We start from the raw sequence: 40,450 nt of genomic DNA on the forward strand, positions 1-40,450 counted from the left end.
TTCTGTACTTCACTAATCTCGCAGTAGATGGTCGAACTTTTTGCCACCAAATCATTCACAGCAAAAATATCATTTATTAAAGAAGCTTTTATTTATTCCGAAAAAGTGGCGTTGCGATATTATTACGCGATCGTTTATCGGTATTTTATGCTTATACTTAGCCATAACCAAGCAGATTGCCCTTGATGGTCAATAAATTGAGAAACTTCATATAAATAAAACTATCTTAGGATACGAGCAAAATTATTTATAGTAGTAATAATAACGATCTTTCAGACACTGACCACATTGCACCACGCTTTATTTAACTGTTAAATTGGATCAAGGTCAGATACTTAAACAGGGGTTAGTTAGACAGGGAGAAGCAACATGGCTAAAAAATTTCTAAACGATGTTCCCGAAACTCGCTTTAACATAAAGCCGGGCCTGAAAACAGGAAGCGCCATGAATGTGAAGTTACCTCTACATCTTCTCTCCGCCAGGGATTGTGGTGTCCACCAGACATTTATTAACTATAGCCCCAGTAATTGGCCTTAATTTAAACCAAAACAACTTCACTAACGCCATGACTGAACCTGGAGCGATGGAAGAATTAACAAGAATGTCGTTACAGGAGAGGGGTTAACCTGCACGCCTGGGAAAGTCATTGGGCAAAACCGGATAAAAGTTTCAAAAGGGAAATTTTGATGTCTGCAAAGGAACATATTTCTTCATCTGCGGCTATGTCAACAATGATGGGATCAGGCGGCATTTATCAGTCGTTGTTTAAAAAAATACATCTGACGGTAGCTATCCATACTCCACTTTCCTGTCTGGCGAAATCTGCGGAGGATGTGGTTATGCATCAGCCAGACGTCCAGCACGTTAAGTCACGCTGGCACGGTCTCAGGTTTCTCAAATGCCAAAAGCAAAAACCTGACCGGGCGGTGGTGTAGTATGAAAATTCATCGACCACTATGGGCTGAGGGAACGTTCCTGTCCTCACAACAGTTTCAGCAGCAGGCCCGCTGGGAAACGTACAGTAACAACAGCATTGCACAGCTGGGTATCCGTCATCCATGGGGTGTGGCGAGAGTCGAGTTTGACAGAGAAGCGCTGGCGTTAGGGAAGTTAAAATTACGTACCCTGCGCCTGCGTTTTTCCGATGGCTCGTTGATCGACTCCGAAGTTTCCGATGCGCTGCCTCTGGCTTGTGATTTACATACTCTGGCGGTGGAAAATACGGCAATAGTTGTCCTGGCGTTACCGCTGGAACATGCGAATGGCGGTAATCTGGGACAGGAAAAGCATACTGAAAGACCCCTGCGTTATCGTCAGGAATGGCATAAAGTACAGGATATTTATGGCAGCGACAGTGAAGAAATGGCCGTTGAATGCCATGCGCTGTCATTGCGTTTCGCCCATGATAACAATCAGGATTACATCACCTGCCCGCTTGCACGTCTGACGCGGAATGGTCAGGGTAACTGGTCTCAGGATGAAAGCTACATCCCGCCGCTGCTTGCCCTCAGCGCACATATTGGTCTGGTGGAGCGACTGGATACGTTGCTGTTGCAGCTACAAGCGAAGTGCCGGCGTCTGATGGCCCTGCGCCGGGAAAGCAATCAGCGTATGGCGGACTTCGCGGTAGCGGATGTGTCCCTGTTCTGGTTACTCAATGCGTTGAACAGCGCTGAACCGGTTCTAAGTGATTTTTTACGGTATCCGAGCATCCATCCTGAACTCGTCTGGCGCGAACTGGCTCGTCTGGCCGGCGCGTTGCTGACCTTTTCCCTTGAACACAACGTGAGCGCCATTCCCGCATATGTCCATGATGCTCCAGCCTCCGTTTTTCCGCCGCTTTTTACCCTGCTCAGCGAACTGCTCGAAGCCAGCCTGCCGTCGCGGGTGATTGCGCTCGAGCTGGAATCCCTTCCCGGCAACCGCTGGAAAGCCGAACTTCACGATCCACGCCTGCGGGAAGAGGCGGATTTTTACCTTTCTGTTCGCTCCTCGCTGCCGACGCACGTCGTTCTGCAACAGTTACCACGGCTCTGCAAAATCGGGGCGCCGGATGACGTTACGTTGTTGGTTAATGTTGCGCTGAACGGTGTCCCTGTTGTTCCGCTGACGCAGGTTCCGGCTGCATTGCCATTACGGCTGGAGAATCAGTACTTTGCGCTGGATATGCAGAGCGCTCCGGCTAAAGCCATGCTGGATGCCGGGTGCTGCATGATTTACGCGCCGGGTACGCTGGGCGATCTGAAACCCGAGCTTTTTGCGGTACTGCGGTCATGACACAGGAACGGAAAATCGACATTGACGTACTACTTCGCGACACCTTTCTGACGGTGGTGGAACTGCGTCAGGGCACTTCTGCAAGACACGGACAGGAACTATATCGCCATTGTCTGCAGCAGGTGGAAGGGGTACGCGAGCGTCTGACAGCGGCCGGATTCAGCCAGCAGGACATAGAACATATCACTTACGCTCAGTGCGCGCTGCTGGACGAAACCGTTCTCAGCCGGGACGTGATAGATGATGGCCAGATGGTCTGGCTAAAAAACCCTCTCCAGTCGCATTTTTTCAATACCCTTCAGGCGGGCGAACTACTGTATGAGCGTATGAAGCGGTTTTTACAGGAGCCAGCCCCCACGCCGGCGGTCCTGACCTGTTTTCATCGCGTGCTGTTGCTGGGGTTTCGCGGGCGCTATCAGGACCCCGAATCTGATGAACGGCAGCATCTCATTGCGATGTTCAGCAAGCGGGTTGAGCCATTCAGGGTGCAAGAAGATTCGGCAGTGCTGAACGTGCCTTTGACCAGGCGTCAGCATTACCTGTGGCAGTCTCCTTTTTGCTGGCTGCTACTGCTAATGCTTGTGCTGGTTGGCGTCTGGTGGGGGTTGCATAGCTGGCTGAATGTACTGGTGGATGAACTGCTGCCAACAGGCAAGTCTTGAAGATGAGCCGGGTGAGTAACACGCTGAAACAGGCGCTTTTGCTGTGGAGCATGCTGCTGGTGCTGGCGCTATGGCTGGGATTCAATCAGGCCTCTACGGCGATGAAATTTGGCGTGACAGTGGCGCTTATCATCATCGCAGTAGGCCTGCTGGCGTGCTGGCGCGGAAAAAAAAGACAGACTGAGGCCGACAGCGCATGGCTGTCCCGATTGCCGCCCAAAACATATCGGCAGCCCGTAGTGCTGGTGTGCGGCGACGCGGCAGCATCGTTATTCACAGAAAACCCGCTGCGGCAGGTCGCGGGAGGGCTGTACCTGCACGTTGCGGATGAAGAGCAACTTATCAGACAGGCTGAAGTGCTGCTAGCTGACCGCCCCGCATGGGCTTCTCAGTTATGTGTGGCCTGCACGGTCGTGCCGGTTGTTCATCTGGATATGGCTGTTCTGGCGGGACGATTGCGACGCTTTGTCGGCGGTCTGGCGACAGTGCGCCGCAGGGCGGGCATAAAAGTGCCGCTGCTGCTGTGGAGCTGGCTGCCCGGCACAGGGCGAGAGGATGATCTACCGTGGTTTATCTGCGCCGGCGGCAAGGTTCAGGTGGTGACACCCGCCGGAGAAAGCTCTCCGACGGCATGGGCGGCACAGCCCGGAACCGATGGGAGCAGCCTGCGGCTTTGCCATCTTCTGCGGATGGAAAGCCTGATGCAGTGGCTCAATCAGATGGTGTTACCAGAGCTGAACGGGTATCCGCCGCTGGCGGCGGGCATGGGGCAGGCGCCATCGCTGCCTGCGCTGGAAGGCAATCTGTGGCAGACATGGACAACGGCAAAAACGGGACTGACGCCGGAGGCGATACCGAAGATCGGCGCATCTCCCCTGCCGTTCCCGGACATGATGCTGCCGCTGTTACCACGTCAATCAGGATTTACGCCAGTGCGCCGCGCCTGCGTGGCGGCGCTGCTGATGACCACCGTGGCAGGAGTGGCTGCGCTCTGTCTGTCAGCAACCGCAAACCGCAGCCTGCTGCTGCAGGTGAGCGACGATCTACATAAATATGATGCCGTTCCGGCAGACAACGACGCCGCTAAAGCCCACCACCTGTCGGTCCTGAAGGACGATGCAAATATTCTGGATAGCTATTTTCGCGAAGGGGAGCCATTACGTCTCAGTCTGGGCTTATATCCCGGCGAACGGCTACGCCAGCCGGTATGGCGGGTTATTCGCGATTACCGTCCACCTGAGAAAAAAAGGGATGTAGCAGACGCATTACCGGTACAGAGCGTGCGTCTCGACAGCATGGCGTTGTTTGACGTCGGACAGGCCCGTCTGAAAGACGGCTCGACAAAAGTGCTGATTAACGCGCTGGTAAATATCAGGGCAAGGCCGGGCTGGCTGATTGTGGTCACCGGATATACCGATACCACCGGCAATAAAAAAGCCAATCAGCAATTGTCGCTGCGACGCGCGGAAGCCGTGCGCGACTGGATGCTACAGACCAGCGACATTCCGGCCACCTGTTTTGCCGTACAGGGGCTGGGCGAAAGCCATCCTGCGGCAACTAACGATACGCCGGAAGGCAGGGCCGCTAACCGGCGCGTCGAAATCAGTCTGGTTCCCCGCACTGACGCCTGTCAGGACGTGAAACAGAACATGCTGCCAGAACCGGCGTTATCTCAGTTAAATCCACAAGGAGTTTCAGCCATCTAACCATGGCCGGCAGGAAGCCTTCTGCTTTTTTGGCACGGGTTCGATATGCGGCTCGCTGAATATCGGTGGTACCGGTACCGAGCAACCGCTATTCACAATTTAGCCTGATGTAAACCTGATGGGCACGAGGTCATGGCTATGGGCGGTAGCGTGCCTGAACAGGGCCCCGCAAGAGGAAATTCTGTGGAATTTGTTACGAAATAAGGAAGCCCACGATGGATGTACAGAACTTCGACCACTCACACCACGCGTTAAAAATCCGCGGCCTGAGCAGCGGCGTGGACGTACTGTCCTTTGAAGGCAAGGAGCAATTAAGCGCCCCGTTCCGCTATGACATTCAGTTTACCAGCAGCGATAAGTTTATTGCGCCGGAGTCGGTACTGATGCAGGACGGGGCATTCAGCCTGACCGCCCCGCCGGTGCAAGGGATACCGACGCAGACTCCCCTGCGTACCTTGTACGGGGTGATCACCGGATTTAAGCAATTGTCTTCCTCACGGGACGAGGCGCGGTATGAGGTGCGGCTGGAGCCCCGTCTGGCGCTACTGTCCCGCAGTCATCAGAACGCGATTTATCAGAACCAGACGGTGCCGCAAATCGTGGAGAAAATACTCCGCGAGCGGCATGAGATGCGCGGTCAGGACTTTGTGTTTAACCTGAAAAGCGACTACCCGTCACGCGAGCAGGTCATGCAGTACGACGAAGACGATGTGACATTCATCTCACGGCTGCTGTCGGAGGTGGGTATCTGGTTCCGGTTCAGTACCGACGCCCGACTGAAAATCGGGGTTATCGAGTTTTACGACGACCAGAGTGGCTATGAGCGCGGCCTGACGCTGCCGCTGCGTCACCCTTCGGGGATGAGCGACAGCGGAACCGAAGCAGTGTGGGGTCTGAACACGGCCTACAGCGTGGTATCGAGGTCCGTCACGACGCGGGATTACAACTACCGTGAAGCGATGGCGGAGATGACAACAGGCCAGTTTGACGTAACAGGCGGGGATAACACCACCTACGGTGAAGCCTATCATTACGCTGACAATTTTCTGAAAACGGGTGACAAAGCGACGCCGGAGAGTGGTGCATTCTATGCGCGTATCCGCCACGAACGCTACCTGAACGGACGCGCCATCCTGAAGGGACAGAGCACCAGTTCTCTGCTGATGCCGGGGCTGGAGATAAAGGTCGAGGGTAATGATGCGCCAGAGGTATTCCGCAAGGGCATTCTGATAACCGGGATTACCGCCAGCGCAGCACGAGACCGCAGCTACGAACTGACATTCACNGCCATCCCCTATTCCGAACGCTACGGCTACCGCCCTCCTCTCATTCGCAGGCCTGTGATGGCAGGGACACTCCCGGCGCGGGTGACCAGCACCACGGCAAATGATGTCTACGCTCATATCGACAAAGACGGGCGCTATCGAGTGAACCTGGACTTTGACCGGGATACGTGGAAGCCGGGTTTCGAGAGCCTGTGGGTACGGCAGTCACGCCCCTATGCGGGAGATACTTACGGTCTGCACCTGCCGCTGCTGGCGGGAACCGAGGTTAGCATCGCGTTTGAGGATGGCAACCCGGACAGGCCATATATCGCCGGGGTGAAACACGACTCGGCGCACACCGACCATGTGACCATCCAGAACTATAAGCGCAANGTGCTGCGCACCCCGGCGAANAACAAAATCCGGCTGGACGATGAGCGGGGTAAGGAGCACATCAAGGTTAGCACAGAGTACGGCGGAAAGAGCCAGCTGAACCTGGGACATCTGGTGGATGCTGGGAAGCAGCAGCGCGGTGAGGGTTTCGAACTGCGCACCGATATGTGGGGTGCGATAAGAGCGAAAAAAGGTGTCTTTATCAGCGCNGATGCGCAGGNAAAGGCGCAGGGGCAGGTACTGGATATGCAGGCAGCAATAACGCAACTGGAAAATGCGTTATCGATAGCAAAAAGTCTGTCACAGGCGGCGGAGGTGGCGAAGGCGCATGGTGCGGATCTTGATGGGCATACGTCGCTGAACGGCGCGCTGTCGGAGCTTGTAAAGGCAGGGATAGTGCTGAGCGCGCCGGAAGGCGTGGGGATTGTAAGTCCACAGGGCGTCAGACTGGGTTCGGGAGAGAGCAGTATAGGGCTGATGGCGGGAACAAATATTGATGCAGGGGCGATGGAGAAGGTGACTGTCTCGGCGGGAGACGCGGTGAGTGTATTTGCGCGCAAGGGAGGGATAAAGCTGTACGCAAACCAGGGAAAAGTTGAAGTGGAGGCTCAGAACGAGAGAATGCGGCTGACATCGCGCCATGGGATGAAGATAAGCAGTACGGAAGATGTGGTGGAGATAGAGGCAGAGAAGGAACTTGTGCTGAAATGCGGCAAGGCGTACATCAGGCTGAGCGGCGGCGGGGTGGAGGTAGGAGGACCGAAGAATATCCTGTTGAAATCAGCGAATGTGCAGAAGATGAGTAAAGCGCAGTTGCCGGTTGAGATGCCTGTGCTGCCGGGAAAAGGTAATTACGATCTGTCGCTGGATCTGCGGGACTGGGATGGTATTCCCATTGGTGGCGCGAAGTACACAATCGCTTTTGAGTCAGGGGCTGTATTGTCGGGCATGTTAGATGATAAAGGGTACGCACTGCATACCAATGTCCTCCCCGAATCAGCAACGGTGGAATACGAATTTCCAGAGCCGGAACCGGACAAACCTTGGGATCCCTATTCGTCCCTGCTTGCCTCAGTAGATGCTGAATTAGGGGCGGATGGACAGGGAGCATAATAATGGATACAGACACTGATTTAGACAGAGCGCTGGCTTTTTATCAGCCGCCACCAGAAAGCTGGTATTCTGGCATACATAAGAAAATTGAAGCGACCGGGCAGTGGATTTGGGAAACCATTCAGGGGGATTTTAACGATAACCAGAGTACCGGGCAGGTAGTAACAGGTACTGTTATTTCTATGATCCCTCTGGTGGATCAGATTTGCGATGTCCGTGATCTGGTTGCTAACTGCATGAAAATAAAGGAAGGAAACGATAAAAAAACAGATACCACCTGGGCATGGGTGGCAATGATCCTCACTCTGGTTGGTCTTATTCCAGTTGCGGGTTCCCTGATTAAAGGGATTTTCAAAGTGCTATTTAATTCGATAAGAAAAGCTGCTCTTGCTGGGAAGATAACCTTAAAAGCTATTGATGCTGCTGTCTCGTTATTTAACAGATTCATTGATATGACCGTAGTGCAGGCCACAATGAAATATATGAAGATTTATAACCCCTACCAATATGCCGAGAAGCAGGTCAGAGAGCTGATTGCGCAGCTAAATGTGTCCGTGCTGTTGACGAAATTTGATGAATTAATGGAAGTCACTGGAAGCCTGCTGGATAAAGCCAAATCTTGGGGGCCGGAATCTATTCGCCAGCCGATTGAGACGACCTGGAANTTGCTGGTTTCTATTCGTAGTCAGGCCAATACTATGCTGGAGAAGGCACTGGCTCCGCTGAATGAGACACTGGAAAAGCTGGCCGCGCGTCTACGACAGGAAGGCGATAATTATTATAAGGCGCATACTGGCGCTAATCCGCATCGCCCGACTCGTCTTAAAGATGCAGAAGAGGCTGAGTTATTGGTTCATAATAAGCCGGACTGGGTGGATGTGGGGGTAACTGAGAAATATCCAGGGTTGAAACAGGCGAGCGCAGAACAGAAGAGTCTGATGCGACTGGAAAAGGATAAGGAAGGCTGGCCTGCTTTGTCGGAAGATAATATAAAAAGCTTTCATCAAATGCGTTATGTTGAGCTGCCACAGAATGAAAAATTGTACCGTGTATTGGATCCTGCCAGTAGTGATAACAGTTTTTGCTGGATGCGTGAGGCTGAGTTTATGGCTCTGAAAAGCAAATCGCAGTGGCGGCGACGTTTTGCGGTATGGAAGAGCTGGAATGAAAATGGCGAATATGTTGTGTATACCGTCCCGCCAGGCACCACAATGAAAGTCTGGGAAGGTCCCGCTGCCTCACAGTCGCGTAGTGTGACTGATAATGGTAAAAATGTGGACATAGTGTTGGAAGGTGGGGGAATTCAGATAGTGATAGACCCGGCCGATCTGAATCTGAATTATCTGGGGAAACGTCAGCACACAGGGTGGGGATATAGGGATTTTTCTGATGAAGTGGATATGTATATCGGCATTCCCCAGTTGCAAACTAAAATTTTCGTGCCTGAAGAGTGATAACCACAGGAAAGATTGATAAATAAAGAAGGAGGTAATATGGCGATATTGCACCCCCAAGAGTGCTGGCTGCTAGAGCGAGCAATGTCGGTGGAATATTATCGGAAGCGTTATGAGGCGTGGCGGGCATTGGTTGAGTTATGTGAGTATCAGGTGGCTGAATGGGCAAAAAGCATGCCTCTGGATATCCGTCGGCGCCCGCTGTATGAACAGATTGATGCTGTCTGGGGGGGGCGGGTACTGCCCAATATTCGCGGTACATTAAAGTCGGTACATTATGATTTTCTACAGCGTCAGCAAAACGATCCAAATGCACTGCATTCTGGGGGAAATATCAGTAGTGATCGGCGGGGGTTGATAGATTATTTCCCGAACTGGATGCCTGATGTAGCTCAGAAGCAATATCAGAAACTACTCTGGCGGGCGGGGTTCTATGATGATCTGATAAAAGACACTTCGACGGGTTATTGGTACGAAGGTTCGCTGACTTATTACTATGAAGAGAGTCTTTATGGTCCACTGGCGCTACCTATGCAACTGCCACTCTATGAACTGGATCACAGCGTGTATCTCCGGGAAGGCGATCCGGTGACGATTGACGGTTTGTACCTGCCGGATCTGCTTGATGCGGGGGCGCGCCTGATGTATCTGAGGGAGAATATTCCTGATGCATGGCAGGGACGTGTGCGAACTCAGTATGTCAATGATGTTGGTCAGCAGGAGTATTACTGGGAGGAAGGGGCATGGACAAAAACCAACTGGATACGGATACGGCGGGTGAAAAACCGGTTTATCAACGTGCCGCTGGAAGGCTTTTTCCCGCGGGGAACCCCGGAGGAGCTTTACAACTGGCCGCAACGTCAGCAACAGTACATCACGGAACAGCAGCGGATAAGCGCGTCCAGCGGCGAACCCTGTCCACACGGCGGTGAATGGTCGATTTTTGTGGAGGACAAACCGGTCACGGTAACGCTGGAGCAGGGGGAACTGATGCCGGAATGGGAAGACAGAACAATGGAGGAGGAGCATAAACAAGGCGAAAAGTTTCATGTTTTGTGGTCCCTGATGGCGCGACACGACGGCGGCCCGGTGTGGGTTTCTGAAGCGGGATAACGTCCGTCAGAAAGAAATGGCAGGCGGGGATAAAAACGCGGAAAGAAATAATGTCCCCTACACTCACTGGGGACATAAAAGGATTTTATTCTGACAGGAGAAAGCGTAATGCTGAAATCATTATTGACAGGATTGTTCTTTATATATTTTCTAGCAGGCAATGCATATGCCGAGGATTATAATGATATTTTCTGGGGCATGTTAAAAAAAGAAAATCAGGAGATTGTTTTTGTCCGTTGCGACAGTCCGCCATTAAAAATGAAAATAGTCAGAACCGCAGATGCTAATCAAGAAAATATAGAAAAGGCGTACCAGACGTTTAATCAGAGTAAAGGCCAGTCGATGTATTTTGCGTTTATCGGAAACGTCAAAGATACCGGGAATGGCAATTATGTATTTAATATGTATGACGTGATGGAGACGAAAACGGGGCGCTGTAATCTGACAGATGCGCTCAATAACTGGAATGTGTCACAGTGACATTTAGCGTAACGTATTTTTCCGTTTAATCACGCCACCTGATAAAGATAAAATCATGTTCAAACGGTGGTGAAGCTGTTTATTTCGAGTTGAATGAAGTTGGCTTTAATGAATTCATTTTCAAAAATCATACTTCAGGCGCTATCAATGATGAAAGATGGAAGCTACATGTGGGCGGAAACTGGTTTTTATAGATCGCAAGNTAAATATGACTGGTGAAGTTGAGCATATTTACATTCTTAAATAGCTCACTGCTAATACCTTCCACCGATTGATGACTTATTTTTATTAAATGGATAAACTTTATGGCATGGAAAAGAAAACATATTGAAGAGCCAGATAGGCCACTGAAAATACCTCTTTATAAATGGCTTCTCACCTTCCTTATTCTTAGTGCGTTTTTATTGCTACTCTTTTATCTCTTTCGTGATGAAATCATTAGAGATAATGTTACTTTATTAATCTTGTTTTCTCCTCTAACCCTGTGTCTTTTCCTCTTCTGTTTACAAATATATTTTTATGCCAGAGCCATGCAAAATTATACGGTAATAATGCATAACATCAATAATATCAACACAGAATGGGAAAAATGGGGAGGCCGTTATGTCTCTGTACTGGGCAGTAAACTTTTCCTTCCCGGTGAAGTGGATGGATCGTCACTATCAGATAATCAATCAGAGGTAATGTATGGTCTAGCCGTGAGGATTGATTATTTTAGATGGGAAACTAATGACTGGTTTTCTTTCTTTACTCTTCTTATTAATGAAAATGATATTTTTAATCTTCCCGTTCGGATTGCAAAAGAGTTTATTATCCTTACGGACTGTAATGAAAGAGAATATACCCGTATGGAGGCCGATTTTTCCAGAGTGCTGGCGGAGATGAACATCATGTTGCCGTCCGGATCTATCCGTCTTGTTCCTTCTCTTTTATTTGAACAACTTGACGCCTGGCTGAAAGTGACAGAAGAAAAAATATATATTGTTCTGGTTTTACAGCTTAACGGCAAAGAAAATTATTCAGATGGCATAGTTTCCTTTTTATTCGCAGCAGATGATGTAGTAAAAAAATATCAACTGGATGAAAAAGCCAGAATTTTTCGTCCGATGGTTGTGGTAGCCGATCGTTTTGATAAAGATCTGGATATTTTTATTGATACGCAAAAAATAGCCAGAAATGCCACAGGACTGACAGGGGACTGCGCTGGTCTGTTACCCGTCAGCGGTAGTATTCTTCAATGCTTCAACGAAAAAGAAGGGAAATTACAAGTTGATAATATCCACGTAATGGAAAGCCTCAGTGGTCTACCCGGATTGAATTCGGTCTGGTTAACTGCGGCGTTAGCAGTCTCGGCGGCGTCTTATCAAAAATCAGATTATCTGATGATGGCCAGATATGAAGACGACTGGATAATTACTACTGTCCACCCGGTGGAGGCTTCATGAAATCTGCAAACAATAAGTTAACGATTATTGCAGACGTATTGCTGCTCCTGCTTTTTGCGGCTGTATTGGGTTTTATTATCTGGCGTTTTGGTGATCTTTTTGGATTAACCGGGTATAAAAATAAGTTTTATATATGGCTGGCTGGCATAATGTCGTTTATTTTTNTGCGGGCATCCTGGTATTTTTCCCGTTTATANAGGGTTCGCAGGGAACGGCGGCAGTCTGAGGAACAGGGGGAATACCCGGAAAAAGAAATTCGTTATGAACCTGGGCAAAGAACATCTTTGTATTCTGAACTATTTTTTCATCTTCGCGACCGTTACGGTCTGTTCTGGCAGCGTCAGGTCCGTCTGCTGCTGGTGACGGGCGAGCCTGAGCAGGTGGAAGCCATCGCGCCGGGGCTGACAGAGCAGCGCTGGCAGGAAGGCGACCATACGGTGTTGATATATGGCGGCAAGGCGTCGGCAGAGCCGGATACCACCCTGCTGGCCTCCCTGAAAAAACTGCGCCGCTTCCGCCCGCTGGACGGTATTATCTGGCCGCTGACGGAGAAACAGAGTTCCCAGACGGCGCAACTGGATAAGGGCTGGCGCGAACTGGGTAATGGTGGAAAATTGCTTGGCTTTCAGGCTCCGCTGTATCTGTGGCAGGTCTGTGATGACGGAGGTTATCAGGCCGGGCGCACACTACAAAGCGTCGGCTGCCTGCTGCCGGAGCGAAGCACACCGGAACAACTGGCTACACAACTGGAAGCACAGACCCCGCAACTGACGGAACAGGGAATGTCGCAGTTGCTGACCAATAACCGGCACGATTTTCTGTTGCGTCTTGCCCACACACTTACAGAGCGCGGCATCGCTCACTGGCAAACCGTCCTGAAGCCCTTGCTGGCAGGCGGCGCATTCCCTTCTCTGCACCTGCGCGGCCTGATGTTCAGCCCTCCACTGGCCGCCGTGCCGGAAGCGGCTCCCCACGCGTGGCTGTCATCGCTGGTGTGGGCGGGCGTTACTGGCGACAATGCAAAAGGCCGCACCGTGGGCTTTCCGTGGCTGCGCACCGCGCTGATGGCCTGCTTCTGCGTGCTGGCGATATGGTGGACCGGAATGATGACCTCGTTCTTTGCCAACCGCGCCCTGATTCAGGAAACCGGGACGCACACAGCGCGGGCCATCAATACCCGACTGCCGCTGGCAGAGCAACTGGTTGCGCTGCACACCTTGCAGGGCGAGCTCGAGCGTCTGCAGTATCGTATCCGCCACGGTACGCCGTGGTATCAGCGTTTCGGTCTGGAGCGTAATGCTCAGTTGCTGAACACGGCGTTCCCCGGCTATGCGCAGGCGGCAAACCGACTGGTACGCGATGTAGCGGTCGCCCACCTGCAGCAGCAACTGAACGCCTTTGTCGCCCTGTCTCCGAACAGTCCGCAACGCACCGCAACGGGAGAACTGCGTTATAAGCAACTGAAGGCGCTGCTGATGACGTCCCGTCCCGAAAAAGCCGACGCCGCCTTTTTCAGTACCACGCTGAAGGCAGATAACCTGCGCTATGCAGATGTAACGGAAGGTACCCGGCAAAGCGTGCTGCCGTCGCTGCTGACCTTCTGGATGGCGAATCTGCCGGAGCATCCACAGTGGAAAATCGCCCCGCAGCCGGAACTGGTCGGCGCGGTACGCAAAATTCTGCTGCGCCAGATTGGGGTGCGCAATGCGGAAAATACCCTCTATCAGAACGTCCTGAAACAGGTCTGCCGCAACTACGCCGATATGACGCTGGCGGATATGACCGGCGACACGCAGGCCGGCTCGTTGTTTGGTACTGAGCAAACGGTGCCGGGAATGTTCACCCGCCAGGCATGGGAAGGTCAGGTTAAGGAGGCCATAGAGCAGGTGGCGACGGCCCGACGTGAGGAAATCGACTGGGTACTCAGCGACCGTCAACAGGACGCTTCCGCCGATATTTCGCCGGAAGCCCTGCGTACCCGCCTGATGGAACGTTACTTCACCGACTTCGCCGGAAGCTGGCTGACATTCCTCAATAGCATTCGCTGGAAGAAAGAGGACTCGCTGTCCGGCGTGCTGGACCAACTGACGCTGATGGCCGATGCCCGCCAGTCGCCGCTGATTGCGCTCACGGATACGGTGGCATGGCAGGCGGCGGCAGGAAGGGAAAGCCGTAGTCTGTCAGACTCGCTGACACAATCAGCAAAAGAGTTGTTTAGCGGTAAAGAAAAAACACCGCAGAACACCCGTGCCGCCCGTGAAGAAGAAGCACCAACGGGACCGATGGACAAAACCTTTGCCCCGCTGCTGCGGCTGACCGGTGATAAAGCCGGAGGCACTGGCGACAGCCAGCTCAGTCTGCAAACTTACCTCACCCGCGTGACCCGCGTGCGCCTCAAGCTGCAACAGGTCACCAACGCCCCGGACCCGCAGGAGATGACGCAGCAGCTGGCGCAGACGGTATTGCAGGGCAAAACCGTCGACCTCACCGATACCCGAGATTATGGCCGTCTGATAGCCGCCAGTCTGGGCGAGGAATGGAGCGGCTTCGGCCAGTCGCTGTTTGTTCGTCCGGTGGAGCAGGCGTGGCGGCAGGTGCTGACGCCCGCAGCGGACAGTCTGAACCGGCAGTGGCAGCGGGCCATTGTCAGCCACTGGAATCAGGATTTCGCCGGGCGTTATCCGTTTAAGAACACTCCGAACGACGCCTCTCTCCCCCTGCTGGCTAAATATCTGCGCGATGACGGACGTATAAGTCAGTTTATCGCTACCAACCTTGCAGGCGTTCTGGAACGCGAAGGTCGTTATTGGGTGGCTGACACCATGAACACGCAGGGACTGACGGTCAACCCGGCGTTTTTACGCGCCCTGAATCGCCTGCGCGATGTGGCCGACACAGCCTTTGCCAGCGGCGATGCCGGGGTACATTTTGAACTGATGGCAAAACCGGCACGTGACGTGATGAAAACGCATCTGGTGATTGACGGCCAGCAACTGGAATATTTCAACCAGAAAGAACGCTGGCAGCGTTTCAGCTGGCCGGATGAGCAGTGGCAGCCCGGCGCATCGCTGAGCTGGACCAGTACGCAGAATATGGAACGTATTCTGGCCGACTTCCGGGGAAGCTGGAGCTTTATTCGTCTGCTGGAACAGGCGCAGGTCACACAGCTGGACAGCAGCAGCTTTATGCTGCAGTGGCAAGCGCCGGACGGTCTGCCGCTGCATTACCTGATGCGCGTCGAACAGGGTAAAGGGCCGTTGGCGCTGCTGGCGTTGAAAAACTTCCGCCTGCCGGGACAGGTGTTTCTGACCGGGAAAGCCATAAGTGATGCAGAAGAATACAGGGACAACGCAGATGAGTGAGTTACTGCAACAGTTAACCCGGAATTGTTTCTCTGACCGGGATGCGACGGCCGTCGCACAGGAGCAGGCTGCACTGTGGCAGAGCTGGCTGCTGCCGGTGACGGAGGATTCGCCGGTGGGTGAAGACCCCGGCTATCATGACGATTTTTTGCTGATGCGCGACGAAATGAACAAATCCACCGCGCAGGGGCTGACGCTGACGCAGTGGGAATCGGAACTGCTGTTTGAGGTAAAAACGCGGCAACTGAAGCTGTTGCGCCTGCGGGCGCACCGCCACGCGGACAAAGCGGCGCTTGCCCGGAAAATGGGAAACCTGCTGGGAACGCTGGTGGTAATGGATCCGGCACGGGCGGCGGTACTGTGCGACACGCAGCATAAGGACTGATGGCGTTTATCAGAAGGACTAATACCTGCTGTCTGTGATCAAGGGCTTAGGGGGACTAAGAGGGAAGGAGTTATGGCGCGAAGGCTGGCAAGACTGGGAGATAAAACGACATACGGCTATGTGGCAAGCGCTACGTCATCGATCATAGACGGCAAAAAACTGGCGCTGAATGGCGACAGGGCGTGGTGTAACAAGTGCAAAGGGATGTTCGGGATTGTCGGCACGGCGCGTGGGTGGTCTGAGGATTCGCTCTTTGTCGGTAACGGCGACCGTGTGGCGTGTAAATGCGCGAACAATCAGGTGATTGCCACTTCGGATTTGTTTGATGAATGAGGTGGCACGGAAAACCATACCACATCAGGCAAGACGAATAATCTTACCGCAGCAAGTACAAAGCCGCAGAATAAAAAATACAGCCATCAGATAAAACTTTTAACGAAAGAGGATGACGTTGGTTTAGAGGGTATCCCTTATGTATTCATTCTGAGTGATAGTACCTTCAGAAAAGGGAAAACGAATCCGAACCGGGAAACGGAGCGAATTTATACGGATGCGGCGGAGAAGGTTACGGTGTTAGTTGGTAAGCTGGCGTATTCTTGGGAAAAAAGAGGCGGCAACTTCGGTTCATTAAAGGAGATAAATGAAAGAAAAATTGAACTGATGACAGCTGAGCAGGAGCCGGTTGAAAATGTTCAGTGGGTTACTGGCCGGGATTATATTGTGGTGGTGGCCGCAAGGACGAAATTTAAAGATTCTATGGGGAATCAGTATCGTTTTGTAAACTGCGGATTAAGACAGCTACGGCTTTTTCCTGAAGTGAATAAAGATAATTATTCTATACAGCGTATTTTCCTGATGTTTCAGCAGGGATATGTGGAGAAAGGCATTGAATTAATTAATGAATATGTTGAAGAATTAAGTGGTCGCGTGGTTTATGTGAAAGACAAGGCTGAATTTATTAAATTCCTGAACAGCTGAAAAGACAAGAACAGAGTAATTAAGGAGATGGTTATTCTGTGTCACGGAATTATCGACACTGCANCATTTGATTATCATCATGAAAATAAAGGAAAGGAAAAGACCGGTGAGTTTAAATCCAGAGATGTCGTTGACGTTCAGGAGGCTGTCTTTGATTATGATGCCGTTGTCACAACCTATGCCTGCCGGGCCGGTATTTCTGTTGATGGAAAAGACCTGACCGGAATGGATGCCGGACAGGAAAACAGTCCGGCACAAAAGATGGCGGATTGCTGGGACGTGAGTGTCAGAGCGTTTGAAATGCGGTCGGATTATTCATCGATTTACGGAACGAAAAAAGAAATACGTGCAGCAGAAAATTATGAAGATGTTATTGAAGAATACGAGGAAAGCCTGAGTGGATATAATAAGAAAAAGGCGAATGGTGATGTCGATATTACGCCGCCCCAGAAACCCGAAAATTATGATGAGATGTCAAAACGCTATGATGATGTCACAGCGAGAGATGCTAACGCTAAACGCGGTGCTGGTCCAATTGCGCCAAATGGTGCGTGGCGTATGCCGGGAACCGGGGATAGCCCAGAGGGGCTGAAAGAAGGATTACAGACCTATCAACCCGGAGAGTGGACATTGTGAACTCTTTAAAAATGAAGGGATATTACTTTCTGGTTGTTCTTTTGCTGACAGCCTTATGTGGTGGAGGATATGTTATGTATCAACAGCAATACAGAATGGCGGTGCATGTGACACCGGAGAGTGAAAACGATCCGGAGTGGCCGTCGAAAAAGAAGTGGTTTGATGCCAGTGAATGGTTAAGTACTCCACAGTATATAAAAATCAATGATTTTTATGTGATAAATACCCGCTATGTTCCAATGGGTGATCTTAACAGCGATCAGATAATATTTTATCTAAAGAAAGGTATTAATGGTTCAGAAAAAAGATTTTCAGAGTTATCTGTATTATCTGATCTGGATAATCAAGAGTTTCGGGAACTAATGAAAGATAAGCTATCCTCTGAATATCTCGAAACTCAGTTTGACAAAGAGACCTTAACGCCAACTATTGATTTCTTTCTTATCTATTTTATCTTCAATAATAAGAGGTATGAGGTGCCGATCCGTAGGGAGTATTCGGGGAATAAATATCATTATTGGGTATTAGAGGGTTCGGTGAAAAAAGCCGGATACTGGCATGAAAGATTTCCCGCCTCATATTCATACAGAAAGTATCTGAATAAGTAAAAAATTAAATAAACGCAACCGTAAAAAACATGATTTAATTATTATATATTGATAATTGCTCGCGATATATTTTTCGTAAAATAATATCAACATCGGTTTTACATCTGAAGACTTGCACTATATTTACTTTTAATGAAAGGAGAATAACTCCTGCTTATGGACGACCTGACCCAACGCTATTACGAAGCNGAAATGCGCTACCTGCGTGANGCGGGTAAAGAGTTTGCACAAGCGTATCCTGATCGCGCCGCTATGCTNAATCTNGATAANCCNGGCGCNCGCGANCCNTATGTNGAACGNCTNTTCGAAGGNTTNGCCTTNCTGATGGGCCGNCTGCGNGAAAANCTGGATGANGATCTNCCNGAACTGACNGANGGGCTGGTGAGNCTNCTGTGGCCTCATTATCTGCGTACAATCCCGTCGCTGTCGGTGGTGGAACTGTTAACCGATCATCGGCAAATGAAGCAGAGCGAAACACTGAGTGATTTTCAGGTGCTCTCGAGGCCCGTCGGCGAACACCGGACACGTTGCTGCTACAGCGCCACGCGGGATATCACCCTGCTTCCGCTGGCTTTACCAGAGGTGTCGTTACAGTACGAACAGGATGGACGCTCGGTTATCCGTCTGCGCTTTGAGTGCAGCCCGCTGGCTGGCGACGGGTCACAGATTGATTTATCGAGACTGCCGCTCTATCTCAATGCGGACAGTCCGCTGGCTTGTGCATTACACCGGGCGCTGACGCTGGGGGTGCAGCAAATCTGGTTTCGCCTGCCGGGGGAGGAACGTCGGACACTGGACGGCTATTTTTCCCCGATGGGGTTCGGTAAGGACGATCCGCTCTGGCCAAAAGGCGAATCGGCCTTCAGCGGCTACCAACTGCTGCTGGAGTATTTCACCTTCCGCGAGAAGTTTATGTTTGTCGCCCTCAACGGGCTGGAGAATGTGGTCTGGCCGGCAGGAATGAGTGGATTCGAAATTGACGTGGTGCTCGCGGAAAGCTGGTCTCACGATCTGCCGTTCAGCACCGAAAATATCCGCCTGCACTGCGTACCGGTGATCAACCTGTTCCCGCTGGAAGCCGATCCACTGCATCTTTCTCCGCTGGAAAATGAATACTTGCTGCGCCCCATGCGTATTCAGGACGGGCATACGGAAATTTACTCCGTCGATAATATTATTTCTTCGCGACACACCGGCAGTCAGGCATATGTGCCCTTTTCCAGTTTTCGCCACCGGGGCGGGATGTTGCGTCACGATTCGCCGGAACGTTATTACCATACGCGGGTAAAACGCGGCCCTTCCGGTTTGCATGATACCTGGCTGATCCTTGGGGGCGACGCATTCGATATCGACCGCCTGCTGGAAGACGAAACCCTGTCCCTGAGCCTGACCGGCACCAACGGTCAGCTTCCGCGTAAAGCGCTGCAGAGCACGGTGCTGGACACCCCCGTCTACGCCACGCAGCATACACTGCGGGTGCGCAACCTGTGCGCGCCGACGCAGCCCTGTTATCCCCCGGCGCGTGACCGTTTCCACTGGCGGGTTCTCAGCCACTTAGGCTCCAACTTCCTGTCAATGATGGACAACGCCGAAATCTTGCGCGGCACGCTGGCGCTGTACGACTGGACGGAAAGCGAAATGAACCGACGCCGTCTGGAGGCAATCGTTGACGTTCAGCATCACCTGATTCAGCGTTTTGAAAAAGGTTTTCTACTGCGCGGCGTGGATATTCAGGTCACGCTGGACAGCAACGGTTTCGCCGGCGAAGGCGATATCACCCTGTTTGGCNAACTGCTGCACCGCTTTTTCGCCCTGTATGCCGACATCCACTTATTTACTCAGTTGACGCTGATTCTGCAACCTACAGGAAAATGTTTGCAATGGACAGAACACCACAGCCAGCGCGTACCGGGCTGACGGAAAGGCTTGCTCCGGACATTAACCGAATTAACTTTTACCGTTTCTGCCAGCTTCTTGAACAAAGCCAACCACAGACGCCACTGCTGGGGAGCACAACCAATCCGGCAGACGATCCTGTCCGTTTTCGTCCACATCCGGGGATGGGGTTCCCGGTAAGCGAACTAAAAAGCGTCGAACAGGATTTGGATCATCCTGACGCGCCACCCACGGTGCGCACCACGTTTCTGGGGCTGTACGGTGTGGATTCACCGCTGCCGACAGCCTATCTCGACTACATCGCGCAGCGCCGGGACGGCCATGAAGCGATGATGGCGTTTCTGGACATTTTTAACCATCGCTTTATCACTCAGTACTATCGTATCTGGCGCAAATATAATTACCTTACGTCGTTTGAACCGGGAGCCGTGGATAATATTTCCCGCTGCCTGCTGGGGTTGATTGGTCTGGGCATTCCCGGCAGCGAAAATCATATCGCCACGCCGGTCTCGCGTTTTCTGGCATTACTCAGCGTGATGCGTCTGCCGACGCGTACAGCAGAAGGCATAACGGCGCTGGTCAGATTACTGGCCCCCCAGACGCAAGCGACAGTTATCCCGCACGATCCACAACAAATTGTCCTGCCTGAACCTGCGGGTTTATCAAAAAGATCACGTATTTGCCTGAAAACTCGGGCACTGCTGGGCAACACCGGCACTGACGTTAACAGCCAGTTACTGATGAAGCTGTATACCGAAGACGACGGAGAGGCACGCGGCTGGCTGCCGGGCGGGCAACTACATACCGACCTGCTGGTGCTGTTGCGTGTCTATCTGGGCTGGCGCTACCAGGCCCGCCTGCAACTGACCTTGCCCGTCAGTCTGCTGCCTCCGGCACAGTTAGGAAATCAGCGCGTTCAGGTAAGCCGAACGGGCGTGCTGCGGGCGTCTTTTGCTGCCCCAGTCGCCGGTACGGTCACGGTCAGTCTCGGGCGTTATCAGGGACTCATGCCCACATCATCCACCCGCGACAGGGAGAGTGTTACTCATGTTTCTTACACCCTATAAACGACATGCAATCAGCGTACTTGCCGCCGTGACGCTGCTGAGCGGCTGCGGTCTGACTCAGAGAGTGACTGACGGCACTAAAGAAGTGGCATCGGCGATTTTCTACAAGCAGATCAAAACGCTGCATCTCGATTTTGTATCGCGCAGCGCGCTGAATACAGATGCGCAAGACACACCGCTTTCCACGATGATCCATGTCTGGCAACTGAAAACACGTGAGCGTTTTGACGAGGCCAACTATGACACGCTGCTTATGCAGGAAGAAAAAACGCTGAAATCAGATGTACTGGCCAAACATACCGTCTGGATGAAGCCAGCGGGTGCGGTTTCCCTGAATGTCCCTCTGGATAAAGAGACCCAGTTTATCGCCATCGTTGGTCAGTTTTATCACCCCGATGAACAAAGCAACAGTTGGCGATTGGTACTCAAAAGGGATGAACTGGAAGCTGACAGGCCCCGCACCATAGAGCTGATGAGAAGCGATCTCCGCCTGCTCCCCCTTCAGGATAAGTAACCGATGGCAGCATCTTCTTTATTTGAAATGCTGACTTTCAGCTTCAGTGGCGAGCTGCCGCTGGAGCAGGTCAGCGAGCGGGATCAGCTTATTCTCTCCGTTATGGACAACATGCAGCGCATCATCAACTGCCGGGCAGGAACGCTGGCGCATTTACCGGATTATGGTTTGCCGGACCTCAGCATGATTCATCAGGGAATGACCGCGGGTATTCATGGTTTGATACACCAGATAGAAGAGACGTTACTGCGCTACGAACCCCGCCTGAGCCAGTTGCGCGTGGAGTTGCAGCCGCAGCCACGTCCGGGGCATCTCAATTATCTTATTTATGCCCAACTTCCCGATACCGGCTGGATACGCTTTGATGGTATATTTTCTGCGGAAGGCCGGATTGTGCTGCGTCATCTTAAACAGCAGGAGCGCGCGTGACTTATGTCAGGTAGCGCACCTTCATTGAGCTTGCAGATTGCGCCAGAAAAGTAACAAGGAAAATCAATTTATTGATTTTCGGCTGATAACCACAAAGGAGGAAAAACCACGCTTTTTCCTTTTTTGCCAACAACCTGAAACACCCTCAAGGGTGTTTTTTTGTTTCTGCCGCCGGCAAAACCTCTGCCGAAAACGGGAACGGCCATTGCCGCCCCCATCTCCTGCTTACCCCTTCGGTAACACAATATTGCTTGCCGCCAGCATGCCCATGCGATGGTACATCGCGCAGGCCGCCTCGACGATCGGCATCGCCAGCGCCGCGCCGCTGCCTTCTCCCAGACGCATGCCCATATTGAGATACGGTTCGAGACCCAGGTGCGCCAACGCGATACGCGCCCCCTTCTCCGCCGAATAGTGGGACGGGATCAGATACGGTTTCACCTCCGGCGCTATCTGACACGCCGCCAGCGCCGCCGCGTAGGAGAGAAAGCCATCCAGCACCACCGGCAGCCCACAGGACGCCGCCCCCAGCATGACACCGGTCATCCCCAGCAGATCGAAACCACCGACTTTGCTCAGCACATCGAGGCCATCATTCGGGTCGGGCTGATTGACGGCGATAGCCCGCCGCACCACCTCCACCTTGTTGCCAACCTTCGCCAGCGGCAGATTGGCGCCAATCCCGACCACCTCCTGCGCATCGCTGCCGGTCAGGACGCTGACGATCGCCGCCGCCGGCGTGGTATTGGCCATCCCCAGTTCGCCGACGCCAAACAGGGTAACGCCCTCCTGGGCCAGCGCGCGGGTGTAGCGCATCACCTCCAGCAACAGCTCCTGCCCCTGCTCACGGCTCATCGCCGGACCGCGGGCAATATTGCCGCAGCCCCGCGCCACCCGCATATTCACCACGCCGGGCAGCGGTTCGCTATCGATACCGACATCAATTACATGCACTTTCGCCCCGGCCTGGGCGGCGAGCACGCAGACGCCGGTGGTGCCGCGGGTCATATTTGCCGCCTGGATGGCGGTGACCGCCTTCGGCGAAATCGCCACCCCTTCGTCCCACACTCCATGGTCGGCGCACATCACCAGCAGGGCCTTTTTCGCCACCTGCGGCTGGCCGCCCAGGCCGGGCATTCCCGCCAGCTGCACCGCCAGCGCCTCCAGACGCCCGAGGCTGCCGGGGGGCTTGAGTAAGCCGTCGATGTGTTGCTGTGCCCGCGCCATGGCGTCGGCGTCCGGCGCGGGGATCGCCCGCAGAACCGTGTTTAAATTTTGCATACAGAATCCCTGCCAGGGCTGGCCCGGTCAGCCAGCGATTGAGTTATTTGATTTTGACGCCGATGCCGGAGACCACCAGCCAGACCGCATCCGCCGCGGCCGCCAGGCGCTGATTAACCCGCCCGGCAATATCGCGAAAATGCCGCGCCAGGCGGTTCTCCGGCACAATGCCCATCCCCACCTCGTTGGTCACCAGCACGACGTGCGCCGGACAGCGCTGACAGGCGGCAATCAGCACGCCAATTTCGTCATCAATAGCCCGTTCCATGGCGGCGTAATCCCAGCCGTCGGGGTCGCTGTCGCCGCCGAGCGCGAACAGCAGGTTGGTGACCATGGTGGTGATGCATTCCAGCAAAATCGCCTCCGCTGGGGCGATAGCCGGGGTGATCAGTTCATCAAGCTGCTGCCAGCGCTCGGCGGTGCGCCAGTGGGCGGGCCTGCCGTCGCGATGATGCTGGATCCTTGCGGCCATCTCGTCGTCAAAGATTTGCGAGGTGGCGATATATAACACCTGCGGCGCATCGGCAATCAGCGCCTCGGCATGGCGACTTTTGCCGCTGCGCGCGCCGCCGGTAACCAGAGTCAGCATAGGGGCTCCTGATGTTGGCGCATGATGGCGTAAATTTTATCGATGGCGATATGTTCGCGCATGGCCTCGGCCAGCCGATCAAACTGGCGGGTTTTATAGCGGGCATACTCCAGGGCGCTGTCCAGCGGCGCCAGCCCTTTGCGCTGGCGCAGGCCGTTGAGCAGCGCCCGGGTAAAGGCATCGCTGTCGAACAGGCCATGGAGATAGGTGCCGAACGCCAGGCCGTCGTCGCTTATCGCCCCGTCGTCTACTGCCTGCCCCGCTTTATGCAGTTGCAGCAGGGGCGGGCAGCCTGCCTCGCGGCGCGTCTCGCCCATATGAATTTCGTAGCCACTGACGCGCAGCCCCGCCGCGTCGGCTAACCAATCCGGGAGCGCAGACCCCAGGGTCGCCTGCACCTGGGTGGTGGTTTTGTGCTGGGCGAAGTGGGTCACGGTCTTCAGCACCCCCAGCCCGGGCTGGGCGCCAAGGCCAGACTCCACCTCATCGATAATGGTTTCGCCCAGCATCTGATAGCCGCCGCAGATCCCCAGCAGCGGCACCTTGCGCTGCCGGGCCTGCTCGACCGCGTGCGCCATGCCGCTCTCGCGCAGCCAGCACAGATCGCCGAGGGTATTTTTACTGCCCGGGAGAATGACCAGGTCGGCGTCGGCCAGCGCCTGCGGATCGCGGACATAGCGCACCCGGACGTCTGGCTGTGCCGCCAGGGCGTTAAAGTCGGTAAAATTGGCAATATGCGGCAGGTGAACCACGGCGATGTCGATATCGCGCCGGTCGGTGCGATGGTATTTCCCGGCCTGCAGCGCGACGCCGTCCTCATCCTCAAGATCCACGTCAAGCCATGGCATAACGCCCAGCACCGGCACCCCGGTCAACGCCTCGATTTGCTCTATCCCGGAGCGCAGGAGCGCCACATCGCCGCGGAATTTATTGATGATCACCCCTTTCACCCGCGCCCGCTCCTGAGGCTGCAGCAGCGCCAGCGTGCCGTAAATCGCGGCAAACACCCCGCCGCGGTCGATATCGGCCACCAGGATCACCGGGCATTGCGCCATCTCGGCCATGCCCATATTGACGATATCGCGGTCGCGCAGGTTAATCTCCGCCGGACTGCCGGCGCCTTCCAGCACCAGCGCCTCATACTCTCCGGCCAGGCTCTGGTAGACCGCGAGGATCTGCTCGCGCAGGCGCGGCTTGTACTGGTGATAGCTCACCGCATCCATGCTGGTCGCCACCTGCCCCATCAGGACCACCTGCGCCTGACGGTCGCTGGTGGGCTTGAGCAAAATCGGATTCATGCGGACATCCGGCGCAATCCCGGCCGCTTCGGCCTGGAAAATCTGCGCCCGGCCCATCTCTTTGCCATCCGGCGTAATGCCGGAGTTCAGCGCCATATTCTGTGATTTAAACGGCGCGGTACGCAGCCCATCCTGATGAAAAATGCGGCACAATCCCGCCACCAGCACGCTTTTCCCAACGTCGGAAGCCGTGCCCTGCAACATCACTGCCAGCGTCATGACGCCTCCTTTATCGCGCCTATCGCGTTGTTGTGCATCCGCTGAAAAAACTCCGCCTCGGTTTTACACAGCGGCAGCCCCAGTTCGCTATGAAGTTTCACCAGCCACGGCTGCGTCAATCCCGCCCTGTCCATCGTCTCCGCGCAGGCAAATACCTCGCCGGGATCCCCCGCGGCCAGTACTTCGCCGTGACGCAGCACGTAAACGGCGTCGCTCACCTCATAGATCAGATCGATATCGTGGCTGGAGATCACCACGCGCCGCCCCTGCCCGACAATGCGGCGGATGATGGCGATCATCTGCGCCCGCCCGCGTGGATCGAGGCCCGCGGTGGGCTCGTCAAGCAGCAGGTAGCGCGCCTGCAGCACCAGCGCCCCGGCGATTGCCACCCGTTTTTTCTGCCCATGGCTGAGGCACTGGATCGGCTGCTGGCGAAACCCCTGGGCATCGACGAGGGTCAACGCCTCATCCACCCGGCGGGCGATCTCCTCTTCCGCCACCCCGAGGTTACGCAGACTAAAAGCGATATCGCTGTCGATATCGGTATAGAATATTTGCTGGTCCGGATCCTGAAACACCGTCGCCACCTGCTGGCGCAGCGCCAGCAGACCGCGCTTGCTGTAATTCAGCGCCTCTCCCTGCCACAGCACCGCCCCCTGCTGCGGGCGCAGCAGGCCGCTCAGGTTCATAAACAGCGTCGACTTTCCGCAGCCGTTGGCCCCCACCAGGCCGGTCACCGCATGGCGGGAAAAATCCAGCGTCAGCCCTTTAAGTACCGGCTCATCCTGATAGCGAAACCAGAGATCGGTTGTGGCAAGCATACTTATCCTTAGAGGTGAAAATCACCCTGGTACAATTTGATATCCAGCGCCGTGCTCATCTGCTGATAGCGCAGGAGGACGCGGGTGAACAGCAGTCCCACCAGCATCGCCAGCGAGCGATAGCCCTGCGGCACGCTACCATAGCCAAAACGCAGGGTTTGCGCGCGGTGAATCGCCATCGCCTCGTCCAACAGAATAAAAATGAAGCGCCAGGTCAGCAGGATCTGCTCCGTCAACAGCCGCGGTACGCGACCGCGCTTGAGCAAGATAATCAGCTGTGGGAAAGGCAGATTAAGCACCAGCCAGAGCGTGGCCGCCATCGCTGCCAGGCTGCGCCAGAAGGTCTCCCCGGCCACGGCCAGCCCCGGAGCGGAAATCCCTATCGAGAAAGCGCCCAGCCGCAAGCTCGCTAACAGCATCTGCGGGTCGCGGCTAACGCTGAACAGAATGGTCAGCACGCCGACCAGCAAAAAGCCAAAGGGTAGCGCCATCCAGCGGCACCAGCGCCAGAATGAGACCCGCAGCAGCCAGCAGGTCAGCGCGGCGGTCAGCGCCAGCGTCAGCGCCTGGCCCCACGCCGGCAGCGTAAAGGCCAGCGCCATCAGCAGTAGCCAGAGCAGAAACTTCCGCTCTGGCGCCACCTGCAACCAGCGGCTCTGGTAGCTGAGTCGGTCAAACCCGGTCATCACGGCGCTGTCTGCCCCTCGCATATCCGAGAATGTAAAAAATCACCGCCGCGCCAAGCGAGCCCTGCAGGGTAAACAGCAGACTCTCAATCTCGCCGCTCGCCGGTTCATATAGCGGCTGGAACCAGGGTTGATAATCCGGCGCCACCACCTGGATCTGGCTCTCCGCTTCGCCGTCCGAGCCGCCAAACTCGCCGCCGTGGTTAATAAAAAATGGCAGGATCATCAGGGCGGCCACCATCGCCAACAGGATCAGGGTCTTTTTCATATTAATGTGCCTCCGCGGCGATCAGTCGCCGTTTGGTTAGCTGATCGTAGATCATCACGGTGAGCAAGCCTTCCGCGATGGCGATCGGGATCTGCGTCAGGCAGAAGATGCCCATAAACTTGGCGATCGATCCGCCTGCCCCGGTTGCCGGATCGGGAAAAGCCACCCCGAGCTGGACGGAGGTGACAAAGTAGGTCATCAGATCCGCCAGCATGGCGCAGAGAAAGACCCCGACATCGCGACGGATCCCCGCCCGACAGGCCAGCTTCCACACCAGATAGCCGACCATCGGGCCGATCACCGCCATCGACATCCCGTTGGCGCCAAGGGTGGTCAGGCCGCCATGCGCCAGCAGCAGCGCCTGGAACAGCAGAACGATCGCCCCCAGCACCGCCACCACGCCCGGCCCGAAGAGGATCACCGCCAGACCGACGCCGGTCGGATGCGAGCAGCTGCCGGTCACCGACGGGATCTTCAGCGCCGAAAGAACAAAAATAAACGCCCCGCAGAGGGCCAGCAGCACCTTCTGATTGCTCTCTTCCTGAACGATACGCCGCAGGCGCACCAGGCCGTACCACAGGCAGGGTAAAAACAGCAGCCACCACGCCAGCGCCCACATCGGCGGCAAAAAGCCCTCCATGATATGCATGGCGAACGCCTCCTGCGGGACGATGATCAGCAGAACAGCGGCCGCCAGCCCCCCATACGAAAGCTGCTTCAGCGATTTCACCTGATTCATTACGCCTCCTCCCACTGTTTGTTAACCAGGATGGTCGAGAAATAGGGCAGCGGCTGGTCATCGCTGACCTCGCGCAGACGACGCCAGCACTGCTCGCCCGGCAGGGTNGCCTCTGACATCATCAGCGCCGCATCCAGCAGCCCCGCCTGCGCCAGCAGCGCCTTAATGCGGGCGAAGCGGCCGTAGACTTTCATCAGCACCAGACTGTCATGCTGGCGCAGCGCCGCGGCAATGTCCGCTTCCGGCGCGGTGCAGGAGATCACCGCCAGCGACTGCTGCTCCATGGCCAGCGGGGTTTTCGCCCGCGCGGCAATGGCGGCGAAGGAGGTAACGCCAGGGACAATCTCCAGCCACTCCGGGCAGCCAATCCGCTGCAGCAGAAAGACCCAGGTGCTGAACAACATGGCGTCGCCGAGGGTGATAAACCCGACCTGCCTGCCCGCCGCCACCTCCTGGGCCAGCGCCGCGGCAACGTCGTTCCACACCGCCTCTTTTTCCGCGCTGTCGGCGCTCATCGGAAAATGGCAGCAGCGGACCTCCGTGTGTGCGCCCAGGTACTCGCGTACGATGGAGAGCGCCAGGCTGTCGCCGCCTTTGCGGCCGGCTGGCGCATACAGCACATCCAGCTGGCCGAGGATCCGCGCCGCACGCACGGTGATCAGATCGGCCGCCCCCGGCCCGCTGCTCAGGGCGTATAGTTTGCCGCTCATGCTGCTTTCTCCATCGTGTCGTTCAGCGCCTGCTGCAGATGGGCGACAAACATCGCCCGCACCGCCGGATTCTCCCCTAACCCGTTAAGCCACGGCGTGGCGGGGATACCGGCGGCATTGAAGCGGGTTTTCCACGAATCGTCTTCGTCGGAGGCCATATCATTAATGGCATGATCGCCGGCCACCAGCATCAGCGGCATCAGATGCACGCCGGTCACGCCCTGGCGGGAGAGTTCGTTAATGACGATGTCCACTTCGGGATAGCTTTCCACCGCCCCCACCCGCGCCGGAAAACCCTGCACCGCCATCATATGATCCAGACAGGCGTAGGCCGCGAAGGCGTGGTGGCTGGCGCCGTGCCCCATAAACACCACTCGCTCCGTCGCCGCCAGCGGCGGCATCTGCTGGCGCAGGGCCTGCATCAGCTGCACATAATCGCCATTACCGCTCAACAGCGGCGCGCCCAGCGTCAGACGCTGAAAGCGCGGGCGCATGCTCTGCACTTCGCGAACGATCTTCTCGTACTCGTCGCCGTTGATAATGTGCAGGGACTGGATCGCCACATCCTGGTATCCCTGCTCGGCCAGCTTTTGCAGAGCCTGCAGCGGAGTATCGATATGAATACCGTCGCGCTGCTGCAGTTTGCGAATAATCATCCCCGAGGTGAAGGCGCGGAACAGCGTGCGGTCCGGGCAGCTGGCGGCCAGATCGCGCTCGCAGGCGGCGATGTTCTTCTCGCGGGTGTCGTGATAGCTGGTGCCAAAGCTCACCACCAGAAGTGCTTTTTTCATATCCTCTTCCTCAAGTCGCCGACAGCCAGCGCGTCAACCGCGTAGTGAAATCGGCCTGGCTTTGCAGTAGTTCATCGCCCGTCACCAGCGGCGCCGGACGGGTAATGACGATGCAGGGGATCCCCGCATCAAGACAGGGTTGTACTTTTTCCTGATAGCCTCCTTCCGCCCCCGAGGCTTTCGTCACCACAACATCGGCCCGGCACTGGCGATAAAAGGCGGCGTTAAATTCGGCGCTGAACGGCCCGCAGAGGGCGAAGATCTCCCCGACGCCAAACCCCAGATCGCTACAGTGCTGAACCACCTCCGGCACCGGCAGCACCCGGGCGAGCAGCGTTTTCTCCGCCAGTCCCGCCCGCCAGGCCGCCAGATCTTTGCTGCCGGTGGTCAGCAGGATCCGCTCGCCGAGGCGACGAGCCACCGCGCAGGCCTCGTTCAGATCGCCGACCACGTGAAGTAGCGGATGGCGCAGATCGCTCAGCTGCTCCGGCCTTTGATAGCGGCTGAGCAGAACCCCGACGCTGGCGCAGGCGCGCACAATATTCTGGCTGACCACCTCGGCGTAGGGGTGAGAGGCATCGATCACCCAGCGGGTGCGCTGCGCTCTGAGCCACTCCGCCATCTGCTGCCACTCCATTCGCCCGCAGCGTATCTGCCCGCGGATATCGCCGGCCAGCCGCTCGCCGGTAGGGGTCGCCACCGACAGGGTGTAGCGCACGTCGGCGGCGTCCAGCTGCTGGCAGATCGCCCGCGCATCGCTGGTGCCCCCGATAACCAGCACGTCGCCGTGATTCACAGCGCGTAGCCTCGCGGGGTGATCATCAGGCCGTTGTCGATGTAAGTCGCTTTGTTGCCAACGATCACCAGACTGGTCATATCCACTGGGGCAAAATCCATCTCCCCGAGGGTGGTCAGCCATTTCTCCTGCTTTTTGCGTCCGGCGGATTTGACTACGCCGACCGGCGTATCTGCGCTTTTACTGGCCGCCAGCAGCGCAAAGGCGCGCGCCAGATGTCCTTCGCGGCCGCGGCTGCGGGGGTTGTAGAAACAGATAACGAAGTCCGCTTCCCCGGCGGCGACTATGCGTTTTTCAATCACCGGCCAGGGCGTCAGCAGATCGCTAAGGCTGATATGGCAGAAATCATGCATCAGCGGCGCGCCGAGCAGCGAGGCGGCGGCGATACTGGCCGTCATCCCTGGGATCAGACGGACCTCAATGTCCAGCTGCTGCTTATTGACCAGCTCCAGCACCAGCCCCGCCATGCCGTAGATGCCGGCGTCGCCGCTGCTGATCAGCGCAACGTTGTGCCCGGCCTGCGCCAGCTCGATGGCCGCCTGGCAGCGCTCAATCTCTTTGCACATGCCGGTTTTGATCACCTGCTTGTCGCCGGTAAAGGCTTTTACCAGGTGGGTGTAGGTCTTGTAGCCCACCACGATCTCTGCCGCCTGCAGGGCCTCCACGGCTTCCATGGTCATCATCGCCTGCGAGCCAGGGCCAATTCCGATTACGCTTAACATCAGTGTGTTACTCCCAAAGTAATGGTCACGCCCTGCTCACGCAGGGTTTCGCCGGACAGGTTTCCCTGACTCAGCAGCCAGGCCACCGGGCCGGAGACGCTGCCGACGCCGACCGTCTCCCGGACAAAAGACGAGGCCGGAAAGCGGTGCTCGTGCTCGCGCAGCGCCTCGGCGCTGAAGGTTTCGAACGGCACCCGGCAGCGGCGAGCCAGCTGGCGCAACCCCGGCTCGTTTGCCTTCAGGCTCACGCTGCCGATCGCTTTCAGCGCCAGCGGGTCAAGACGCTGAGCGGCAAGCTGGCGATCCAGCAACGTACTGAGCAGCGCGCAGGGGGTGTCGCGCCGACAGCCGATCCCCGCCACCACCCGCTGGGGCACCAGCTTCCAGTGAGGCACCGGCAGCGGCGGCAGCGACCGGCGCAGGGTGACGCAGATCAGGGCGTCGAGCGCCGGCAAGCGCGCCAGGTCGCTTACCGGGATAAACCCGCGCCGGTCGCAGCGGCTTAGCGCCCCGGTGAATTCGCCGTCGCACCACAGCCCCACCCGCTTACCGCTCACCAGCATCTGGTTAACAGTTTTCACCGCCGCGCGAAAATCGGTCATCCGGGCGTTCAGCTGGAAGGCCAGCGTGTCGAGGGCGGCCAGCTCGTTGACGTCGGTGGCGGTGGTGATCACCGGGTCGGCGTCGAGCATCCCGGCGAGATAGCGGGTCAGCGCATTGGCCCCCCCGGCATGGCCGGAGAGCAAGCTGATGACGTGCCGGGCGCGCTCATCAATCACCACCACCGCCGGGTCGCTGAGCTTGTCATTCACCAGCGGGGCCAGCACCCGCACGGCAATCCCGGTGGCGCCGATAAAAATCAGCGCCGAGAAGCTGCTGAACGCCTCGCGGGCAGCGCTGGCAACGCCGCCGTTGAAGGGGATAAACCCCTCTTCCTGCAGCGCTTCGCTGGTGTAACAGGTAAGCGGCAGCATGGCCGCCAGCCGTTTTGCCAGCCGCACGCCGCCGGGCGTCAGGCAAAACAGGGCAATGGATTCAGGCTTTACGGTATTCATGGCTAAAATCCGCTGCGTACAGTTTTGAGTAGTGATACTCATCGCCGAGGAAGGGGCCGACCAGGATCAGCGCCGTTTTGCGGATCCCGGCGTCGCGTACTTTGTCGCCGATGTCCGCGAGGGTACCGCGGACGGTCTGGCTTTCCGGCCAGGTGGCCTTGTAGATCACCGCGACCGGGGTGGTCGCGGGGTAGCCGCCCTCCACCAGCCGCTCCGCCACCCGGTGAATACGTTGCACCGACAGGTAAATCGCCATCGAGGTTTGATGGCTGGCAAAGGCTTCCAGCTGTTCGCGCGCGGGAACCGGCGTGCGCCCTTCCAGACGGGTAATAATCAGACTCTGCGAGACTTCGGGTACCGTGTACTCCACCCCCAGCTCCGCCGCCGCGCCGAGGAAAGCGCTGACGCCCGGCACCACCTGCCAGCGGATCCCGCGGCGGGTCAGCTCTTCGCCCTGCTCGCGCACCGAGCCATATAGCGAGACGTCGCCCGTCTGCAGACGCACCACCGTTTTTCCCGCCTTCACCCCCGCCTCCATCAGGTCGAGGATCTGCTCCAGATGCAGCGCGGCGCTGTCGTGGCACTCCGCCTGTGGCGGACAGTAGGCCAGTAGCTCGGTGTTGATCAGCGACCCGGCGTAGATCACTACCTGCGCCTGCTGTAGCAGACGGTAGCCTTTGAGAGTAATCAGTTCGCGATCGCCTGGACCGGCGCCGACGAACCACACGCAATGGGGATCAAAAGTCTCAGCCATGGTTTTCTTCCTTCTGACAGGCGATGACAAAAACGGGATTATGGGGTTTGAAGTAGTGGCCGCTGCCCAGGGTAGCCAGGGTGGAGACCGCCAGCTGCTGGCAGTCCACCTCGTGGATGCCGCTCTGCCGCAGGTGCGCCAGAGCGCTATGAAGGTTTTCCTGCAAAATAAAAGTCATCACCAGCCGGCCGCCGGGATGCAGCTGCGCCAGCGACCAGTCGATCAGCGCCGTCAGGTGGCCGCCGCTGCCCCCCATAAAGATCGCGTCGGCTTTGTCGGCGACCGCCAGCGGCGCAACGCCCGCCACGATAGCGATGTTGTTGCAGCCAAAGCGCTGCCGGTTCTCCGCCAGCAGGCGCAGCGCGTCGGCCTGACGCTCAATCGCCGTCACCCGCAGCGCCGGGTTCTGTAGAGCAGCCTCAATGCTGACGCTGCCGGTGCCCGCGCCGATATCAATCAGATGGCGCGCCCGGTGCAGCTCCAGCTTCGCCAGCGCCAGCGCGCGCACGGCCTCTTTGGTCATCGGCACCTGGGCGCCGCGCAAAAACAGCTCATCTTTCATCGAGGATCACCACCGCATTCATCTCATATTCGTCCTCCACGGCGCTGACCGGCAGCCAGTGGATCCGCTCGTTTTCCATCGCCAGGTTCTCGCCTATCACCATCCAGCGATGGCCTTTGCCGCGGGCCATCAGCTGGGCGGCTATCTCCCGCGGTCCGCAGCGGCCGTCGGTCACCATGGCGACTTTCCGGTGGGCGGCCAGAGCATCGAAGCTCACCGCCCGGCCATGGCTGCTGGTCAGCCACATATCGTTCATGTCGATGCCCGCCCGGGCGCAGAGGTACTGCACCGCGCTGATGCCGGGGATCACCTGCACTCGTTCCCGGCCAAAATGGGCAATCAGCCGGGTGCCAATGCCATAGAACAGCGGATCGCCAGAGGCCAGCACCACGACGCGGCGCCCGGTACGGGCCTCAATCCACGCCAGCAGCGCCGGCATATCGGCCCCCAGCGCGAAGCGCTCGCCGGCGAAGTCGGGAAACTGCTGGAGATGGCGGCTGCCGCCCACCAGCGCCTCAGCGGCGGCGATTGCCTCGCGCGCGGCCGGGATCAGCCACTGCAGCCCCGCCGGGCCCATTCCCACAACCGTCAACATGTCAGCTCCCGGGCAATCGCCTCCAGCGGACGGCTGCTGCCCAGTACCTGGTTATCAAAAGAAAACAGAACCGCGTCGCAGGTGGGCGGTTGCTGAGTGAAGCGCAGCATCTCAAGAACACGCTGGCAGATTCGCTCAGCCAGATGGTTATAGAGGCGCTGGTATCCCCAGGCGTCGATATGCTCCATTGCCGCTTCGGTAGTGTCGCACTCGCTGACCAGCGTCAGCAGCGGCAGCGGCGCGCCAAGCAGCGCCAGATGAGCGACGAGAGTTTCCATCCGCGCATCGGCGATATGGCTGTGGGTATGAAAGATCCCGGCGGCGATTTTGATCAGTTTGCCGGGATGGCCAATGAGCACAATCTGGCGGAAACCGAGCCGAACCGCCTCTTCAATCATGTAGCCGACGAAGTTGCTCATGGTGACCACCATCTGCGGGTCGATGCCCATCTGCTCGCGGACAAAGCGCTCACCGTGGTTGCCCGGCACCAGCACCACGCGCTCCAGCCCGGCGGCGCGTTTTATCTCCAGCTCGAGGGAGAGCGAGCGCTTCCAGCTCTCTTCCGACATCGGGGTAACGATCCCCGTGGTGCCGATAATCGAGATGCCGCCGAGGATCCCCAGCCGGGCGTTATAGGTTTTTTGCGCGCGAAGCGCGCCTTCCGGGGCAAAAATCTCCACCTGCGCGCCGCGGGTAGGACCTATCGCTTCGCGCACGGCGGTCTCGATGGTGTGCCGCGGAGTGCGGTTTATCGCCGGGCTGCCTGTCGGCAGGCCGATCCCTTTGCGGGTCACCGTGCCGATACCCTCCCCGCCCTGCAGGCTAATCTCTCCGCTGTCATTGAGGGTGACCCGGGCAAAAATCAGCATGCCGTGGGTGGCGTCGACATCATCGCCGCCGTCTTTACGGATCGCGGCGACCGCCTGCTGCCCTTCGACGTGCGGGGACTCAACGTTCAGGCACAGGGTGACGCCGGAGGGGGTGACGATCGAGACCTGATGAATCAGATGCTGGCGCATCACCATCAGCGCCGCCACTTTTGCCGCCGCTGTGGCGCAGGAGCCGGTGGTGTAGCCCTTGCGCAGCGCTTTGCCGTGATGCCACACCGGGGCGTCAAAGGTCTGATCGCTCATTGCGCCTCCCGCAGGTGGTAAAGCAGAGCGTTCACAATCGCTGCCGCCACGTTGCTTCCCCCTTTGCGGCCGAGCGCGGCGATGGCCGGCAGGCCGCTCTCGCTGAGCGCCGCTTTCGACTCCGCCGCGCCGACGAACCCGACCGGCACCCCCACCACGCCGCCGATGGCGGTCTCGCGATGTTCCAGCAGGCGAAACAGCGCGGTTGGCGCATTGCCGAAGACGAACACTTTCTCCCCGGGCTCCTGCACCGCAATATCCACCGCCGCCATCGAGCGGGTCATCCCCCGGCTTTGCGCCTCGCGCACCACCCGCGGGTCGCTGATATAGCAGCGGCATTCGCCGCCAAAGCGGGCCAGCAGGGTTTTGTTGATCCCGGACAGCGCCATGGTGGTATCGGTATACAGCGTGCAGGGCCGGCTCAAGGCCTCACTCAGCGCGATCAGGGCATCCGGAGAAAACCACAGAATATCCAGCCAGTCGAAGTCAGCGGTGGTGTGGATCACCCGCTTGATAATCGCCTCGTGCAGCGGGCTGGCGAAACGGTAGTCCGGTCGCGTTTCGGCGATGATCTCGCTGATGATGTCGAAGCTTTTCGCCTCGATCGCCTGCGGTTGTTGGATGTACTGCATCAGGTTCTCCTCAGGCCGCGCCGACCAGCCAGTAGCGCACGCCGATAAACAGCGCCAGCGCCAGGCTTGCCGCCACCCACATTAATCGAATGGTTCGGGAAATATCGTCCACCGCGATGTCGCGGACGGCGTCGCCTATCCAGGGCTTTTCAACGCGCTGGCCGAAGTAATCGTTCGGGCCGCCAAGGCGGATCCCCAGCGCGCCGGCGACGGTCGCTTCCGGCCAGGCGCAGTTAGGACTGCTGTGCTGATAGCGATCGCGCCAGCCCGTACGCAGCGCCCGGGCGCCATCTTCCCGGCATAGCACCGCGGCAAGGCTGAGCAGCAGCCAGCTCAGCCGGGCGGGAAGGAAGTTGGCTACATCATCAAGACGAGCGCTGACCATGCCGATCGCCCGGTATTTTTCGTGTTTATAGCCGACCATGGAATCGAGGGTGTTGACCGCTTTATAGGCCATGGCCAGCGGCGCGCCGCCGAGGAGCAGGAAAAAGAGCGGCGCGATAATGCCATCCACCGTGTTCTCCGCCACGGTCTCCACCACCGCACGGTTGATCTGCGCTGGCTGGAGCTGAGAGGTATCGCGCCCGACAATCCAGGAGAGCTTATGCCGGCTTTCGGCGAGATCTCCGGCCTGCAGCGGCCGGGCCACCGCCATCGCCGACTGTGCCAGACAGCGTCCCGCCAGCGCGGTGAAGATCATCCACACTTCCACCAGCCATCCAAGCCAGGGGTGGATCCCGTGCGCCAGCGCCAGTACGCCCCAGGCCACGCCCCATGTCAGGCCGATAACCACCAGCCACATCACCCCGCCGCCGATGCGCAGCGCCCGGTCGCTATGGCAGACGCGTCGCACTACACGCTGGCTGACGGCGATCAGGCGACCTATCCAGCGCACCGGATGCGGCCAGTGCGGCGGATCGCCAATGACGACATCAAGTATCCAGGCTACACACCAGGCGAGAAGGGTCATAGCGCCCTCCTTGCTGCCCGCAACCAGTGGTTGAGCATGGTGGGACGCTGGGCAAAATGGACATGGAGATAGCTGGCAAAGGCGCTGCCGGACTGCCATCCTCCCTGCCACTGCTGGAGCGTCTTACCGTCTCGCTGTTTACGGCAGGCCAGTACGGCGGGGGTGGCGGGAGAAAAATCGGAGTAATGAAATTCATGGCCGCGCAGCCACTCGCCAGGGGCTGCCAGCAGCGTCTGCTGCTGCGCCTGCGCTTCGCAGTAGCCGAACCGGGTCAGACGCGTCCCCATTCGGCTGTGTCCGGGAATAATATCCGCCATCGTGTAGCGCTCGCCGCTGGTGACTTCCAGGGTCGTGCCCAGATACATCAGGCCGCCGCACTCGGCGTAGATCGCCACCCCGCGCCGGTGCGCCGCGCGAAGCTGTGTCAGCATCTCGTGGTTAGCGGATAGCCCGGCCGCATGCAGCTCCGGATAGCCGCCGCCGAGCCAGATCATCTGGCAGGCCGGCAGCTGGCGATCGCGCAGTGGGCTAAAGCGCACCATCTTCACGCCGCAGCGCGCCAGCAGCGCCAGGTTATCGGGGTAATAAAAATTGAAGGCCTCATCGTCGGCGAGGGCCAACGTCAGTCCTTCGCCGGCATCGGCGGCAAGCTGTTCTCCCCACTCGCCGATCGGCATGGCGGCCAGTTCGCTGAGGGCCAGCAGCCGGTCTATGTCGAGGGTGCGCCCCAGCAGGCTGGCAAAATCCCGCCATGCCTGCTGATTGACCACCGACTCGCGGGCGGTCACCAGTCCCAGATGTCGTTCGGGCAGCGCCACGCCTTCCACGCGCGGCACATAGCCGAGCACTGGCACCTGACAGTAGCGCTCAATGGCGCTTTTCAGCAGCTGGAAGTGCGCGTCGCTGTTGACCCGATTGACGATAACGCCAGCGATGTCGAGAGCCGGATCAAAATGTTGAAAACCCATCACCGTGGCGGCGATGGAGGTCGACACCGCTTTGCCATCCACCAGCAAAATCACCGGGCAGCCAAGCTGCTTAGCCATTGCCGCGCTGCTGCAGTAGTTAGGGTCGGTGCCGTAGCCGTCATACAGGCCCATCACCCCTTCGATAACCGCGATATCGGCCTGCTGTAGCTGTTCGGTAAACAGCGCGTTGAGTATCGGGGCGGGAAGCATAAAGCTGTCGAGATTGCGGGAAGCGATGCCGCTGATGGCGGTGTGCCAGGCGGTATCCAGGTAGTCAGGCCCGACTTTACAGGGTTGCACCCGCATACCGCGCTGTTGGAGCAAGCTGAGCAGGCCGAGCGTAACGGTGGTTTTGCCACAACCGCTGCCGGTACCCGCAAGAATGAACGCACGCCTGGTTGCCATACCCTGTCCTGTTCTGGCGGTCAGGGTATAGCTACGCGCATGCCTGGTCCTGCGACCACGCACCGCTAAGCCACCCACTTCCCACCGAAGTTGTTGGTCAGTTACCGGCAGGCAGGTCTTCTGGCTTAGCCTCGTTCTCGCCCGCCCTTCCCAATCTTTCGATCAGTGGTTTTTGCGGGGTCGTCAGCATCACAGCAGCGGGGGCTGCGGGGGATTTACACCCCCTTCCCTGACACCAAACTGGTGTCGAACCTGTCGGTTTGTTTCGCCGATGCGCCCTGCATCGACGGGTATTACTTTATGTTTTCTTTTACCGTTTCATCACTCGTCACAATGACGTCAGTGAAGGAAAGCGGTGTTGTGATAATCAGCTGTCTCGTATTAACGGACACTCTATCTCATCACAAAAATAAAAACTGGTGTAGTTTATCCCTCGAATATCACTATTTTGTTGCGCTATGACAATTTATTGCTCTACTGTCGTTTTTTTCATTTTATATTGATGAAGATACTCGGGGATATCAAAAATCGGCAATAGCAAAATATTGTCATTTAAAAAGACTCAGTTTGTGATCCGGCATTAATTTGCTGACGAAATGCCTGCGGCGTTACCTGATAGGTCTGGCGAAACACTTTGCAAAAATAGCTGGTTTGCGAAAAACCTAAATTCCGCGCGATGCTGGCGATGCTCCAGTCGCTGTGGCATAGCAGCTCTTTTGCGCTCGCCATCCGCTGCTGATTGACCCAGGCGTTAAAACCGATCCCCTGATACTTTTTAAACAGTTTGCTGAAGTAGTACGGGCTGAGATAGACATGCGCCGCCACATCCTCCAGACGCAGCTCATCGGAGAGATGCGCGTCGATATAGCGCAGCGCCTTCTTCATTTTGCCATCGTGCGGCGAGGGCGCCCGGCTGGCCTGCGCCGGGTCGTTCTGCGACGGGTTATCTTTGATAACCACAAAGTTGAGCTGTTTTTTCAGGCAATTCTCGACGATCAGCTTCAGCAGATCCGCCGAAGCGATAACCCGCGAATAGTCCATCTCCGGCACATCGCGAAACGCCTGGACCAGCGCCGGATCGTCCTGCCAGCGGTCATCGACGTTCAAGATATCAACCAGTTCAACATCATTGCTCAGACGCACCTGCCCGCACAGCACGAAGCCGACCAGGTGGCCGGCGATCACCAGCGGGATGGAAAAATCGGTTAACCCCGCATGACAGCGGTAGATACACAGCTGGTCTTTTTTCGAGGCTTCCAGCCCGCCGCAGCGGTCGCTCATGCGACAGCGTCCGCTGTGCTCCGGGTGCTGACGCATCAGCTGGCAAAACGGCGTGAAATTAAACAATTCAGAAATCTCATCACCGTGAATATTGACGACCACAACCGCCAGACTGGTGGCTTGCGCAAAATCCTGTGCGATTTTATTGATGAGTTCTGAGTTCAAGGTACTCGCAGAAATCATGATAAAACCCCTCAGTTAATTTTTTGTTATAAATAAAACATATTTTTCATATTTACCTTTTTTAGCATCAGATCCCATCGACGATAAAAAAGTGCATTGACAATAACAAAAGTCTCCCAACCCGGGGAGACTTTTTGAGCGGTTCGTGATATCGGTTCATGAAATTAGCCTGGCTATTTCACAGATACATTCCCCTTATGACGCTAACGCGTATTTTCTTCCTCCACGCAGGTATGACAGGGCAGATTATTGGCGATAAGAAAACGATAAATTGCGGCGCCGAGGCAGGCCCCTAACAACGGTGCGATAATGGGCACGATAAAATAGGGAATATCTCTTCCCCCGGTCATGGCGATATTGCCCCACCCGGCGAACCAGGTGAACAATTTCGGGCCAAAATCGCGTGCCGGATTCATCGCGAAGCCGGTAAGCGGCCCGGTCGAGGCGCCGATCACCGCCACCAGAATGCCAATCAACAGCGGCGCCAGTGGGCCCTTGGGTACGCCGTTGCCATCATCGGTGAGCGCCATGATCATCCCCATCAGCATCGAGGTGATCACCACCTCCACCAGCGCCGCATGCCAGATGCTGAGCTCAGGCGCCGGGTAGGTACTGAATATACTGGCCAGCTGCAGGCTTTCCAGGCTGCCGCGCACCATATGATGCACCGTTTCAAATTGCGTAAACAGGGTGCTGTAAAGTATCCAGGCCAGCACGGCGCCGCCAAACGCGCCGGCGACCTGAGCCAGGATATAGGGCACCACTTTTCTGCCCGGGAAGCAGGCAAACAGCCACAGGGCGACGGTGACCGCGGGGTTCAGATGTCCCCCCGAAATGCCGGCCGTCAGGTACACCGCCAGAGAAATACCCAGTCCCCAGATAATACAGATCTCCCACAGCCCCAGGCTGGCGCCGGTCAGTTTCAGGGCGCTCAGGCAGCAGATACCAAAAAACAGAAACAGCCCGGTGCCTAAAAACTCGGCGATACATTGCGCGCGTAAAGAACCATTCATTGTGACACCTCGTGACGAAGTTCGTGTCCAGGCCAGCCAACCATCCGCTGGCTCGTTGGGTACGGCGAGGCCCACTATAGAAACCGGCAGCGGCAAAGTGTTGGCATCCTGCGGAAATCGGGCGGCGTAAAGTCGCCGAAGAAGAATAATTTATTGCTATTTGTTCGCGAATCCATGCAGCAATGGCGGGCGTTCA

General features: G+C 56.7%; 38 protein-coding genes, 1 pseudogene and 1 riboswitch. Of the genes and pseudogenes, 17 read left to right on the forward strand and 22 right to left on the reverse strand.

All coding sequences use genetic code 11. The features are described 5' to 3' along the window. Positions 1–686 precede the first annotated feature (686 nt). The 17 genes and pseudogenes from VZP09_RS15935 (at position 687) to tssE (ending at position 21,783) form a co-directional block, all read left to right on the forward strand. Positions 687–935, forward strand: a complete 249-nt coding sequence (locus VZP09_RS15935) for a hypothetical protein (protein WP_004142899.1) — start codon at positions 687–689, stop codon at positions 933–935. Between the two features lies 1 nt (position 936). Then, entirely contained in the window at positions 937–2,277 is a 1,341-nt protein-coding gene (gene tssK / locus VZP09_RS15940; protein WP_004142901.1) for a type VI secretion system baseplate subunit TssK, read from the forward strand. Further along, a complete protein-coding gene (gene tssL / locus VZP09_RS15945) occupies positions 2,274–2,939 on the forward strand; it encodes a type VI secretion system protein TssL, short form (RefSeq protein WP_201531683.1) in 666 nt (221 codons plus the stop codon). Before tssK ends, tssL begins: the two co-directional genes overlap by 4 nt. Positions 2,940–2,941: 2 nt before the next feature. After that, positions 2,942–4,645, forward strand: coding sequence for an OmpA family protein (locus VZP09_RS15950; protein WP_016530256.1), 1,704 nt, complete (start codon positions 2,942–2,944; stop codon positions 4,643–4,645). Positions 4,646–4,860: 215 nt separating this feature from the next. Next, positions 4,861–7,416 carry a DUF2345 domain-containing protein gene (locus VZP09_RS15955; protein WP_328795273.1) on the forward strand — a complete coding sequence of 852 codons (2,556 nt, stop codon included), beginning with the start codon at positions 4,861–4,863 and terminating at the stop codon, positions 7,414–7,416. Positions 7,417–8,909: 1,493 nt separating this feature from the next. Further along, positions 8,910–9,983 carry a hypothetical protein gene (locus tag VZP09_RS15965; protein ID WP_009485630.1) on the forward strand — a complete coding sequence of 358 codons (1,074 nt, stop codon included), beginning with the start codon at positions 8,910–8,912 and terminating at the stop codon, positions 9,981–9,983. Positions 9,984–10,091: 108 nt separating this feature from the next. Continuing rightward, positions 10,092–10,463 (forward strand): hypothetical protein, encoded by a 372-nt coding sequence (locus VZP09_RS15970; protein WP_016530473.1) that lies wholly within the window; start codon positions 10,092–10,094, stop codon positions 10,461–10,463. Positions 10,464–10,768: 305 nt separating this feature from the next. Further along, positions 10,769–11,908, forward strand: coding sequence for a hypothetical protein (locus VZP09_RS15975; protein WP_064153077.1), 1,140 nt, complete (start codon positions 10,769–10,771; stop codon positions 11,906–11,908). After that, on the forward strand, positions 11,905–15,270 hold the full coding sequence (locus VZP09_RS15980) for an ImcF-related family protein (protein ID WP_328795275.1): 3,366 nt from the start codon (positions 11,905–11,907) through the stop codon (positions 15,268–15,270). Before VZP09_RS15975 ends, VZP09_RS15980 begins: the two co-directional genes overlap by 4 nt. A gap of 178 nt (positions 15,271–15,448) precedes the next feature. Beyond that, a pseudogene (locus tag VZP09_RS24875) lies at positions 15,449–15,655 on the forward strand (ImpA domain protein); the annotation flags it as partial. Between the two features lie 72 nt (positions 15,656–15,727). Beyond that, positions 15,728–15,988, forward strand: a complete 261-nt coding sequence (locus VZP09_RS15990) for a PAAR domain-containing protein (RefSeq protein ID WP_009485635.1) — start codon at positions 15,728–15,730, stop codon at positions 15,986–15,988. Positions 15,989–16,225: 237 nt separating this feature from the next. Beyond that, complete coding sequence (locus tag VZP09_RS15995) at positions 16,226–16,633, forward strand: hypothetical protein (protein ID WP_223371290.1); 408 nt, start codon at positions 16,226–16,228, stop codon at positions 16,631–16,633. A 632-nt stretch (positions 16,634–17,265) separates the two neighbouring features. Continuing rightward, positions 17,266–17,877, forward strand: coding sequence for a hypothetical protein (locus tag VZP09_RS16000; RefSeq protein ID WP_328795276.1), 612 nt, complete (start codon positions 17,266–17,268; stop codon positions 17,875–17,877). Between the two features lie 156 nt (positions 17,878–18,033). Beyond that, positions 18,034–19,794: a type VI secretion system baseplate subunit TssF gene (gene tssF, locus VZP09_RS16005; protein WP_328795277.1), complete on the forward strand. Its 1,761-nt coding sequence runs from the start codon at positions 18,034–18,036 to the stop codon at positions 19,792–19,794. Further along, a complete protein-coding gene (tssG, locus tag VZP09_RS16010; protein ID WP_004181150.1) occupies positions 19,758–20,840 on the forward strand; it encodes a type VI secretion system baseplate subunit TssG in 1,083 nt (360 codons plus the stop codon). The genes tssF and tssG overlap by 37 nt, the downstream gene beginning before the upstream one ends. Further along, entirely contained in the window at positions 20,821–21,354 is a 534-nt protein-coding gene (gene tssJ, locus VZP09_RS16015) for a type VI secretion system lipoprotein TssJ (protein WP_032104130.1), read from the forward strand. Before tssG ends, tssJ begins: the two co-directional genes overlap by 20 nt. Before the next feature lie 3 nt (positions 21,355–21,357). Continuing rightward, positions 21,358–21,783, forward strand: a complete 426-nt coding sequence (gene tssE / locus VZP09_RS16020; protein ID WP_004181152.1) for a type VI secretion system baseplate subunit TssE — start codon at positions 21,358–21,360, stop codon at positions 21,781–21,783. A 68-nt stretch (positions 21,784–21,851) separates the two neighbouring features. Here the strand turns inward: tssE and VZP09_RS16025 are convergent, their stop codons facing one another. From VZP09_RS16025 to pduF, 22 genes are all read right to left on the reverse strand, one after another. Beyond that, positions 21,852–21,989 carry a hypothetical protein gene (locus VZP09_RS16025; protein ID WP_153582952.1) on the reverse strand — a complete coding sequence of 46 codons (138 nt, stop codon included), beginning with the start codon at positions 21,987–21,989 and terminating at the stop codon, positions 21,852–21,854. Between the two features lie 19 nt (positions 21,990–22,008). Continuing rightward, complete coding sequence (gene cobT / locus VZP09_RS16030) at positions 22,009–23,064, reverse strand: nicotinate-nucleotide--dimethylbenzimidazole phosphoribosyltransferase (protein WP_004143920.1); 1,056 nt, start codon at positions 23,062–23,064, stop codon at positions 22,009–22,011. Between the two features lie 43 nt (positions 23,065–23,107). Next, positions 23,108–23,653, reverse strand: a complete 546-nt coding sequence (gene cobU / locus VZP09_RS16035) for a bifunctional adenosylcobinamide kinase/adenosylcobinamide-phosphate guanylyltransferase (protein WP_002915611.1) — start codon at positions 23,651–23,653, stop codon at positions 23,108–23,110. Beyond that, entirely contained in the window at positions 23,647–25,170 is a 1,524-nt protein-coding gene (locus VZP09_RS16040; RefSeq protein WP_004174595.1) for a cobyric acid synthase, read from the reverse strand. Before VZP09_RS16040 ends, cobU begins: the two co-directional genes overlap by 7 nt. After that, positions 25,167–25,991 carry an energy-coupling factor ABC transporter ATP-binding protein gene (locus tag VZP09_RS16045; RefSeq protein WP_002915614.1) on the reverse strand — a complete coding sequence of 275 codons (825 nt, stop codon included), beginning with the start codon at positions 25,989–25,991 and terminating at the stop codon, positions 25,167–25,169. Before VZP09_RS16045 ends, VZP09_RS16040 begins: the two co-directional genes overlap by 4 nt. A gap of 8 nt (positions 25,992–25,999) precedes the next feature. Next, entirely contained in the window at positions 26,000–26,677 is a 678-nt protein-coding gene (locus VZP09_RS16050; protein ID WP_002915616.1) for an energy-coupling factor ABC transporter transmembrane protein, read from the reverse strand. Beyond that, the gene (locus VZP09_RS16055; protein WP_002915619.1) at positions 26,664–26,945 is read right to left on the reverse strand and encodes an energy-coupling factor ABC transporter substrate-binding protein; all 282 of its coding nucleotides are present in this window, start codon (positions 26,943–26,945) and stop codon (positions 26,664–26,666) included. Before VZP09_RS16055 ends, VZP09_RS16050 begins: the two co-directional genes overlap by 14 nt. A gap of 1 nt (position 26,946) precedes the next feature. After that, entirely contained in the window at positions 26,947–27,684 is a 738-nt protein-coding gene (gene cbiM, locus VZP09_RS16060; RefSeq protein WP_002915621.1) for a cobalt ECF transporter S component CbiM, read from the reverse strand. Next, positions 27,684–28,394 carry a cobalt-factor II C(20)-methyltransferase gene (locus VZP09_RS16065; protein ID WP_002915624.1) on the reverse strand — a complete coding sequence of 237 codons (711 nt, stop codon included), beginning with the start codon at positions 28,392–28,394 and terminating at the stop codon, positions 27,684–27,686. The genes cbiM and VZP09_RS16065 overlap by 1 nt, the downstream gene beginning before the upstream one ends. After that, positions 28,391–29,185: a sirohydrochlorin cobaltochelatase gene (cbiK, locus tag VZP09_RS16070; protein ID WP_064153075.1), complete on the reverse strand. Its 795-nt coding sequence runs from the start codon at positions 29,183–29,185 to the stop codon at positions 28,391–28,393. The genes VZP09_RS16065 and cbiK overlap by 4 nt, the downstream gene beginning before the upstream one ends. A 10-nt stretch (positions 29,186–29,195) precedes the next feature. Then, positions 29,196–29,981, reverse strand: coding sequence for a cobalt-precorrin-6A reductase (locus VZP09_RS16075; RefSeq protein ID WP_023285512.1), 786 nt, complete (start codon positions 29,979–29,981; stop codon positions 29,196–29,198). Continuing rightward, positions 29,978–30,703 (reverse strand): precorrin-3B C(17)-methyltransferase, encoded by a 726-nt coding sequence (locus tag VZP09_RS16080; RefSeq protein WP_004143930.1) that lies wholly within the window; start codon positions 30,701–30,703, stop codon positions 29,978–29,980. Before VZP09_RS16080 ends, VZP09_RS16075 begins: the two co-directional genes overlap by 4 nt. Continuing rightward, positions 30,703–31,758 carry a cobalt-precorrin 5A hydrolase gene (gene cbiG / locus VZP09_RS16085; protein WP_064153074.1) on the reverse strand — a complete coding sequence of 352 codons (1,056 nt, stop codon included), beginning with the start codon at positions 31,756–31,758 and terminating at the stop codon, positions 30,703–30,705. Before cbiG ends, VZP09_RS16080 begins: the two co-directional genes overlap by 1 nt. After that, the gene (locus VZP09_RS16090; protein ID WP_004149602.1) at positions 31,739–32,512 is read right to left on the reverse strand and encodes a cobalt-precorrin-4 methyltransferase; all 774 of its coding nucleotides are present in this window, start codon (positions 32,510–32,512) and stop codon (positions 31,739–31,741) included. The genes cbiG and VZP09_RS16090 overlap by 20 nt, the downstream gene beginning before the upstream one ends. After that, the gene (locus tag VZP09_RS16095; protein WP_020804170.1) at positions 32,505–33,074 is read right to left on the reverse strand and encodes a decarboxylating cobalt-precorrin-6B (C(15))-methyltransferase; all 570 of its coding nucleotides are present in this window, start codon (positions 33,072–33,074) and stop codon (positions 32,505–32,507) included. The genes VZP09_RS16090 and VZP09_RS16095 overlap by 8 nt, the downstream gene beginning before the upstream one ends. Then, positions 33,064–33,669, reverse strand: a complete 606-nt coding sequence (locus VZP09_RS16100) for a cobalt-precorrin-7 (C(5))-methyltransferase (protein WP_004174583.1) — start codon at positions 33,667–33,669, stop codon at positions 33,064–33,066. Before VZP09_RS16100 ends, VZP09_RS16095 begins: the two co-directional genes overlap by 11 nt. Beyond that, positions 33,663–34,802, reverse strand: a complete 1,140-nt coding sequence (gene cbiD, locus VZP09_RS16105; RefSeq protein WP_004900269.1) for a cobalt-precorrin-5B (C(1))-methyltransferase CbiD — start codon at positions 34,800–34,802, stop codon at positions 33,663–33,665. Before cbiD ends, VZP09_RS16100 begins: the two co-directional genes overlap by 7 nt. Further along, entirely contained in the window at positions 34,799–35,434 is a 636-nt protein-coding gene (locus VZP09_RS16110) for a cobalt-precorrin-8 methylmutase (protein ID WP_002915711.1), read from the reverse strand. The genes cbiD and VZP09_RS16110 overlap by 4 nt, the downstream gene beginning before the upstream one ends. 10 nt (positions 35,435–35,444) lie before the next feature. Beyond that, positions 35,445–36,404 carry an adenosylcobinamide-phosphate synthase CbiB gene (gene cbiB, locus VZP09_RS16115; protein WP_328795279.1) on the reverse strand — a complete coding sequence of 320 codons (960 nt, stop codon included), beginning with the start codon at positions 36,402–36,404 and terminating at the stop codon, positions 35,445–35,447. Beyond that, complete coding sequence (locus VZP09_RS16120) at positions 36,401–37,777, reverse strand: cobyrinate a,c-diamide synthase (RefSeq protein WP_019704766.1); 1,377 nt, start codon at positions 37,775–37,777, stop codon at positions 36,401–36,403. The genes cbiB and VZP09_RS16120 overlap by 4 nt, the downstream gene beginning before the upstream one ends. A gap of 93 nt (positions 37,778–37,870) precedes the next feature. Then, positions 37,871–38,048: riboswitch (cobalamin riboswitch) on the reverse strand. 281 nt (positions 38,049–38,329) lie between these two features. Continuing rightward, complete coding sequence (gene pocR, locus VZP09_RS16125; RefSeq protein ID WP_004181164.1) at positions 38,330–39,241, reverse strand: transcriptional regulator PocR; 912 nt, start codon at positions 39,239–39,241, stop codon at positions 38,330–38,332. Between the two features lie 203 nt (positions 39,242–39,444). Next, positions 39,445–40,254: a propanediol diffusion facilitator PduF gene (gene pduF / locus VZP09_RS16130; RefSeq protein WP_004185469.1), complete on the reverse strand. Its 810-nt coding sequence runs from the start codon at positions 40,252–40,254 to the stop codon at positions 39,445–39,447. Positions 40,255–40,450: the final 196 nt, after the last annotated feature.

Source organism: Klebsiella sp. EMBS2024, from assembly GCF_036233805.1.
Classification (GTDB): domain Bacteria; phylum Pseudomonadota; class Gammaproteobacteria; order Enterobacterales; family Enterobacteriaceae; genus Klebsiella; species Klebsiella pneumoniae.

Bases quoted from the DNA above. Each gene is read 5' to 3' on its own strand.
- tssK (WP_004142901.1), top strand. From the start codon at position 937: ATGAAAATTCATCGACCACTATGGGCTGAGGGAACGTTCCTGTCCTCA.
- tssJ (WP_032104130.1), top strand. From the start codon at position 20,821: ATGTTTCTTACACCCTATAAACGACATGCAATCAGCGTACTTGCCGCC.
- pduF (WP_004185469.1), bottom strand. From the start codon at position 40,254: ATGAATGGTTCTTTACGCGCGCAATGTATCGCCGAGTTTTTAGGCACC.
- VZP09_RS15970 (WP_016530473.1), top strand. From the start codon at position 10,092: ATGCTGAAATCATTATTGACAGGATTGTTCTTTATATATTTTCTAGCA.
- VZP09_RS16080 (WP_004143930.1), bottom strand. From the start codon at position 30,703: ATGTTAAGCGTAATCGGAATTGGCCCTGGCTCGCAGGCGATGATGACC.
- VZP09_RS15935 (WP_004142899.1), top strand. From the start codon at position 687: ATGTCTGCAAAGGAACATATTTCTTCATCTGCGGCTATGTCAACAATG.
- cobT (WP_004143920.1), bottom strand. From the start codon at position 23,064: ATGCAAAATTTAAACACGGTTCTGCGGGCGATCCCCGCGCCGGACGCC.
- VZP09_RS16095 (WP_020804170.1), bottom strand. From the start codon at position 33,074: ATGAAAGATGAGCTGTTTTTGCGCGGCGCCCAGGTGCCGATGACCAAA.
- cbiD (WP_004900269.1), bottom strand. From the start codon at position 34,802: ATGAGCGATCAGACCTTTGACGCCCCGGTGTGGCATCACGGCAAAGCG.
- VZP09_RS16110 (WP_002915711.1), bottom strand. From the start codon at position 35,434: ATGCAGTACATCCAACAACCGCAGGCGATCGAGGCGAAAAGCTTCGAC.
- VZP09_RS16050 (WP_002915616.1), bottom strand. From the start codon at position 26,677: ATGACCGGGTTTGACCGACTCAGCTACCAGAGCCGCTGGTTGCAGGTG.
- cbiG (WP_064153074.1), bottom strand. From the start codon at position 31,758: ATGAATACCGTAAAGCCTGAATCCATTGCCCTGTTTTGCCTGACGCCC.
- VZP09_RS16120 (WP_019704766.1), bottom strand. From the start codon at position 37,777: ATGGCAACCAGGCGTGCGTTCATTCTTGCGGGTACCGGCAGCGGTTGT.
- pocR (WP_004181164.1), bottom strand. From the start codon at position 39,241: ATGATTTCTGCGAGTACCTTGAACTCAGAACTCATCAATAAAATCGCA.
- VZP09_RS15965 (WP_009485630.1), top strand. From the start codon at position 8,910: ATGGCGATATTGCACCCCCAAGAGTGCTGGCTGCTAGAGCGAGCAATG.
- VZP09_RS16045 (WP_002915614.1), bottom strand. From the start codon at position 25,991: ATGCTTGCCACAACCGATCTCTGGTTTCGCTATCAGGATGAGCCGGTA.
- VZP09_RS16090 (WP_004149602.1), bottom strand. From the start codon at position 32,512: ATGGCTGAGACTTTTGATCCCCATTGCGTGTGGTTCGTCGGCGCCGGT.
- VZP09_RS15950 (WP_016530256.1), top strand. From the start codon at position 2,942: ATGAGCCGGGTGAGTAACACGCTGAAACAGGCGCTTTTGCTGTGGAGC.
- tssG (WP_004181150.1), top strand. From the start codon at position 19,758: ATGGACAGAACACCACAGCCAGCGCGTACCGGGCTGACGGAAAGGCTT.
- VZP09_RS15990 (WP_009485635.1), top strand. From the start codon at position 15,728: ATGGCGCGAAGGCTGGCAAGACTGGGAGATAAAACGACATACGGCTAT.
- VZP09_RS15975 (WP_064153077.1), top strand. From the start codon at position 10,769: ATGGCATGGAAAAGAAAACATATTGAAGAGCCAGATAGGCCACTGAAA.
- cobU (WP_002915611.1), bottom strand. From the start codon at position 23,653: ATGCTGACTCTGGTTACCGGCGGCGCGCGCAGCGGCAAAAGTCGCCAT.
- cbiB (WP_328795279.1), bottom strand. From the start codon at position 36,404: ATGACCCTTCTCGCCTGGTGTGTAGCCTGGATACTTGATGTCGTCATT.
- VZP09_RS16040 (WP_004174595.1), bottom strand. From the start codon at position 25,170: ATGACGCTGGCAGTGATGTTGCAGGGCACGGCTTCCGACGTTGGGAAA.
- cbiK (WP_064153075.1), bottom strand. From the start codon at position 29,185: ATGAAAAAAGCACTTCTGGTGGTGAGCTTTGGCACCAGCTATCACGAC.
- VZP09_RS16025 (WP_153582952.1), bottom strand. From the start codon at position 21,989: ATGGCCGTTCCCGTTTTCGGCAGAGGTTTTGCCGGCGGCAGAAACAAA.
- VZP09_RS16055 (WP_002915619.1), bottom strand. From the start codon at position 26,945: ATGAAAAAGACCCTGATCCTGTTGGCGATGGTGGCCGCCCTGATGATC.
- cbiM (WP_002915621.1), bottom strand. From the start codon at position 27,684: ATGAATCAGGTGAAATCGCTGAAGCAGCTTTCGTATGGGGGGCTGGCG.
- tssE (WP_004181152.1), top strand. From the start codon at position 21,358: ATGGCAGCATCTTCTTTATTTGAAATGCTGACTTTCAGCTTCAGTGGC.
- VZP09_RS16100 (WP_004174583.1), bottom strand. From the start codon at position 33,669: ATGTTGACGGTTGTGGGAATGGGCCCGGCGGGGCTGCAGTGGCTGATC.
- tssL (WP_201531683.1), top strand. From the start codon at position 2,274: ATGACACAGGAACGGAAAATCGACATTGACGTACTACTTCGCGACACC.